The sequence below is a fragment of the Burkholderia sp. AU4i genome, assembly GCF_000466765.1.
GTDB lineage: Bacteria > Pseudomonadota > Gammaproteobacteria > Burkholderiales > Burkholderiaceae > Burkholderia > Burkholderia cepacia.
The window spans coordinates 1-49,551 of record NZ_ASSI01000157.1 but is presented as its reverse complement, the minus strand read 5'-3'; the positions used below and the strand labels follow the sequence as shown (position 1 = coordinate 49,551).

At 62.6% G+C, this 49,551-nt stretch carries 41 protein-coding genes; 22 read left to right on the top strand and 19 right to left on the bottom strand.

Annotation, left to right across the window (positions count from 1 at the left end):
- On the top strand, window positions 1-2,732 hold a 2,732-nt coding region (glnE, locus tag L810_RS31205), incomplete at its 5' end, for a bifunctional [glutamate--ammonia ligase]-adenylyl-L-tyrosine phosphorylase/[glutamate--ammonia-ligase] adenylyltransferase (RefSeq protein WP_042976860.1).
- A 132-nt stretch (window positions 2,733-2,864) separates the two neighbouring features.
- On the opposite strand, the gene recN is transcribed toward glnE, so the two are convergent.
- On the bottom strand, window positions 2,865-4,514 hold the full coding sequence (gene recN / locus L810_RS31200; RefSeq protein WP_021162220.1) for a DNA repair protein RecN: 1,650 nt from the start codon (window positions 4,512-4,514) through the stop codon (window positions 2,865-2,867).
- 19 nt (window positions 4,515-4,533) lie between these two features.
- Entirely contained in the window at window positions 4,534-5,436 is a 903-nt protein-coding gene (locus tag L810_RS31195) for an NAD kinase (RefSeq protein WP_027788318.1), read from the bottom strand.
- 131 nt (window positions 5,437-5,567) lie between these two features.
- Here L810_RS31195 and hrcA point away from each other — a divergent pair, with 131 nt between their 5' ends.
- The 3 genes from hrcA to L810_RS31180 all read left to right on the top strand — a co-directional run bounded on the left by hrcA (window position 5,568) and on the right by L810_RS31180 (window position 8,215).
- Window positions 5,568-6,590: a heat-inducible transcriptional repressor HrcA gene (hrcA, locus tag L810_RS31190; RefSeq protein ID WP_021162218.1), complete on the top strand. Its 1,023-nt coding sequence runs from the start codon at window positions 5,568-5,570 to the stop codon at window positions 6,588-6,590.
- A 147-nt stretch (window positions 6,591-6,737) separates the two neighbouring features.
- The gene (gene hemH, locus L810_RS31185; RefSeq protein WP_021162217.1) at window positions 6,738-7,811 is read left to right on the top strand and encodes a ferrochelatase; all 1,074 of its coding nucleotides are present in this window, start codon (window positions 6,738-6,740) and stop codon (window positions 7,809-7,811) included.
- Complete coding sequence (locus tag L810_RS31180; protein ID WP_021162216.1) at window positions 7,808-8,215, top strand: RNA-binding S4 domain-containing protein; 408 nt, start codon at window positions 7,808-7,810, stop codon at window positions 8,213-8,215. The genes hemH and L810_RS31180 overlap by 4 nt, the downstream gene beginning before the upstream one ends.
- Here L810_RS31180 and L810_RS48550 read toward each other — a convergent pair.
- On the bottom strand, window positions 8,187-8,348 hold the full coding sequence (locus tag L810_RS48550) for a hypothetical protein (RefSeq protein WP_006476841.1): 162 nt from the start codon (window positions 8,346-8,348) through the stop codon (window positions 8,187-8,189). The genes L810_RS31180 and L810_RS48550 overlap by 29 nt on opposite strands.
- 356 nt (window positions 8,349-8,704) lie before the next feature.
- Here L810_RS48550 and grpE point away from each other — a divergent pair, with 356 nt between their 5' ends.
- The 5 genes from grpE to L810_RS31155 all read left to right on the top strand — a co-directional run bounded on the left by grpE (window position 8,705) and on the right by L810_RS31155 (window position 15,135).
- A complete protein-coding gene (grpE, locus tag L810_RS31175; protein ID WP_021162215.1) occupies window positions 8,705-9,250 on the top strand; it encodes a nucleotide exchange factor GrpE in 546 nt (181 codons plus the stop codon).
- Window positions 9,251-9,260: 10 nt separating this feature from the next.
- Window positions 9,261-9,671: a thioredoxin family protein gene (locus L810_RS31170; RefSeq protein WP_021162214.1), complete on the top strand. Its 411-nt coding sequence runs from the start codon at window positions 9,261-9,263 to the stop codon at window positions 9,669-9,671.
- A gap of 147 nt (window positions 9,672-9,818) precedes the next feature.
- Window positions 9,819-11,771 (top strand): molecular chaperone DnaK, encoded by a 1,953-nt coding sequence (dnaK, locus tag L810_RS31165; RefSeq protein WP_021162213.1) that lies wholly within the window; start codon window positions 9,819-9,821, stop codon window positions 11,769-11,771.
- 267 nt (window positions 11,772-12,038) lie between these two features.
- A complete protein-coding gene (dnaJ, locus tag L810_RS31160) occupies window positions 12,039-13,175 on the top strand; it encodes a molecular chaperone DnaJ (RefSeq protein ID WP_021162212.1) in 1,137 nt (378 codons plus the stop codon).
- Window positions 13,176-13,188: 13 nt separating this feature from the next.
- The gene (locus L810_RS31155; RefSeq protein WP_021162211.1) at window positions 13,189-15,135 is read left to right on the top strand and encodes a chorismate-binding protein; all 1,947 of its coding nucleotides are present in this window, start codon (window positions 13,189-13,191) and stop codon (window positions 15,133-15,135) included.
- Between the two features lie 114 nt (window positions 15,136-15,249).
- Here the strand turns inward: L810_RS31155 and panB are convergent, their stop codons facing one another.
- From panB to hda, 6 genes are read right to left on the bottom strand one after another with little or no spacing between them, the layout of a single operon-like run.
- Window positions 15,250-16,065, bottom strand: coding sequence for a 3-methyl-2-oxobutanoate hydroxymethyltransferase (gene panB, locus L810_RS31150; RefSeq protein WP_021162210.1), 816 nt, complete (start codon window positions 16,063-16,065; stop codon window positions 15,250-15,252).
- Window positions 16,066-16,109: 44 nt separating this feature from the next.
- Window positions 16,110-16,796 carry a deoxynucleoside kinase gene (locus L810_RS31145; protein ID WP_042976856.1) on the bottom strand — a complete coding sequence of 229 codons (687 nt, stop codon included), beginning with the start codon at window positions 16,794-16,796 and terminating at the stop codon, window positions 16,110-16,112.
- Complete coding sequence (folK, locus tag L810_RS31140; protein ID WP_021162208.1) at window positions 16,793-17,335, bottom strand: 2-amino-4-hydroxy-6-hydroxymethyldihydropteridine diphosphokinase; 543 nt, start codon at window positions 17,333-17,335, stop codon at window positions 16,793-16,795. Before folK ends, L810_RS31145 begins: the two co-directional genes overlap by 4 nt.
- Before the next feature lie 35 nt (window positions 17,336-17,370).
- On the bottom strand, window positions 17,371-18,906 hold the full coding sequence (pcnB, locus tag L810_RS31135) for a polynucleotide adenylyltransferase PcnB (protein WP_021162207.1): 1,536 nt from the start codon (window positions 18,904-18,906) through the stop codon (window positions 17,371-17,373).
- Window positions 18,907-18,911: 5 nt separating this feature from the next.
- The gene (locus L810_RS31130; protein WP_021162206.1) at window positions 18,912-19,589 is read right to left on the bottom strand and encodes an HAD family hydrolase; all 678 of its coding nucleotides are present in this window, start codon (window positions 19,587-19,589) and stop codon (window positions 18,912-18,914) included.
- An 11-nt stretch (window positions 19,590-19,600) separates the two neighbouring features.
- Window positions 19,601-20,335, bottom strand: a complete 735-nt coding sequence (gene hda / locus L810_RS31125) for a DnaA regulatory inactivator Hda (RefSeq protein WP_006484992.1) — start codon at window positions 20,333-20,335, stop codon at window positions 19,601-19,603.
- Window positions 20,336-20,585: 250 nt separating this feature from the next.
- Here hda and purM point away from each other — a divergent pair, with 250 nt between their 5' ends.
- Complete coding sequence (gene purM / locus L810_RS31120) at window positions 20,586-21,641, top strand: phosphoribosylformylglycinamidine cyclo-ligase (protein ID WP_006484927.1); 1,056 nt, start codon at window positions 20,586-20,588, stop codon at window positions 21,639-21,641.
- A 111-nt stretch (window positions 21,642-21,752) separates the two neighbouring features.
- Complete coding sequence (locus tag L810_RS31115; RefSeq protein ID WP_021162205.1) at window positions 21,753-22,148, top strand: YybH family protein; 396 nt, start codon at window positions 21,753-21,755, stop codon at window positions 22,146-22,148.
- Window positions 22,149-22,181: 33 nt separating this feature from the next.
- Here L810_RS31115 and tet read toward each other — a convergent pair whose 3' ends face one another.
- Window positions 22,182-23,375 carry a Tet(A)/Tet(B)/Tet(C) family tetracycline efflux MFS transporter gene (gene tet, locus L810_RS31110; protein ID WP_021162204.1) on the bottom strand — a complete coding sequence of 398 codons (1,194 nt, stop codon included), beginning with the start codon at window positions 23,373-23,375 and terminating at the stop codon, window positions 22,182-22,184.
- Window positions 23,376-23,438: 63 nt separating this feature from the next.
- On the opposite strand from tet, the gene tetR reads away from it, so the two are divergent.
- Window positions 23,439-24,071, top strand: a complete 633-nt coding sequence (gene tetR, locus L810_RS31105; RefSeq protein ID WP_042976854.1) for a tetracycline resistance transcriptional repressor TetR — start codon at window positions 23,439-23,441, stop codon at window positions 24,069-24,071.
- A gap of 3 nt (window positions 24,072-24,074) precedes the next feature.
- Here the strand turns inward: tetR and miaA are convergent, their stop codons facing one another.
- Window positions 24,075-25,049 carry a tRNA (adenosine(37)-N6)-dimethylallyltransferase MiaA gene (gene miaA / locus L810_RS31100; RefSeq protein WP_021162202.1) on the bottom strand — a complete coding sequence of 325 codons (975 nt, stop codon included), beginning with the start codon at window positions 25,047-25,049 and terminating at the stop codon, window positions 24,075-24,077.
- Complete coding sequence (gene mutL / locus L810_RS31095) at window positions 25,046-27,046, bottom strand: DNA mismatch repair endonuclease MutL (protein WP_021162201.1); 2,001 nt, start codon at window positions 27,044-27,046, stop codon at window positions 25,046-25,048. The genes miaA and mutL overlap by 4 nt, the downstream gene beginning before the upstream one ends.
- Before the next feature lie 183 nt (window positions 27,047-27,229).
- On the opposite strand from mutL, the gene L810_RS31090 reads away from it, so the two are divergent.
- Window positions 27,230-27,913, top strand: coding sequence for a DedA family protein (locus tag L810_RS31090; RefSeq protein ID WP_021162200.1), 684 nt, complete (start codon window positions 27,230-27,232; stop codon window positions 27,911-27,913).
- Between the two features lie 70 nt (window positions 27,914-27,983).
- On the opposite strand, the gene L810_RS31085 is transcribed toward L810_RS31090, so the two are convergent.
- The 5 genes from L810_RS31085 to L810_RS31060 all read right to left on the bottom strand — a co-directional run bounded on the left by L810_RS31085 (window position 27,984) and on the right by L810_RS31060 (window position 35,454).
- Complete coding sequence (locus tag L810_RS31085) at window positions 27,984-28,796, bottom strand: mechanosensitive ion channel family protein (RefSeq protein WP_021162199.1); 813 nt, start codon at window positions 28,794-28,796, stop codon at window positions 27,984-27,986.
- Window positions 28,797-30,019: 1,223 nt separating this feature from the next.
- Window positions 30,020-30,670: a sulfotransferase domain-containing protein gene (locus tag L810_RS47645; RefSeq protein ID WP_162175303.1), complete on the bottom strand. Its 651-nt coding sequence runs from the start codon at window positions 30,668-30,670 to the stop codon at window positions 30,020-30,022.
- Window positions 30,671-30,887: 217 nt separating this feature from the next.
- Window positions 30,888-32,321, bottom strand: a complete 1,434-nt coding sequence (locus L810_RS31070) for a mannose-1-phosphate guanylyltransferase/mannose-6-phosphate isomerase (protein ID WP_021162197.1) — start codon at window positions 32,319-32,321, stop codon at window positions 30,888-30,890.
- 131 nt (window positions 32,322-32,452) lie between these two features.
- On the bottom strand, window positions 32,453-34,303 hold the full coding sequence (locus tag L810_RS31065) for a capsular polysaccharide export protein, LipB/KpsS family (RefSeq protein WP_021162196.1): 1,851 nt from the start codon (window positions 34,301-34,303) through the stop codon (window positions 32,453-32,455).
- Window positions 34,300-35,454, bottom strand: coding sequence for a glycosyltransferase family 4 protein (locus tag L810_RS31060; protein ID WP_042976847.1), 1,155 nt, complete (start codon window positions 35,452-35,454; stop codon window positions 34,300-34,302). The genes L810_RS31065 and L810_RS31060 overlap by 4 nt, the downstream gene beginning before the upstream one ends.
- Window positions 35,455-35,597: 143 nt before the next feature.
- Between L810_RS31060 and L810_RS31055 the strand changes: the two genes are divergently transcribed.
- The 9 genes from L810_RS31055 to L810_RS47635 all read left to right on the top strand — a co-directional run bounded on the left by L810_RS31055 (window position 35,598) and on the right by L810_RS47635 (window position 46,453).
- A complete protein-coding gene (locus L810_RS31055; RefSeq protein WP_042976864.1) occupies window positions 35,598-36,767 on the top strand; it encodes a polysaccharide biosynthesis/export family protein in 1,170 nt (389 codons plus the stop codon).
- 148 nt (window positions 36,768-36,915) lie between these two features.
- Window positions 36,916-37,950, top strand: a complete 1,035-nt coding sequence (gene gmd, locus L810_RS31050; protein WP_021162193.1) for a GDP-mannose 4,6-dehydratase — start codon at window positions 36,916-36,918, stop codon at window positions 37,948-37,950.
- A gap of 5 nt (window positions 37,951-37,955) precedes the next feature.
- Window positions 37,956-38,855, top strand: a complete 900-nt coding sequence (locus tag L810_RS31045) for a GDP-mannose 4,6-dehydratase (protein WP_021162192.1) — start codon at window positions 37,956-37,958, stop codon at window positions 38,853-38,855.
- Between the two features lie 153 nt (window positions 38,856-39,008).
- Window positions 39,009-39,800, top strand: a complete 792-nt coding sequence (locus L810_RS31040; protein ID WP_042976842.1) for an ABC transporter permease — start codon at window positions 39,009-39,011, stop codon at window positions 39,798-39,800.
- Complete coding sequence (locus L810_RS31035; protein WP_021162190.1) at window positions 39,797-40,450, top strand: ABC transporter ATP-binding protein; 654 nt, start codon at window positions 39,797-39,799, stop codon at window positions 40,448-40,450. The genes L810_RS31040 and L810_RS31035 overlap by 4 nt, the downstream gene beginning before the upstream one ends.
- A gap of 98 nt (window positions 40,451-40,548) precedes the next feature.
- A complete protein-coding gene (locus tag L810_RS31030) occupies window positions 40,549-41,760 on the top strand; it encodes a glycosyltransferase family 4 protein (protein WP_162175302.1) in 1,212 nt (403 codons plus the stop codon).
- A 676-nt stretch (window positions 41,761-42,436) separates the two neighbouring features.
- Window positions 42,437-43,552 carry a GSCFA domain-containing protein gene (locus L810_RS44370; protein WP_042976840.1) on the top strand — a complete coding sequence of 372 codons (1,116 nt, stop codon included), beginning with the start codon at window positions 42,437-42,439 and terminating at the stop codon, window positions 43,550-43,552.
- 22 nt (window positions 43,553-43,574) lie between these two features.
- On the top strand, window positions 43,575-44,471 hold the full coding sequence (locus tag L810_RS47640; protein ID WP_155836414.1) for a WcbI family polysaccharide biosynthesis putative acetyltransferase: 897 nt from the start codon (window positions 43,575-43,577) through the stop codon (window positions 44,469-44,471).
- Window positions 44,472-44,713: 242 nt separating this feature from the next.
- The gene (locus L810_RS47635) at window positions 44,714-46,453 is read left to right on the top strand and encodes a hypothetical protein (RefSeq protein WP_021162186.1); all 1,740 of its coding nucleotides are present in this window, start codon (window positions 44,714-44,716) and stop codon (window positions 46,451-46,453) included.
- A gap of 64 nt (window positions 46,454-46,517) precedes the next feature.
- Here the strand turns inward: L810_RS47635 and L810_RS31015 are convergent, their stop codons facing one another.
- Entirely contained in the window at window positions 46,518-47,636 is a 1,119-nt protein-coding gene (locus tag L810_RS31015; RefSeq protein ID WP_042976836.1) for a glycosyltransferase family 4 protein, read from the bottom strand.
- Window positions 47,637-47,829: 193 nt separating this feature from the next.
- Window positions 47,830-49,452, bottom strand: coding sequence for a glycosyltransferase family 4 protein (locus L810_RS31010; RefSeq protein WP_021162184.1), 1,623 nt, complete (start codon window positions 49,450-49,452; stop codon window positions 47,830-47,832).
- Between the last annotated feature and the right edge of the window lie 99 nt (window positions 49,453-49,551).

Sequence of the window (49,551 nt, the reverse complement as noted above, 5' to 3'; positions counted from 1 at the left end):
CGCTGGCCGAACAGGTCGCCGCGTGGGCCGCCGCGCCGCTCGGCCGCGCGCAGCTCGACGCGCGCCTCACCGAGCTGCTGGCGACGCCGGCCGGCACGGCCGCGCCGACCGAGGAGCAACTGAAGCGCGCGCTGAGGCAGTTGCGTGCCGAGGCGTTCGGCGCGGTCGCGGAACGCGACCTGCGCGGGCTGGCGGACGTCGCCGAGGTCACGGGCGCGATGACCGATCTCGCCGAAGTGGCCGTGCAGCGCTCGCTCGCGCTGCTGTCGGTTGAACTCGAGGCGCTGTACGGCGAGCCGCGCGGCGCCGACGGCCAGCGCGTCGTGCTCGGCGTGGTCGGGATGGGCAAGCTCGGTGGCCGCGAGCTGAACGTGTCGTCGGACATCGACCTGATCTTCGTGTACGAGGACGACGGCGAGACGACCGGCGGCGCGCGTTCGCCGCTGTCCACGCAGGAATACTTCACGCGGCTCGGCCGGCGCCTGATCGGCGTGCTGTCCGAGGTCACGGCCGACGGCTATGTGTTTCGCGTCGACATGCGGCTGCGTCCGAACGGCGATTCGGGGCCGCTCGTCTGCAGCCTCGGCATGCTCGAGGAATATTTCTACGTGCAGGGGCGCGAGTGGGAGCGCTATGCATGGATCAAGGGACGGCTCGTGTCGGAAGGCGACAGCGACGCGGCGCGACGGCTGGAGTCGCAGCTCGAGTCGATCGTCAAGCCGTTCGTGTATCGCCGCTATCTCGATTTCGGCGTGATCGGCGCGATCCGCTCGCTGCACCAGCAGATCCGGCAGGAAGCCGCGCGCCGCGCGTCGATGCGGCCCGACAAGTCCGACGACATCAAGCTCGGGCGCGGCGGGATCCGCGAGATCGAGTTCAGCGCGCAGGTATTCCAGCTGATCCGGGGCGGCCAGGATGCGGAATTCCGCGTGCGGCCGACGCTCGCGGTGTTGCGCCATGCGCAGGCGCGCGGGCTGATCGGCGAGGACGTGCGCGCGCGCCTCGCCGATGCCTACAACTTCCTGCGCACGCTCGAACACCGGCTGCAGTACCGCAACGACGCGCAGACGCACGCGATGCCGGTCGAGCCGGATGAACGCGCGGCGCTGGCCGCGTCGCTCGGCTTTGCCGACTATGCGGCGCTGATGACGGTGCTGGATGAGCACCGGAACTTCGTCGAGGCGCAGTTCGACCAGATCTTCGCGGACAAGGTGAAGGGCGGCGGCCCTTGCGCGGCGGGTGACGACACGGCCGCCGCATGGATCTGGAGCGGCGCGCTGGGCGACGACGGCGAGGACGATGCGCTGGTCGCGCGCCTCGACGGCCTCGGTTTCGCCGATCCGGCCGCCGTGCTCGCGCGGCTGCGTGCGATCTGGCAATCGACGCGCTATGCGGGCCTGCCGGAAAAGAGCCGGCAGCGCTTCGACCGCGTCGCGCAGCGGGCGCTCGACGCCGCGCCGAACATCGACGCCGCACGCCGCGACGACACGATCGTGCGCCTGTTCGACCTGCTCGAGACGGTCAGCCGGCGCGGCGTCTATCTCGCGCTGCTGACCGAGTATCCGGCCGCGCTCGACCGCGTGCTGTCGGTGCTCGGCGCGACGCGCTGGGGCGGCGGTTATCTGATCCGCCACCCGCAACTGCTCGACGAACTGCTCGACGACGAGGCGATCGCGAGCCCGTTCGACTGGCCTGCGTTCAAGGACGCGCTGCGCGCGCGTCTCGCGGCGGCCGACGGCCCCGAGCAGCAGATGGACCTGCTGCGGCACGCGCAGCACGCGGAGGTGTTCCGGATCCTGCTGATCGACCTGGCCGGGCAGCTGTCGGTCGAGCATGTGAGCGACCGGCTGTCCGAGCTGGCCGACGCGGTGCTCGACGTGACGATCGAAGTCGTCTGGTCCCAGCTCGCGAAGCGTCATCGCGACGTGCCGAAGTTCGCGGTGATCGCGTACGGCAAGCTGGGCGGCAAGGAGCTCGGCTACGCATCCGATCTCGACCTGATCTTCCTGTACGACGACGCGGACGAGCGCTCGGCGGACGTCTACACGACCTTCACGCGGCGGCTCATCACGTGGCTCACCACGGCGACCGGGGCCGGCGCGCTGTTCGACATCGACCTGCGGCTGCGGCCGAACGGCGAGGCCGGGCTGCTCGTCACCGATCTCGATGCGTTCCGCCGCTACCAGCTGCGCGAGGGCGATGCCGCGAACACCGCGTGGGTGTGGGAGCACCAGGCGCTGACGCGTGCCCGCTACAGCGCGGGCGACGCGCAGATCGGCGCGGACTTCGAGGCGATCCGCCAGCAGGTGCTGACGACGCCGCGCGACGGCGGCGTGCTCGCGAAGGAGATCGTCGACATGCGCGGCAAGGTGTTTGCCGGCCATCCGAACCAGACCGAGCTGTTCGACCTGAAGCACGATCGCGGCGGGATGGTCGACATCGAATTCATCGTCCAGTACTGGGTGCTGCTGCACGCGTCGAGCGACGCCGAGCTGATCCGCAACACGGGCAACATCGCGCTGCTGCGCGAGGTCGCGCGCTTCGGGCTGATGGGCGAGGACGAGGCCGAGCGCGTCGGCGCGGCCTACCGGAAGTACCGGAAGCTGCAGCACAAGCTGCGGCTCGACGGGATGGAGAAGGCGCGGGTCGATCCGGCCGTGGTCGCCGACGAGCGCGCAGCCGTGACGGCGCTGTGGGCGCGCGTGTTCGGGACGGCTGAAACGGGCGTTTGAGTCGGGTGTTTGAGTCGGGCGTTCGAATTCCCGGAGCAGGGCGGGCGCGATCGGGCGAGCGGCCGTGCGGGCAAAAAAAAAAGACCGGCGCATGCGCCGGTCTTTTTGAATTCGGCCCACGCAGTACCCGCGTCAGGCCGCCAGCATTTCCTTCGCGTGCTTGCGCGTCGTGGCCGTGATCTCGAGCCCGCCGAGCATCCGCGCGACTTCCTCGATCCGGTTGGCGCGGTCGAGCGCGACGACCGTCGACACCGTGCCGCCGCGCTCGTCGGCGCCCTTCGCGACCTGGAAGTGGTGGTCGCCGCGCGCGGCGACCTGCGGCAGGTGTGTCACGCACAGCACCTGGCGATCGCGCCCGAGCTGGTGCAGCAGGCGGCCGACCACTTCGGCGACGCCGCCGCCGATCCCCGTATCGACTTCGTCGAAGATCAGCGTCGGCGTCGGGCTCGCCGCGCTTGCGATCACTGCGAGCGCGAGGCTGATCCGCGCGAGTTCGCCGCCCGACGCGACCTTCGCGAGCGGCCGCAGCGGCACGCCGGGGTGGCCGGCGACCCGGAATTCGACCTGCTCGAGCCCGTGCGGGCCGCCGTCGGCGAGCGGGACGAGCGCGACTTCGAAGCTTCCGCCCGCCATCGACAGTTCCTGCATGCCGGCCGTGACGGCCGTGCCGAGCGCCTTGGCGGCCTGCGCGCGCGCCTTCGACAGATGCCTGGCATCGGCGAGATAGGCCTCCCGCGCCTTGGCCTGCGTCGCCTCGAGCGCACCGAGATCGGCGGCCGCGTCGAGCGCGGCGAGCTGCGCGCGGCGTGCCGCGTGTTCTTCGTGCAGCGTGTCGGGCGGCAACCGGAACTTGCGGGCGGTCGAATGCAGCGCATCGAGGCGCGTTTCGACCTGCGCGAGCCGCTCGGGATCGAGATCGACGCGCTGCGCATAGTGGGACAGCGAGTAGACGGCTTCCTGCAGCTGGATCTCGGCCGGTTCGAGCGACGCGAGCGCGTCGCCGAGCGCGGTGTCGTAGTCGGCCAGGCTGCGCAGCTTCGAGACGATCGCGCCGAGCTGCGCGAGCATCGCGTCGTCGGCCTCGGACAACGCGTTGAGTGCGCCGCGCACGCCGTCGATCAGGTTTGCCGAGTGCGACAGGCGCTTGTGCTCGTTGCTGACCTCGTCCCATTCACCGGGCTGCGGCGCGAGCTTGTCGAGCTCGGCGAGCTGCCACGCGAGCTTTTCGCGTTCGAGCTGCAGCTCCCGCTCGTGCGCCTTCGCGGCCTCGATCGCCTGCGTCGCGTCGCGCCACACGCGCCACGCGCGCGCGACGTTCGCCGCATCGGCGACGAGCCCCGCGTGCGTGTCGAACAGCTCGCGCTGCGCGTCGGGCCGCATCAGCAGCTGGTGCGCATGCTGGCCGTGGATGTCGACGAGCATTTCGCCGAGTTCACGCAGCTGCGCGAGCGTCGCGCTGGTGCCGTTGATGAACGCGCGCGACCGTCCGTTCGCATCGATCACGCGGCGCAGCATCACGGTGTCCTCGGTGTCGAACGCGTGTTCGTCGAGCCAGCGCGCGACGCGGTCGTGCGGCGTGAATTCGGCGGTGATGTCGGCGCGGCCGCAGCCGGTGCGCACGACGCTCGCGTCGGCGCGTTCGCCGAGCGCGAGGGCGAGGGCGTCGATCAGGATCGATTTCCCGGCGCCGGTTTCACCGGAAAAGACGGAAAAGCCGCTGTCGAATTCGAGATCGAGCGCGGCGACGATGACGAAGTCGCGGATCGAGAGGTGGCGGAGCATGGTGTCGGGCGGAGCGGCGTCAGGACGCCTTGTCGTCTTCGTTCGAGGCGTGTTCGTTCCAGTGCAGCTTCTTGCGCAGCGTCGCGTAGTAGCTGTAGCCGATCGGGTGCAGGAACGGCACCGTGTGCTTCGAGCGGCGCACCTCGATCGTGTCGTTCAGTTCGAGCGACGTGAACGACTGCATGTCGAAGTTCACGTTGACGTCGCGCCCGCCGACGATCTGGATCGCGATCTTCGAATCGTCGGGCAGTACGATCGGCCGGTTCGACAGCGCGTGCGGCGCGATCGGCACGAGCACGATGCCCTGCAACTGCGGATGGAGGATCGGGCCGGCCGACGACAGCGCGTAAGCGGTCGAGCCGGTCGGCGTGGCGACGATCAGGCCGTCCGAACGCTGGTTGTACATGTACCGGCCGTCGACCGACGCGCGCAGCTCGACCATCCCGGAGAAGCCGCTGCGGTTCACGACGACGTCGTTGAACGCGAGCGCGTGGTAGATCGGTTCGCCGTCGCGCATGATCCGGGCCTCGAGCAGCGAGCGCTCCTCGCGCTCGAACTTGCCCGACAGGATCACCGGGACGAGTGCCTGCATGTCGGCGGCCGCGATATCGGTGATGAAGCCGAGCCGCCCGTGGTTGATCCCGATCAGCGGTGTCTTGTACGGCGCGAGCTGACGGCCGATGCCGAGCATCGTCCCGTCGCCGCCCAGTACGACCGCCACGTCGGCGCGCGCCCCGATTTCGGCCGGGGTCAGCGCCGGGTAGCCGGTGATGCCGATCTCGCGCGCGGTCTCGGCTTCGAAGACGACCTCGAAGCCCCGCTTGGCGATGCAGGCGGCCAGCGTGGCGAGCGGCTCGGCGATGTTCGGCGTGTTGCTCCGGCCGACGAGCGCGACAGTGTTGAACTGATTACCGGTTTTCATGCCGGCATTACACCATAGCTCGTTGACGAAAAGAACCGGCTGTTCGCCGACGGGGCCGGATCGGGTCGGCCCGCGCATCGGCGGCCGACGCCACTCGCCGCGGTCGCGCGGTTGCGCTAAAATTTTCCACCATGCTAGATCCTCGCGCACGAACCCTCCTGAAAACCCTGATCGAACGGTATATCGCCGACGGTCAGCCAGTCGGATCGCGCACGTTGTCCCGTTACTCCGGGCTCGAGCTGAGCCCGGCGACGATCCGCAACGTGATGTCCGACCTGGAGGAGCTCGGCCTCGTGTCGAGCCCGCACACGTCGGCCGGCCGCGTGCCGACGCCGCGCGGCTACCGGCTGTTCGTCGACACGATGCTGACGGTCGAGGTGCCGATCGACGCCGAGGCCGTCGCGCGGCAGGTGCAGAACACGCTGCAGGCCGGCGAGCCGCAGCAGCGCGTCGTGGCGGCCGCCGCGAGCGTGCTGTCGAACCTGTCGCAGTTCGCGGGCGTCGTGCTGACGCCGCGCCGCAGCCACGTGTTCAAGCAGATCGAGTTCATGCGCCTGTCGGACAAGCGCATCCTGCTGATCATCGTGACGCCCGAGGGCGACGTGCAGAACCGGATGCTCGCGACGCCGCGCGACTACTCGCCGTCGCAACTGACCGAGGCGTCCAACTACATCAACGCGCATTTCGCCGGGCTGTCGTTCGACGAGGTGCGCCGTCGCCTGCGCGACGAGATCGACCAGTTGCGCGGCGACATGACCACGCTGATGCATGCGGCCGTGACGGCCAGCACCGAGGTGCCCGACACCGAGGACACCGTGCTGATTTCCGGCGAGCGCAACCTGCTCGAGGTGGCGGATCTGTCGTCCGACATGGCCCGGCTGCGCAAGCTGTTCGACGTATTCGACCAAAAGACGGGCCTCCTGCAACTGCTCGACGTGTCGAGCCACGCCCAGGGCGTGCAGATCTTCATCGGCGGCGAATCGACACTCGTGCCGATCGAGGAAATGAGCGTCGTTACCGCCCCTTACGAGGTAAACGGGCAGATCGTCGGCACGCTCGGCGTGATCGGCCCGACCCGCATGGCGTACAACCGCGTGATCCCGATCGTCGACATCACCGCGCGGCTGCTGTCGCTCACGCTGAGCCAGCAATAGCCTGCGAGCGCCAGCCCGATCCCGCCCCGTCATCGTGCCGCGGCGCCGCGTGCGCCGACAGTCGGCCGAACGGCCAGCCGACCGGCGCGAGGCGGCCCGCTATAATTGAGAGCCGTCCGGTCCCGTGCCCCGAGCACGTTCTTGCCCATGCGTTTCGATCTTGAGCCGCCTTCGAGTATCGCGGCCGCCCATCGCATCGGTGTGCTGCTGATCAATCTCGGCACGCCCGATGCGCCCACGCCGCGTGCCGTGCGGCGCTATCTGGCCGAATTCCTGTCGGATCCGCGAGTCGTCGAGATTCCGCAGGCCGTCTGGCAGGTGCTGCTGCGCACGCTGATCCTGCCGCTGCGCGGCCGCGCGTCCGCGAAGAAATACGCGGCCGTCTGGATGCCCGAGGGCTCGCCGCTGCGCGTGCATACCGTGCGCCAGACCGACGGCGTGCGGCACCTGCTCGCGTCGAACGGTTATCAAGTGCAGGTCGACTACGCGATGCGCTACGGCAGTCCGAACATCTCGCACGCGCTCGCGCAGTTCAAGCGCGCCGGCGTCGAGCGCGTGCTGCTGATGCCGATGTATCCGCAATACTCGGCGTCGACCACGGCCACCGCATTCGACGCCGCATTCGATGCCCTCTCGCGCATGCGCAACCAGCCGGAGGTGCGCACGATACGGCACTACGCCGACCATCCGGCCTACATCCACGCGCTGGCCGAGCAGGTGCGCCAGTATTGGGCGCAGCACGGCCGGCCGGATTTCGCGGCCGGCGACAAGCTCGTGCTGAGCTTTCACGGCGTGCCGAAGCGCACGCTCGACCTCGGCGATCCCTATCACGACCAGTGCCAGCAGACGGGCGCGCTGCTGATGGCCGCGCTCGGGCTGTCGACGACCGAGTGCCGCGTCACGTTCCAGTCGCGTTTCGGCAAGGCCGAATGGCTGCAGCCTTATACCGCGCCGACGTTGCGCGAGTTCGGCGAGGCCGGCGTACAACGGGCCGACGTGTTCTGCCCCGGTTTCACGGCCGATTGCCTGGAGACGATCGAGGAGATCGGCATGGAAGTGCGCGACGAGTTCCTCGCCGGCGGCGGCAAGGCGTTCCACCGGATTCCGTGCCTGAACGGCGCGCCCGCGTGGATCGGCGCGCTCGGCGAGATCGTCGCCGAGAATTTGCAGGGCTGGCCGGTCAAGGCCGCGCAGCCCGAAACGGCGGGTGAGGTGCGATGAACTACAAGATTTCGACCGAACCGGGCGCGAAGCTGCGCATCGACAAATGGCTGTGGGCGGCCCGGTTCTTCAAGACGCGCTCGCTTGCGACCGATGCGGTCGACAAGGGGCACGTGAAGATCGGCGGGGCTGCGGTCAAGCCTGCGAAGGAAGTGCGCGTGGGCGACGAGGTCGAAATTGCGATCGACGGCATCGTCTGGCACATTGCCGTCCTCGGCGTGTGCGACGTGCGCGGGCCGGCGAGCGTCGCGCAGACGCTTTACGAGGAAACGGAAGCGGGGCGGGCCGCACGGCTCGCCGAACTGGAGCGGCGCCGCACGTATCGCGAGCCGGCGGCCGAATTGCACGGCCGGCCGACGAAGCGCGACCGGCGGATCATCGACAGATTTTCTGGTGGGAGCTGAACATCTGGTCGAACGTCGCCCGCGCGCTCCCGTATTCGGTCGTGCGGTCGGTCACGGCTCCCGACAGGCAGATGGTGGTGGTGCCGGCAATGAGTACCAGCGCGACCACCGATATCGCAAAGGTCAGTTTCACGGTACTCCCCTCGAGAAGGGGTGAAAACGGCGCCAGGGGGTGGTTGTAAGGCGTCGGTCAGCTAAGGGTAAACACGCTTTTCCGACGCTTGAGTGGAGTGTAGTGCAGCGGGACTGTGCCAAGCTAGTACTTGCCAGGTAAGCGTTGTTACAGCCCGTTTCGCCTGCCGTGGCGGACTATGCGGGCGATGCACCGGTGCGACGCGCGGTTGTTTCGCTGCATTGGAGAATGCCGGCGGATAACCCTCTTGAAATCGCAGTTTTCACCCTTATTTGCACCAGCAATGTGCGGTGCCGCCGGGTATACGGTCCGGCGGTTGCCGATTTGGCTTCAACCTCTAATCGACTTTCAGCGACATGGAAAACACGCAAGAGAACCCGTCTACCCAATCGGCCGAAGATACCGGCAGCGAGAAGCAGGCGGCGCAAGGCGCTGCTCCCGCCGCCGAAGCAGCCGACGCGGCGCTCGCGGAGGCTCAAGCCAAGGTCGCCGAGCTGCAGGAGAGCTACCTGCGGGCGAAGGCCGAGACCGAGAACGTCCGCCGCCGCGCGCAGGACGACGTCTCGAAGGCGCACAAGTTCGCGATCGAGAGCTTCGCGGAGCACCTGCTGCCCGTGCTGGACAGCCTGGAAGCGGCCGTCAACGATACGTCCGGCGATATCGCGAAGGTGCGCGAAGGCGTCGAGCTGACGCTGCGCCAGCTGACGAGCGCACTCGAGAAGGGCCGCGTCGTCGCGATCAACCCGGTCGGCGAGAAGTTCGATCCGCACCAGCACCAGGCAATTTCGATGGTGCCGGCCGAGCAGGAGCCGAACACCGTCGTCACGGTGCTGCAGAAGGGCTACACGATCGCCGACCGCGTGCTGCGTCCGGCGCTCGTCACCGTCGCACAGCCGAAGTAAGGGCGTCGCGATGGTGCCCGCCGGCGTCGATCCGGCCGCATTTGACGCGTTCGACATGCAGGCGCTGGACGCCGGTACGTTCGACGCGGCGATCGACGGCGCGGGGGACGCGCTTGCGGTGGTGTTCTTCTGGGGCGTCGACTGCTTCAACTGCGAGATCGCGAAAAAGGCGATGCTCGCCCAGCCCGACGCCATCCGCGCGCTGGGCTTGAAGTGGTTCCATTGCAACGTGTACGAACACCACCAGCTTGGGCGCCGCTTCGGGCTGCACGGCGTGCCGACGTGGTTCTTCTTCCACCGCGGCAAGCGGCTCGGCCGCGCCACGGGCTGGCATGGCCTCGCTCAGTTCGAGGCGGCCGTGTCGGCGGCACGCGCGAAAATCGCGGCGGCGGGTAGCGATCCCCTAGCCGGCAGCGATTGAAAAAATTTAATATCCGCATCGCTCGGCGGGTCTTGAAAACGGACCGGCCGGACGCATTTCGGGAACAGAGTTGAATTCTGGCGCGCGAAACCGCCCCAAAACGCGGGGTTTTGCGCAGCAAACAAGCATTTCTGGAGATTAGGAAAAATGGGAAAGATCATCGGTATTGACCTCGGCACCACGAACTCGTGCGTCGCCATCATGGAAGGCAACCAGGTCAAGGTCATCGAGAACTCGGAAGGCACGCGCACCACGCCGTCGATCATCGCCTACATGGACGACAACGAAGTGCTCGTCGGCGCGCCGGCCAAGCGTCAATCGGTGACCAACCCGAAGAACACGCTGTTCGCAGTGAAGCGCCTGATCGGCCGCCGCTTCGAAGAGAAGGAAGTCCAGAAGGACATCGGCCTGATGCCTTACAGCATCATCAAGGCCGACAACGGCGATGCATGGGTCGAAGCGCACGGCGAAAAGCTCGCGCCGCCGCAGGTTTCGGCGGAAGTGCTGCGCAAGATGAAGAAGACGGCCGAAGACTACCTCGGCGAGCCGGTCACGGAAGCCGTGATCACGGTGCCGGCGTACTTCAACGACAGCCAGCGCCAGGCAACCAAGGATGCCGGCCGCATCGCGGGCCTCGAAGTCAAGCGGATCATCAACGAGCCGACCGCAGCCGCGCTCGCGTTCGGCCTCGACAAGGCCGAGAAGGGCGACCGCAAGATCGCCGTGTATGACCTCGGCGGCGGTACGTTCGACGTGTCGATCATCGAGATCGCGGACGTCGACGGCGAAATGCAGTTCGAAGTGCTGTCGACCAACGGCGACACGTTCCTCGGCGGCGAAGACTTCGACCAGCGCATCATCGATTACATCATCGGCGAGTTCAAGAAGGAGCAGGGCGTCGACCTGTCGAAGGACGTGCTCGCGCTGCAGCGCCTGAAGGAAGCCGCTGAAAAGGCGAAGATCGAGCTGTCGTCGAGCCAGCAGACCGAAATCAACCTGCCGTACATCACGGCGGACGCGTCGGGCCCGAAGCACTTGAACCTGAAGATCACCCGCGCGAAGCTGGAAGCGCTGGTGGAAGACCTCGTCGAGCGCACGATCGAACCGTGCCGCATCGCGATCAAGGACGCAGGCGTCAAGGTGTCGGACATCGACGACGTGATCCTGGTCGGCGGCCAGACGCGCATGCCGAAGGTCATGGAGAAGGTGAAGGAGTTCTTCGGCAAGGATCCGCGCCGTGACGTGAACCCGGACGAAGCCGTCGCGGTTGGCGCGGCGATCCAGGGCCAGGTCCTGTCGGGCGACCGCAAGGACGTGCTGCTGCTCGACGTGACCCCGCTGTCGCTCGGTATCGAGACGCTCGGCGGCGTGATGACGAAGATGATCAGCAAGAACACGACGATCCCGACGAAGCACGCGCAAGTGTATTCGACGGCGGACGACAACCAGGGCGCCGTGACGATCAAGGTGTTCCAGGGCGAACGCGAAATGGCAGCCGGCAACAAGCTGCTCGGCGAGTTCAACCTCGAAGGCATCCCGCCCGCACCGCGTGGCGTGCCGCAGATCGAAGTGACCTTCGACATCGACGCGAACGGTATCCTGCACGTCGGCGCGAAGGACAAGGCGACCGGCAAGGAAAACAAGATCACGATCAAGGCGAACTCGGGTCTGTCCGAGGCTGAAATCGACCAGATGATCAAGGACGCGGAAGCGAACGCAGCGGAAGATCACAAGCTGCGCGAGCTGGCCGATTCGCGCAACCAGGGCGACGCGCTGGTCCACAGCACGAAGAAGGCGCTGACCGAGTACGGCGACAAGCTGGACGCGGGCGAGAAGGAAGCGATCGAAGCGTCGTTGAAGTCGCTCGAGGAAGTGCTGAAGGACACGTCGGCCGACAAGGCTGCGATCGACGCGAAGGTCGAGGAACTCGGCAAGGTTTCGCAGAAGCTCGGCGAAAAGATGTACGCCGACATGCAGGCCCAGCAAGCGGGTGCGGCCGGCGCAGCGGGTGCAGCGGAAGGTGCGGCCCACGCGGGCGGCGCGCAACAGGCTGCCGACGATGTCGTCGACGCCGAGTTCAAGGAAGTGAAGAAGGACTAAGCCGGGTTGCCCGGTGCCGCACGCCGCGCGCGCAACACGCGCGCGGCGCGGCTGACGGGCTGGCTGACAAGCGGTCTGTCTTTCCTTCCGGATGGCCGGATCGACTCCACGCCTGGCGGGCTTTGCGGCCCTCCGGGCACATTTGTTTTTTGGCGGGTGCTGCACGAGCCGTCCGCGGACGGGCGCAGCGCCAGACGAGTCGAGAGACTTTACTGCGGGCGAAAGGAGCCGCCGCGTGCGCGATGCGTGGCGGCACAGTGAATCGATATGGCGAAACGGGATTACTACGAGGTTCTGGGCGTCGCGAAGAATGCGAGCGACGACGAAATCAAGAAGGCATATCGCAAGCTTGCGATGAAGTATCACCCTGACCGCAATCCGGACAACAAGGATGCGGAAGAGCATTTCAAGGAGGTGAAGGAAGCCTACGAAATGCTCTCGGACAGCCAGAAGCGGGCCGCGTACGACCAGTACGGCCATGCGGGCGTCGATCCGAACATGGGCGGTGCGGGCGCACAGGGTTTCGGCGGCTTCGCGGATGCGTTCGGCGACATCTTCGGCGACATCTTCGGCCAGGCCGCGGGCGGCGCCGCGCGCGGCGGCCGTGGCGGCCCGCAGGTGTATCGCGGTGCCGACCTGCGCTACAGCATGGAAATCACGCTCGAGCAGGCCGCACACGGCTACGACACGCAGATCCGCGTGCCGAGCTGGGTGTCGTGCGAGGTCTGCCACGGGTCGGGTGCGAAGCCCGGCACGAAGCCGGAAACCTGCCCGACCTGTCATGGCCAGGGCACGGTGCGCATGTCGCAGGGTTTCTTCAGCATCCAGCAGACCTGCCCGAAGTGCCACGGCACGGGCACCTACATCCCCGAGCCGTGCGTGCACTGCCACGGGTCGGGCAAGGTGAAGGAAACCAAGACGCTCGAAGTGAAGATCCCGGCCGGGATCGACGACGGGATGCGCATCCGCTCGGCCGGCAACGGCGAGCCGGGCATCAACGGCGGGCCGCCGGGCGACCTGTACGTCGAGATCCACATCAAGCCGCACTCGGTGTTCGAGCGCGACGGCGACGATCTCCACTGCCAGATGCCGATCCCGTTCACGACCGCCGCGCTCGGCGGCGAGATCGAGGTGCCGACGCTGGCCGGCCGTGCATCGTTCCCGGTGCCGGAAGGCACGCAGTCGGGCAAGACGTTCCGGCTGCGCGGCAAGGGCATCAAGGGGCTGCGTTCGAGCATCGCGGGCGATCTGTACGTGCACGTGCAGGTCGAGACGCCCGTGAAGCTGACCGACAACCAGCGCGACCTGCTCAAGCAGTTCGAGAAGTCGCTGGCCGAGGGCGGCGCGCGTCACAGCCCGCAGAGCAAGAGCTGGTTCGACCGTGTGAAGAGCTTCTTCGAGTAACTCGAGTAACAGCATGACTGAAGGCAACGAGAGCGCGTCGTTCGCGCTCTTGGACGATTGCGACTCGACCGCGTCCGCGCGGTCGAGTCGTTTGTATTCGGGATTCGTGCGCGAACGCGTGTGCACGGATCCGGCGCGGCTCGACGCAGTCGATGCGGCGGTGGCGCAGGACCTGCGCGACGGGCTGCATGCGGTCGTCGTCGGCGATTACGAATTCGGACGCAACCTGCAACGGGCGCAGCCGGGCCATGCCCCGCTGCGCTTTTTGCTGTATGCGCGCTGCGAACGCCTGTCGCGCGACGAAGTCGACGCGTGGCTCGCGCAGCAGGACGGCGGCAGCGACGCGCCGTCGATCGCGGGTGTCGCGCACGTCGCGAAGAGCGTGTCGCGCGATGCGTTCGATGCGGCGATCGCCGCGGTGCACGACGCACTGCGCGCGGGCGATTCGTATCAGGTCAACTACACGTACCGGCTGAACTTCGACGTGTTCGGCACGCCGCTCGCGCTGTACCGGCGGCTGCGTGCGCGCCAGCCGGTGCGCTACGGCGCGCTGGTCGCGTTGCCCGACGGTGCGTGGGTCGTGTCGTGTTCGCCCGAGCTGTTCGTCGAGAAGCACGGCGACGTGCTGCGCGCGCGGCCGATGAAGGGCACCGCGCCGCGTTCGGCCGACCCTCGCGACGATGCGGCGGCGGCCGCGTTCCTCGCGAACGATCCGAAGAACCGCGCGGAAAACGTGATGATCGTCGACCTGCTGCGCAACGACATATCGCGGATCGCACGCACCGGGACGGTTCGCGTGCCGGCGCTGTTCTCCGTCGAGCCGTATGCGTCGGTGTGGCAGATGACGTCGACGGTCGAGGCCGGCTGGCGCGACGGGACGACGTTCGCGCAGATGCTGCGTGCGTTGTTCCCGTGCGGATCGATCACGGGCGCGCCGAAGTACAAGACGATGCAGTTGATCGATGCGATCGAGTCGACACCGCGCGGCCTCTATACGGGCGCGATCGGCTGGCTCGACGCCGCGAAGCAAGGTGCCGATTCCGACGTGCCGGGTGAGCGCCCGGCCGGTTGTGGCGATTTTTGCCTGTCGGTCGCGATCCGGACGCTGACGCTCGATGCTACCGGTGAAGGTACGGCGGGCGAAGGCGCTGACCGCGAAGGTGCGACCGGTGCCGAAGCACGCAGTCCGGCGACGCCAATCGCCGGCCGGCGCCGTGGCACGATGGGGGTCGGCGCGGGCATCGTGCTCGACAGTGTCGCGGCCGACGAATATGCGGAGTGCGAATTGAAAGCACGATTCCTGACGGATGCCGATCCCGGCTTCCAGCTGTTCGAAACGACCGCTGCCACGCGTGCGGACGGCATCCGGCACCTCGATCGTCATCTCGCACGGCTGCAGCGTAGCGCGGATGCGTTCGGCTTCCGCTTCGACGCCGAGGCGTTGCGCGACGCGATCGATACGCGCTGCGCGGCGCTCGACGGCGACGACGCCTACCGGATGAAGCTTTCGCTCGCGAAGGATGGCGCCATCGAGATCATCGCGGCGCCGCTCAAGCCGCTGCCGGCGGGGCCGGTCGGCGTGATGCTTGCGTCTGCGCACGGCTTCGCGCCGACCCGCGCGAGCGATGCGCTGCTGCTGCACAAGACGACGCGCCGCGCCGAATACGATCGCGCGTGGCAGGCGGCGGAGGCGCTCGGGTGCTTCGACATGCTGTTCGTCAACGAACGCGGCGAGGTGACGGAAGGCGGGCGCTCGAACCTGTTCGTGAAGCTTGACGGCCAGTGGGTAACGCCGCCGCTCGAATCCGGCCTGTTGCCGGGGGTGATGCGTGGCGTGTTGCTCGACGATCGTGTGTTCGGCGCGACGGAGCGGGTCGTGACCCGCGACGATCTTGCGCGTGCGGAGGCGCTGCTGCTGACCAACGCGCTGCGCGGCGCGCTCGACGCGGTACTGAAGTAACCGGCAGCCGGCAATCGGCAGCGTGTGAAAGAAAAAGCGCGGCGCCCCGCAAAGGGCGCCGCGCTTTTTTACATCGGGGCGCCGGCGCACGCGTCGCAGGCCTCGCCACGGACGTCAGAACGAATGTTCCGCCCCAGGGAACGAACCATCCTTCACCGCGTGCACATACGCTTCGACGGCCGCCTGGATGTTCGGCTGGCCCTGCATGAAATCCTTCACGAAGCGCGGCCGCTTGCCGGGGAACACGCCGAGCATGTCGTGCAGCACGAGCACCTGGCCCGAGCAGTCGACGCCCGCGCCGATGCCGATCGTCGGAACCTTGAGCATGTGCGTGACTTCGGAGGCGACGAGCGTCGGCACGGCTTCGAGCACGACGAGCTGCGCGCCCGCATCCTCGATCGCGCGCGCGTCGCGCAGCAACTGGGCGGCCCCGGCTTCGGTCTTGCCTTGCACCTTGAAGCCGCCGAACGCGTGCACCGATTGCGGCGTGAGGCCCACGTGCGCGCATACGGGCACCGCGCGCTCGACGAGGAAGCGGATCGTCTCGGCGAGCCATTCGCCGCCTTCGAGCTTGACCATCTGCGCACCGGCACGCATCAGCTTGACGGCACTCGCGAACGCCTCGGCCGGCGTGCCGTACGTGCCGAACGGCAGATCGGCGACGACCAGCGCGCGCGGCTGCGCGCGGGCGACACAGGCGGTGTGATACGCGATGTCGTCGAGCGACACGGGCAGCGTGGTCGTGTGGCCCTGCAGCACGTTGCCGAGCGAATCGCCGATCAGCAGCACGTCGACGCCCGAACGGTCGAGCAGGGCGGCAAAGCTCGCGTCGTAGCAGGTGAGCATCGCGATCTTCTCGCCGGCGGCGCGCATTGCCTGCAGCTTGGGTACCGTGACGGCAGGCCGGCTCGATTCCTGGAGATAGGTCATGGGAAATCCGGTTCGGATGGTAAGGAACGACAGGCGAGGACGCGTCAGCGCGTCGTTTCGCCCTTGACGAAGAATTCCTTGCGGCCGCGCATCGTCTCGATGCGCTCGACCAGCAGGGCGAGATCTTCGGGGGAATCCTGCGGGTTCAGGTGTTCCGCGGCGACCGTCAGCACCGGCGTGCGGTCGTAGTGGTAGAAGAATTCGTTGTACGCGTCGACGAGCGAGCGCAGGTACGCGTCGCTGATCTGCAGCTCCATCGGCAGCCCGCGCTTCTGGATGCGCGAGAACAGCACTTCGGGGCTCGCCTGCAGGTAGACGACGAGGTCGGGCGACGGCGCCTGCGGCACGTCGACGTGCGTCGCGACCGAACGGTAGAGCTGCCACTCGTCTTCCGGCAGGTTCAGCCGCGCGAAGATGTCGTTTTTCTGCGGCATGAAATCGGCGATGACCGGGCGGCCCGTTTCGAGCGCACCGACCAGCTCGCGTGCCTGCTGCGCACGCTGCAGCGCGAACGACAGCTGCACGGGCAGCGCGTAGCGCGCGGTATCGCGATAGAAGCGTTCGAGGAACGGGTTGTCCTGCGGGCGCTCGAGCAGCGTCTGCATCGACCAGCGTTCGGCGAGCAGGCGCGCGAGCGTCGTCTTGCCGACGCCGATCGGGCCTTCGATCACGAGATAGCGGTGCGGGGCGCGCAGGTCGGGCGCAGTGACGGTGAGGGGTGTCGGGGTCATCGGCAGCGGTTCTTGTCGGCGTCTTCGCTGGCGGCGAGCGCCTTCTGCATCAGGCACTGGCAGGTCTGCACCTTCTCGACACGCTGATCCGCGACGGCGGCGAGGAAGGTTTCGGCACGGCCGCGCGCGGGAATGTCGAGTGCGGGCTCGATCTCCACGAGCGGCACGAGCGCGAACGCGCGATCGGTGAGGCGCGGGTGCGGGACGATCAGGTCGGGTTCGTCGATCGAGTCGGCGCCGAACAGCAGGATGTCGAGGTCGAGCGTGCGCGGCGCGTTGCGATACGGGCGCTCGCGGCCGAAGTGATGTTCGATCTTCTGGCAGAGCGCGAGCAGCTCGCGCGCCGACAGCGTCGTGTCGAGCTTGACGACGCAGTTGTAGTAGTCGTCGCCGCCCGCTTCGAAGGGCGCCGTGCGATACAGGCTCGATTTGCCGAGGATCGAGATGGTGCGCTGCTGCGCGAGGCACACCACCGCGTCCTTCAGGGTCTGGCGCGCATCGCCGAGATTCGCCCCCAGTCCGATATATGCAACCGTCATGGCATCACTTCCTACGTCGTTCGCCGTCGTGCGCGTCAGTCGTCGGAACCGCCCGAGGTGTCCGGTGCCTGCTCGGCGGCACCTTCACCCGGCTTGCGGTTTCGCGCACCGCCGCGGCGGCGCCGCTTGCGGGGCGATTTTTCCTTCGAGCCGCCCTGCGTGAGCAATGCCTCGCGAGCGGCCGCGTCGCCTTCGATGAAATCCGTCCACCACTGTCCGACTTCCGCATCGAGCTCGCCGGATTCGCAGCGTAACAGGAGGAAATCATACCCCGCTCTAAACCTTTGGTGTTCCAGCAGCCTCATCGCGCTGCGGCCCGAGCGTTTCTCGAGGCGCAGCTGCAGGCCCCAGATCTCGCGCATGTCGGCCGAGTAGCGCTTGTGGATCGCGAGTTTCTCGGTCTGCATGTCGAGCACGTCGTCCATCGCGCGATGGAGCGCCGGCACCGGGATTTCGCCTTCGGCCGTGTATTGCTCGAAGCGCTGGCGCATGTCGTGCCACAGCAGCGTCGCGAACAGGAAGCCCGGGGAAACCGGCTTGCCGGCGCGCACGCGTGCATCGGTGTTGTTCAGCGCGAGCGTGATGAACTTCTCGCCCTGCGGCTGTTCGAGCACGACGTCGAGCAGCGGCAGCAGCCCGTGGTGCAGGCCTTCCTTGCGCAGCCGCTGCAGGCACGCGAGCGCGTGGCCCGACAGCAGCAGCTTCAGCATTTCGTCGAACAGGCGCGCGGCCGGCACATTGTTGATCAGGTCGGCGAGCGCGTTGATCGGCTCGCGCGTGTGCGGCTCGATCTCGAAACCGAGCTTCGCCGCGAAGCGCACGACGCGCAGCATCCGCACCGGATCCTCGCGGAAGCGCGTGGCCGGATCGCCGATCATCCGCAACAGGCGGGCGCGCACGTCGGCCATCCCGTCGTGGTAGTCGAGCACCGTCTGCGTCGACGGGTCGTAGTACATCGCGTTGATCGTGAAGTCGCGGCGTGCGGCGTCTTCGTGCTGCTCGCCCCACACGTTGTCGCGCAGCACGCGGCCGCTCGCGTCGACCGCATGGGTGCGGCGATCGAGTTCGTCACGCTTCAGGCGCCTCGGCGGCTCGGCAGCGGCCGCCTCGGGCGGCGCATCGACCAGCGCGCGGAACGTCGACACCTCGATCAGCTCCTGGCCGAACTGCACGTGGACGATCTGGAAGCGGCGGCCGATCAGGCGCGCGCGGCGGAACAGGCGCTGCACCTCGGTGGGCGTTGCATCGGTCGCGACGTCGAAGTCCTTCGGCGCGATGCCGAGCAGCAGGTCGCGTACCGCACCGCCGACGATGAAGGCGCGGAAGCCCGCCTGCTGCAGCGTGTCGGTCACGCGCACGGCATTCTTCGAGATCAGTGCCGGGTTGATGCCGTGCACGCTGGCCGGCACGACGGTCGGCTCATGGTTGCTGCGCGGCTTTTTCGTGCCGCCGCGGGCGCCTTTCGGGGCACGCGGGGTAGCAGGGGCCGCTTCGTCGGCCGGGGCCGCTGCGGGAGAGGTTTGCTCGGTTTCGTCCTGGCCGAGCAGTTTGCGAATGAATTTTTTGATCACGACGTTCAGAAGAGATCGAGGATGCGCCAGCCGCGGTTGCTTGCATGCGCGCGCAGCGTGTCGTCAGGGTTGGTCGCGATCGGGTCGGTGACTTTCTCGAGCAACGGGATGTCGTTGTGCGAGTCGCTGTAGAAGTAGGTGTGCGTGAAGTCGCTCCATTGCTTGCCGAGCGACGCGAGCCACGCTTCGGTCCGCACGATCTTGCCTTCGCGATAGCTCGGCGTGCCGGTCGGCCGGCCCGTGTACGGCGAGTCGGGATGCCCGTCGGTCGTCTCGACCTCGCAGGCGATCAGCGTGTCGACGCCGAACGCGGTGGCGATCGGGCGCGTGATGAATTCGTTGGTCGCCGTCACGACGCAGCACAGGTCGCCCGCATCGAGATGCTTGCGCACGAGTTCGAGCGCGGCGGGCGTCATTGCGGGCCGGATCACCTCGTGCATGTACTGCTCGTGCCATTGCGCGAGCTGCGCACGCGAATACTTCGCGAGCGGCGTGAGCATCGCCGTGAGGTACGCGTGGATGTCGAGCTTGCCGGCCTTGTAGTCGGCGAAGAACTGGTCGTTCTGACGCGAGAAGCTTTCCGCGTCGACGATGCCGAGCTTCACCATGAAGCGGCCCCATTCGTGGTCGCTATCGGTCGGGATCAGCGTGTGATCGAGGTCAAAGAGTGCCAGATTAGTCATGGAAGCGCATTTTACTCGAAGCGGTTCGGGCCCGTGCCCGGTGGGGTGATGTCGTCGCCGGGACGCGCCAGCATGCGGCGCAGCAACGGCAGCGTGACGGCGCGTTTCTGCTCGAGCGAGAAGCGGTCGAGCGCGTCGAGCAGCGCCATCAGGCTCGGCATGTCGCGGCGGAAATGGGTCAGCAGGTACGCGGCGATGTCGTCGGTGAGCGCGATCCCGCGCTCCTTCGCCGCGAGCTTGAGCACGGCGATCTTGCCGGCATCGGACGGCGGCGACAGGTGGAACACGAGCCCCCAGCCGAGGCGCGTGCGGAGATCCTCGCGCACGTCGAGCGCGAGCGGCGCCGCGGGGCCCGCCGCGACGAACGCGCTCGACGGGTGAGCGCGCACTTCGTTGAACAGGTTGAACAGCGCGACCTGCTGCGTGTCGCTCATCCGGTCGCAGTCGTCGATCGCATAGATGCCGATGCGCGGGTCGAACGTGAACGCGCCGAGCGGGCTTTGCGGTGTGAGATAACGCGCATAACCGTACGAGGCGTCGCTCACGAGCGCCTGCAGCAGATGGGTGCGGCCGCATCCGGGCTCGCCCCAGATATAGAACGACCGGTCCGGCACGGGGCCCGCCGCGAGCGCGAGGTCGAGCTTCTGCAGGCGCGAGATGAGCTCGTCGTTCTCCTCGTTCATGATGAAGTTGTCGAACGTGGCGGGCGGCGGCGTGCCGAGATCGAGCGTCAGTTGACGGGACACAACAGTCACAATGCGGGTCGGTTGAAAATACGCGTGCCGTACGCCGGGCACGCGCCGGGAACTGCGTCTTCGCGGGCTTCACGCGCGCCCGCACGCACGGCGCCACGCCGGTTTCGGCGTGGTTCGCTCGGCGATGAAAACGGGGACGTGTTGACCAAGATGCAATCCCTGACGATTCGGTGCTGGGAATTCCGGCCAACGGGCCGGCTTCGGGTAAAATCGCATTTTACCGACCTTCTCGCATTCCCCCATGAATCCTCCGAAATCCGCTCCCGACGCCCAAGGTCTGTCCTATCGCGACGCAGGCGTCGACATCGACGCGGGCGACGCGCTCATCGACAAGATCAAGCCTTTTGCGAAGAAAACCCTGCGCGACGGCGTGCTCGGCGGCATCGGCGGGTTCGGCGCGCTGTTCGAAGTACCGAAGAAGTACAAGGAGCCCGTGCTCGTGTCGGGCACCGACGGCGTGGGCACCAAGCTCAAGCTGGCCTTTCATCTGAACAAACACGACACCGTCGGCCAGGATCTCGTCGCGATGAGCGTGAACGACATCCTCGTGCAGGGCGCTGAGCCGCTGTTCTTCCTCGACTACTTCGCGTGCGGCAAGCTCGACGTCGATACCGCCGCAACGGTCGTCAAGGGCATCGCGCAGGGTTGCGAACTGTCCGGCTGCGCGCTGATCGGCGGTGAAACGGCCGAAATGCCGGGCATGTACCCGGACGGCGAATACGACCTGGCCGGCTTCGCGGTCGGCGCGGTCGAGAAGAGCAAGATCATCGACGGCAGCACGATCGCCGAGGGCGACGTGGTGCTGGGCCTCGCTTCGAGCGGCATCCACTCGAACGGCTTCTCGCTCGTGCGCAAGATCATCGAGCGCGCGAACCCCGACCTGTCCGCCGATTTCCACGGCCGCTCGCTCGCCGATGCGCTGATGGCACCCACGCGCATCTACGTGAAGCCGCTGCTCGCGCTGATGCAGAAGCTGTCGGTCAAGGGCATGGCGCACATCACCGGCGGCGGTCTCGTCGAGAACATCCCGCGCGTGCTGCGCGAAGGCCTCACCGCCGAGCTCGACCAGAACGCGTGGCCGCTGCCGCCGCTGTTCAAGTGGCTGCAGGAGCACGGCGGCGTCGCCGACGCGGAAATGCACCGCGTGTTCAACTGCGGGATCGGCATGGCCGTGATCGTCTCGGCGGCCGATGCCGACGCCGCGATCGCCGACCTGACCGCCGCCGGCGAACAGGTGTGGAAGATCGGCACCGTGCGTGCGACCCGCGAAGGCGAGGCGCAGACCGTCGTGGTCTGACGCACGGCCGCAGCAGATGCAGCAAGGAAAGCCGCCCGGAGTCGATCCGGGCGGCTTTTTTTTCGGGCGCCGCGTGGCGTACGGGCGCGCGCCGATGAAGGAGGAGCGACGATGACCGAAGACGAACACGCGATCCGTGAGCTCGTGGACAACTGGTTCGTATCGAGCCGCCGCGGCGACGTGGCGACCGTGCTCGACCTGATCGCCGACGACGCGATCTTCATGGTGGCCGGCAGGCCGCCGTTCGACAAGGCGGCGTTTGCGGCCGCGTCGCGTGACGCGAACGCCGGGGGCGGGCCCGCGCCGACGATCGACGGCCGTTACCGGATCGACGAACTGCGCGTGCTGGGCGACTGGGCGTACATGCGCAATTTCATCGAGATCGAGGCGACTCCGCCGGGCGGCGAGACGATCCGCCGTTCCGGCCATACGCTGACGATCTTCCGCAAGGCCGACGGCCGCTGGCAGCTCGTCCGCGATGCCAATCTCGTGACGCTCGCGCATTGAGCGCGGCGGCGGGCGTGAATGTGCGGCCGGCGCTCAGGCGGACGGCTGTGCCGCGCCCGCCGGCCGGGCACCGGCCAGCAACGGCGGGACGAGCAGATAAAGCAGCGCGGCCGCGGCCCAGACGAGCCCCGGCCACGTCGCGCGTGTCGCCGCATAGGTTGCGGTGACGACCAGCGGCCCCGCGACACCGATCAGGCTCGCCACGCTCGCGAGCGCGCCTTGCAGTTCACCCTGGCGCGCATCGTCGACTTGCCGCGCGAGCATCGCCTGCAGCGCCGGCAGCGTCATGCCGCCCGCCGCGAACAGCGGCAGCAGCGCGAACGGCACCCACGCGGCGGTCGCGAACGCAATCGCCACGAGCCCGAGCGCGTCGCCCGCGAGGCCCAGTGCGAGCGCGCGGCGCTCGCCGAGCCGCGCGATCAGCGGCCCGATCGCGAAAGTCTGCGCGAGCGCGTGACACGCACCGTAGCCCGCCAGCGACAGCCCCGCGATCGGTGTCGACCACCCGAAATGTTCCTGGCCGTACAGGATCCACAGCGTGGCGGGCGCCTGCGACACCAGCGCCACGATCACGTAGATGCCGATCAGCGGTACGAGCGCCGGTGAGCCGGTCAGCCGGCGCAGGCTGGCGAACGGGTTGAGCGCGCCGGCCGTTTGGCCTTCGCGGGCCGAACGCGGCCGCGATTCCGGCAGCGCGCGCCAGACGAGCACGAGATTGAGCGCGTTGAGTACGGCGGCCGCGACGAACGGCGCGCGCACATGCAGCGCGCCGAGCAGGCCGCCGATCAACGGGCCCGCGATGAAGCCGATGCCCATCATCGCGCCGAGCTGGCCGAAGCGTCGCGCGCGGTCGGGTTCGGCCGTGACGTCGGTGACGTACGCAGTCGCGACCGCGACGTTCGCGCCGGTGATGCCCGCGATCAGCCGCCCGACGTAGAGCCAGGCGAGCGTCGGCGCGAGCGCCATCAACAGGTAGTCGAGCGCGGCGCCCGCGAGCGACACGAGCAGGACGGGCCGGCGGCCGAAGCGGTCGCTCAGCGCGCCGAGCAGCGGTGCGCACAGGAACTGCGCGAACGCGTACAGCGCGAGCAGGATCCCGTAGTGGGTGTCGGTGCTGCCCGCATCGGCGAGCGAGCGCAGGAGCCCGGGGAGGATCGGCATCACGATCCCGACGCCGATCGCGTCGAGCAGGACCGTGGCCAGAATGGCAATCAGGGACGGATTCAAGAGGGTGACTCTATCGGTGATAGAGTGGCGATTATTCCACAACTTTCCCTATCGGTGATAGAGATGAAGGACACGGGAGCGCGGCTGACGCGCGACACGGTACTGCGCGCGGCGCTCGAGCTGCTCGATGAGGTCGGCATCGATGGGCTGTCGACGCGGCGGCTCGCCGAGCGGCTCGGCGTGCAGTCGCCGACGCTTTACTGGCATTTCCGGAACAAGGCCGAACTGCTCGACGCGATGGCCGAGGCGATCATGCTCGAGCGGCACGATGCGTCGCTGCCGCGGCCGGGCGAGGCGTGGGATGCGTGGCTTCTCGACAACGCGCGCAGTTTCCGCCGCGCGCTGCTGGCCTATCGCGACGGCGCGCGCCTGCATGCCGGTACGCGGCCGCGGGCGCTGCATTTCAGCTCGATCGAACGCAAGGTCGCGCTGCTCGGCGAAGCGGGTTTCGCGCCGGACGAGGCGGTCGACGTGATGTATGCGCTGGGCCGCTTCGTGGTTGGATGGGTGCTGGAGGAACAGGCGGAACCCGAAGGCGAGGCCGATGCGCCGCTGCCGGACGCGGCCGAGTATCCGTTGCTCGCCAAGGGCTGGGCCGCGCTGCGCGCGCGCGGCGGCGACGAAGCGTTCGAGCGCGGCGTCGCGCTGATCGTCGACGGCGCCCGCGCGCGCCTGGCAGCACGCGGGCGCCGCTGACGGTCAGACCGGCGTGCCGCCGTCGAGCACGCGTTCGAGCGCGTCGAGCGCGCGGGCCGTGGCGTCCGGTGCGATGCAGTCGACGACGATCCGCTCCGGCATCGCGCGCAGCCAGGTGATCTGGCGCTTGCAGAGCTGGCGCGTCGCGAAGATGCCCTTGTCGCGCATCGTCCGGTAATCGGTGTCGCCGTCGAGGAATTCCCATGCCTGCCGGTAGCCGACGCAGCGCATCGACGGCAGGTCGGGATGGAGATCCTCGCGACGGCGCAGCCGCTCGACTTCGTCGATGAAGCCCGCGTCGAGCATCGCATCGAAGCGCTGTGCGATCCGTGCGTGCAGTACCGCGCGATCGGACGGTTCGAGCGCGACCGGCACGAAGCGGTAAGCGGCGGCCGCGTCGTCGCTGCGTCGCGGGGCGGCGAGCAGTACCGACATCGGCTGCCCGCTCAGCATGAACACTTCGAGCGCCCGCTGGATCCGTTGCGAATCGTTCGGCGCGAGCCGCGCGGCCGTGTCGGGATCGACCTGCGCGAGTCGCGCGTGCAGGGCGGGCCAGCCATCGCGCGCGGCTTCGGCATCGAGGGTCGTACGCACGTCCGGATCGGCGCCGGGCAGGTCGTTGAGCCCCTGCGTCAGTGCCTTGTAGTACAGCATCGTGCCGCCCGCGAGCAGCGGCGTGCGGCCGCGCGCGATGATCTCGCCGATCAGGCGCAGCGTGTCGGCGCGGAAACTCGCGGCCGAATACGCGTCGGCCGGATCGATGATGTCGATCAGGTGGTGCGGCACGCTCGCGCGCTCTTCGCGCGAAGGCTTCGCGGTGCCGATATCCATGTCGCGATAGACGAGCGCCGAATCGACGCTGACGATCTCGATCGGGCGGCGCGCGGCGAGCGCCAGCGCCGCGGCCGTCTTGCCCGATGCGGTGGGGCCGAGCAGGCAGGCGATCGTCGTCGGAGAGGACTGCGGTGAAGCGCTCATTGTCCGCGCATGAACAGGCGGTCGAGATCGTTCAGCGTGAGCTGATACCACGTCGGCCGGCCGTGATTGCACTGGTCCGCGCGTTCGGTCGCCTCCATCTGCCGCAGCAGCGCGTTCATCTCGTCGAGCGTCAGGCGCCGGTTCGCGCGCACCGCGTGATGGCAGGCGAGCGTGCCGAGCAGCTCGTGCTGGCGCTCGGTGAGCACGCGCGAGCCGCCGAACGCGTGCAGGTCGGCGAGCACCGCGCGCGCGAGCGACTGCAGGTCGGCATCTTTCAGCAGCGCCGGCACCGCGCGGATCGCGAGCGTCGTCGGTGACAGCACCGCCAGGTCGAAACCGAGCGATTCGAGCGTGTCGCGCTCTTCCTCGACCGTGCCGATCTCGACCGGCGTGGCCGTCATCGAGATCGGCAGCAGCAGCGCCTGCACGGCGACCGAGCGGTCGGCGAGCGCGTTCTTGAACTGTTCGTACAGGATCCGCTCGTGTGCCGCGTGCATGTCGACGATCACGAGCCCGTGCGCGTTCTGCGCGAGCACGTAAATGCCGTGGATCTGGCCGAGCGCGAAGCCGAGCGGCTGCTCGTCGTGCGCGGTGGCGGCGATCGGCGATACGGTGAAGCCGGGCAGCGGGGCGAGCGGCGTGTCGGCCGAATCGCGCGCGATGGTGGTCGTGCCGCCCGGTGTGCCGGCGCCGCTATCCTTGCGGCCGAACATCGCGTCGTAGAGCGCGAGCGGCTGCGCGACGGGCAGCGTGCCCTGCGTCATCCGTGCCTGGCGCATCCAGGTGTTGCCTGCCGACGAGGACGACGGCGACGAGAAGCCGCTGCTGCCGGTGCCACCGATGCCGCCGCTCGCGTGGCCCTGGCTCTGCCCGAGCGGCGTGTCCAGGAACGACGACGGCCCGCGCGGTGCCGGTTCGATATGCGCGGCATGGCCGCCCGCCGTGGTTTCCGGCGACGCGCCCGCATGGCGCGCGAGCGCGCGCTGGACCGCATGGAACACGTACTGGTGGATCGAGCGCGAATCGCGGAAGCGTACTTCGATCTTCGACGGGTGCACGTTCACGTCGACGGCCTCCGGCGGCAGGTCGAGGAACAGCACGTACGACGGGTAGCGGTCACCGTGCAGCACGTCCTCGTAGGCCGCGCGCACCGCGTGCGTCAGCAGCTTGTCGCGCACGAAGCGGCCGTTCACGAAGAAATACTGCTGGTCGGCGCGCCCGCGGCTGGCGGTCGGCAGCCCGGCGCAGCCGTAGACGGCGAGCGGGCCGGCCTGTTCGTCGAGCGGCAGGTGCGCGGTCGCGAAGCCGTCGCCGAGGATCTTCGCGACGCGCTGCGCGGGCTCGGTCGCATTCCAGTGCTCGACGGCCTTGCCGTTGTGCAGCACCGAGATCGCGACGTCCGGCCGCGCGAGCGCCGCGCGGCGGATCATTTCCAGGCAGTGGCCGAACTCGGTCTGCTCGCTCTTCAGGAACTTGCGCCGCGCGGGCGTGTTGAAGTACAGCTCGCGCACCTCGATCGTCGTGCCGGTCGCACCGGCGGCGGGCGACAGCACGCCCGTCTGCGCGTCGATCTTCATCGCATGCGCGGCATCGGCCGTCCGGCTCGTGATCGACATCTCGGCCACCGATGCGATCGACGCGAGCGCTTCGCCGCGGAAACCCAGCGTGGCGACCGCCTCGAGCTCCTCGAGCGAGCGGATCTTGCTGGTCGCGTGGCGCATCAGCGCGAGCGCCAGCTCGTCGGGCGGAATCCCGCAGCCGTCGTCGGTGATCGAGATGCGCTTGACGCCGCCTTCCTCCAGCACGATGCGCAGCGTCGTGGCGCCGGCGTCCATCGCGTTCTCGAGCAGTTCCTTGACGACCGACGCCGGACGTTCGACGACCTCGCCGGCGGCGATCTGGCTGATCAGCTGGTCGGGCAGGGGCTGGATCGCGCGCAGCGGGCGCGGAGCAGGGGCGGGCGTGTCGCCCGCGGCCGTTTCGGTGATTTCGGACATGGCCGAATTATAGCGAGGCGGCGGATGCGTGCCGGGGCGGCGGAGCGTTACGTTTTTTCACGGAGCCTTAAGGTAGTTTCGGTATCATGGCTCCGTTTCGCGCGCCGCCTTGGCCGGCGGGCGCTTCCGCCAAGCCTGGCCTGTTTCGGCCGTTCCGGCCCTATCGCCTTCGAGGAATCGCATTTGGATACGCTGCTTCATTTCGTCAACCTTGTCCTGCATATCGACGCCTTCCTCGGCGATTTCATCCGGCAGTACGGCGCGTGGGTCTATCTCGTGCTGTTCCTGATCGTGTTCTGCGAGACGGGGCTCGTCGTGTTCCCGTTCCTGCCGGGCGATTCGCTGCTGTTCATCGGCGGCGCGTTCGCGGCGACGGGCGAAATGAACGTCGGCGCGCTGATCGTGCTGCTGCTCGTCGCGGCGATCGCCGGCAACACCGTGAACTACCTGATCGGCCGCTGGGTCGGCCCGAAGGTGTTCAATACGCATATCCCGGTGCTCGAGCGCTTCCTTGACCGCGCCGCGCTGCAGAAGACCCACTCGTTCTACGACAAGCACGGCGGCAAGACGATCGTGCTCGCGCGCTTCATCCCGGTCGTGCGTACGTTCGCGCCGTTCGTCGCGGGCGCTTCGTCGATGAGCGTCGCGCGCTTCCAGCTCTTCAACGTGATCGGCGCGCTGGTGTGGGTGCTGCTGCTCGTGCTGCTCGGTTATTTCTTCGGCAACATCCCGTTCATCCGCCAGTACCTGAACGTGATCGTGCTGGTCGGTATCGGTGCGGCGATCGTGCCGGTCGCGCTCGGCGCGGTGTGGAAGCTGGTGCGCGGGAAGCAGTCGGATAACGCGCAGAAGACGGGCGGGCGTTGAGCGGGAGCTTTGCTTCAGTCGATAAAAAAGCGTGGCGGGTGCCACGCTTTTTTTTCGTCCGGTGCCGCCGTCATGCGCTGCGATGCAAGAGCGGTGTTTCGGGCGTCGGGTATTGCGCGTCGCGGAACGTCTCGAGGATCACGCGGTTAGTGTCGCAGTACACCTGCCAGTAGTTTTCCGGTTGCGTGGACGGGCGCACGAACAGCAGCGGGCCTTCCGGCGTGAACTGCAGCACGCCGACGTCCGGCGCCGGGGTGGTCAGCACGTTCGGGATCTGCTGGATCGACGCTTTCAGGCGGTTGATCGCGTCGACGGCATCGACGCCGTTCGCGATCTTCGCGGTCAGGTCGACGCGACGATACGACGTTGCGCTGTAGTTGGCGATGTTGTCCGAGAAGATCTTGTTGTTGCCGACGATCGTCACGATGTTGTCCGGCGTGACGATCGTCGTGCCGAACAGGCCGAGCTCCTTGACCGTGCCCGTGACGCCGCCCGCGCTGATCACGTCGCCGATCTTGAACGGACGCAGCACCTGCATGAACACGCCTGCGGCGAAATGCGCGAGCAGGCCGCCCCAGGCGGTACCGATCGCGAGGCCGAGGCCGGCGAGCAGCGCGGCGAACGAGGTGGTCTGCACGCCGAAGATCTGCAGGATCGCGAGGATCAGCAGGATCGTCAGCAGCACGCCGACGACGGAGGTCAGGTAGTCGGTGAGTGTCGGGTCGACCTTGCCGCTGCGGCGCACGACCTTGCCGAGCAGGCGGGTACCGATGCGGATCGCCCAGCGGCCGACGAACCACAAGACGATCGCGGCGAGGAGGTTGAGGCCGAAGTCGAGGCCGCGGGTCATCAGGAATTGCTGGGCGGTGGCGAGATCGATCATGCGTTCTCCGAAGTCAGGGGTGGGAAGGGCGGCGCATGCACCGCTTTTGGTGGGGCTGTTATAACCGACCTGCGAGGCTCGGGCAACCTACGGTATTTTGCGTTGTGCAATGAGAAAGCCGCGACGATTGCGACTGTGATAATCATATTGCTCGGCACTGCTGCCGGCGCGTCGAAGGATCCATTGATTGCTGCGACGGCGGGTGGCTTGGTCGCGCACTTCGTACACGAGTCTTCGCAAGTGCTCGGCTTCTGGTTCGATATGCCGAAGGAGTCGTCCCCGCAGCCGCAGGCGATCACGCAGTACGCGGTGTTCCCGGGATAGGTGACGCCTGTCGTACCGAGCGCCCAATTCAGCCGACGATCGGCAGTGGCAACTTATCGCTGCTGGATCGCGATGTCGCAGAATCGCTGCTAGGTCTTGGGGGGGCGGCGCACGCGGACGCGCCGGCGGTGCCGCAGCAACCAGATGCTTGGGAACTGCCCCCCGTGCATCCACGGCGGGCGCGATTATGCCAGATCAATAATTAACCGCGCATGAAGTTGGCAATTTTCTGGAAACAAGACTCGGAGAAGTTTCTAAAATAAAGCACGGAAAATCGTGGGTTTCTCCCGCGGAGACTCGTCAACCCAGCAACTTTTAATGGATTTCAGCACGATTAGTCGGTTGTGTTAAAAATTTGGGAGGATGATGTTTCAAATTTTGTAAGGTTTTCCGAGAAAACCGACTCGCTAAATAGATGCGATACTTCTAAGCGTCTCGACCAAACTCAAGACGAGTTGCTGGCCGCGTACGGTTGCGGCCGAAATCGAAGCCGGGGGCCATCAGGAATTGCTGGGCGGTAGCGACATCTAGCATGCGTTCTCGGGGGGTATGCGCTGCGATTCTTATACCTCGAACCTCGACATGTGCGGGGACAACCGGGAGACAGCGGTGACTTCGAGGCGGAGACTCGTGCTAACGACGTTCAGAGCCGGAATCTCTCACCAAATTTCGTGGCGATCTATCGCATCGCGATGCTTGACGGAGAGGGTGCCGTACATTGCGCCGAGCGACATGCCCAAGCCGTTCGGCTGTTCAGATCTAAAGCTTGAGAAGCGGAATGAGGCAGCCAAGCCTGAGGCAGATGAGCGAGGCGGCCGCGGTGTGCTCGAGGCGTCAGCCATCGTAGACAGCGAGCGCACGGCGGCGCTTCGATTCGGGAGGGGCGGGGCGCACGGCGATTAGCTTAACGATTCCCAGTTAAGCACTGCTTCCTGACGAGACATCCAGGTCCAAGGCGCTTCATAGGCAAGGATGTCAAAGAAACGACGATGCCGCTTATAGATAGCGTGCGCCTCTCTTGCAGGAATGAGATCGCGCCATAATCCTGGTCGCCCTTGCCATCCATGTCGATTCGGCAACGAACGGAAATACTTCAAGTTGAAGCGTTCCAGCGCTTCGTCGACCTTGGACCCAACCGCTTCACCGGAAAGTGTGTAAATTAGGTTGTCGAAATTTTTATTCGGCGATTCGACCAGATCTTCGTATTTGACCCGGATAGAATTTTCATCGTGCCACCATTGATAAGTTACAGACAACAGATTCTCCGCACCCCAACTCAACGCGTAATCCATAAACGCGTCCGAAGTCGGCGACTGACCGGCCAACTCGTGCGGAATCTCTGCATTTCCCATTAGCCACTGACTGGGTGTGGGATCGTGGCGAATGAATTGCAGGACCGACAGCAAGATGTCCAACGGGTGCCGAGCAATCACCAGCGTCTTGAATTGGTTCTCGATGAGATATCGCTGAAAGTTGGGTTCCCGATACCAGTGAAGCTGAAATGCGCATCGTGGCGGCAGGTCTTGCGGTGCGTCGAGATAGTTGTGCACTGCAATCTCTAGCAGATCGAGGCTGCTGGCGAGAACAGACCTTACCCAACTATTTCCACTTCTGGGTGAACTAATAACAGCTATGCGCATTTGCTCCTCAACTCATTCTCTCAGTGATAACGTTGTCCTTGACAACACCGCCACGCAGCCGCCGAGGGAAGGGCCGTCGACATATGCCGTCGGCCCTTTCGCTTCAGGGTAGGGATTGTGGTACCGCTTACTTTACCGATGCGGCTCGACCGTACGTGTCCTCGAACCGCACGATATCATCCTCGCCGAGATACGCACCCGATTGCACCTCGATCAACTCGAGCGGAATCTTGCCGGGGTTCTTCAGCCGGTGCATTTCGCCGAGCGGGATATAGGTGGACTGGTTTTCCGTCAGGACGATTTCCTTATCGCCGTTCGTGACCAGTGCTGTACCCTTCACGACGATCCAGTGTTCGGCGCGATGGTGGTGCATCTGTAGGCTCAGCTGTGCGCCGGGGTTCACGACGATTCGTTTGACCTGGAAGCGTTCGCCTTGGTCGATGCCTTCGTAAGAGCCCCACGGACGCACGACTCGGCGGTGTGTGATGGATTCGTGACGGCCAGAGGCGTTGAGCCACTCGACGATTTTCTTGACGTCTTGGGTTTTGTCACGATGAGCGATAAGTACGGCGTCGGCAGTTTCGACAACCACCAAATTGTCGACACCGATCGTGGCGACCATGCGGTGTTCGGCGCGAACGTAAGCATTGCGGGTATCGTAGGTAAATACGTCTCCGAACTGCGCATTACCGTTATCGTCCTTGTCTGCGATCTCGGCGAGTGACGCCCACGAACCGATATCACTCCAGCCGAGGTTGGATGCGGCGATCACGACGGCACGATCGGTCCGCTCCATTACAGCGTAGTCGATTGAAATATTCGGTACAGCAGAGAATTGGGTTTCATCGAGACGTATAAAGTCAGCGTCGCAAGTGGCAGCGTGGAGTGCAGCTTCGGCCTGTCGGGCGACTTCCGGTTCGAAGCGTTGCAATTCCTCCATGTATGTCGATGCCTTCAGCATGAACATGCCGCTGTTCCAGTAATAGCCGCCGTCGTCGAGGAAAGCTTCGGCCGTCGTATGGTCCGGTTTCTCGACGAAAGCCCGTACCGTGTAGGCGGCGCATTCCTCGGAGATGGTCGAGCCGCGGCGGATATATCCGTATCCGGTATGCGGTGAATCAGGCTTGATGCCGAACGTGACGAGATGATTATCCGCGGCGATTTTCGCGGCTGTGCGGGCCGCTTTGATGAACGCCTGCTCGTTGAGAATGATATGGTCCGACGGCAGCACCATCAGTAGTGCATCCGGTTCGCTTCGTAGCGCAACCAGTGCCGCGATGGCGATCGCGGGAGCTGTATTGCGGCCGACCGGTTCAAGTATGACCGAGGATGGCGTGATGCCAACGGCCCGTAGTTGTTCGGAAATGATGAACCGTTGCTCGGTATTCGAAACGACAATTGGCGCTGCCGCATCCGGGATGTCGGCAAGACGCAGAGCAGTCTGCTGCGCTAGCGAGTGCTTTCCTGCCAGTTTTAGATATTGCTTCGGGTAGCCGCCACGCGACATTGGCCAAAGCCGTGTACCACTGCCACCACAGAGAATCACCGGATAAATGTTCATGAATCACTCGACCTTGCTGAGATACTGATGAAAGAATTGCCTGTCTTGAAATCAGTGTGCCATTTTCTCGAAACTTTGCAGACACGTGTTGTTTTTGGACGACCGAGTGCCCCGCTTATTTGACAGCACGATCAATCGCGCGAAAGAAGGTGCAGTAGGCCATTCCGACTCCAGCGCCAGGCTTTCAACCACGGCCGCATTCGGTTGCCTTCGATTCTTGCGAGCGGTCGCGATGCGGATGTGCTCATTTTGCCGACAACTGATTCCGGCGTGGTAAATATCCCCCAGGTCCAGTCCCAGTAAACCGGGTAGCGAATCAGCACACCGGCGGTGAGCATGTCCAGAGTCAGTCTGCGTTTGCGCCATGGCTGTGGGAGCCTGTCGTGCGTGAGGCCCCAACCGGCGTAGAATGGCAGCCCGTAGGTGTGGACTTGTTTGCCGCGGATGAGGGCTTCGAAGCCGGACAACGAGGATAGAGTGTGAACTTCGTCGGAAACTTCGATCAGAGACGCGAGATCGGATTCCGTGTCGACAATATCCGCATTGTCGTTAGCCTTGACAAGGCCCTGCCGGTTTCCGGACAACACATCTGGATGCGGTTTGTACACGATAAATGCGTCAGGACGATGCAGGCGGACTTGGTTCACGAGATCTTCAATCGTCGAGATGTTTCTCGTGCCGAGGCGAATGGATGCATCGTCGGCGACTTGACCGGGGACGAGGATGACCGTTTTCCCGAGCGGGGCGTGCCAAGTCGGGCGGTGGCGACCCAGATTGTATTTCGTCAACCCGGCCTTTGAGATTGTTTCGCGTAATGTTCCGGCGCGAGAAAGTTCCGCGTCGGTAAACTCGGCCTCGTTCAAGATCACTGAGAGATCGCTTGGCTGGCTCGGATCGAAATAAATACCTAGTCGGTCGATAACCTGACTGCAAGGTGCGACGTGATCTGAACCCAGGCCAGCTGAGTGCAGGAAACCATCCTCGATGCGGATCACGGGCGTCTCGGGTGGAAGGCCTGTCGACGAGCGGGCGCCCCAGAACGCGGCATATTCACCGGCGCGAAGTTCATCGAGCCGATCGATCCAGCGCAGTCGTGTTCCCGCTGCGGTGAGATAGGGTTTGACGAACGGCCGTTTCCACCACTGGAAGCGGACTCCCGCAACCCTACCCACATCGGCGAAACGCCGCGCCGTCTCACGGTGTGTCGCGATTGCGGCAAGCAACGTGTTTAGTTCGCCGATTGTTCCTGTCTCCGGATCAATGTGCCGGGATAGGCGTACGAACGTCGCTTCGAATAGGGCGCCGATTGTTGCACTGGCCTGACGCGCCGGCTGAACGGCATCATCGTGGGTGAGGCCCCATCCCGCGTAGTAGGGGCGGCCAAATACGTATACCGGTACGCCGCACAACAGGGCTTGCATGCCTTCGGGAGCAGATACGGTGTAAACGTGTTGGAAATGGGGGAGCGACGCACACAGCGAGCCGAGAGGATCAAGTGATCGCGAAGTTGCGCATATCTCGGGATGACGGGCGGACAACCATTCCGTGCGCTCGTTTGCACCGCTGCGCGCTAGCCAGAATTCTGCGTCGGGATGCGTGTTGAGCGCAGTTGAAACCATCTTTTTGAATGCCTGGCGGCGCACCGGACGCGGTGTGCGGAAGGCGTCCGAGACCGGTTCGTCGATCAGCAGAACGCGCTGCCTGGTCGACGCGGCCAGATCGGGGTGGGGGCGCGATGGCGACGTAGCAGGATCGAAGACACACGCAGAGCGAAATCGCTCCATCAACTGTTGTAAGCCGATTGTTTCGCTGTCGGTCGCGTGTCTCGCCAGTTCGTCATCGATGCAGCGGATCCACGTTTCCGCAGTGCGAATTGCAAGTGGCGCACAAAACCACGATAGCAACGGGCCGCGTTTGCGTGGCAGGATATCATTTGCCCATATGCTTGGGACACTGGTGGGCTGGTAGATGTTCGTCTTCACGAAGACACTGCGTTAATAAATGCGTCGACCTGGCGGAAATGCATTTGCCAGGTGGGGGTCTCGAAGTCTGCAATGCGATCGAGCTGTGCGTTGCGCTCGGCGCTGCCGCTTTGTGTATATGCGAGAATGCGCCGGAACCAGCCTGGGCCATCGAATGGGTCGAGATAGTCCGGAATATCTCTGGCAATTTCATGAAACACCCTGAGATTGCTTGCTAGCACGGGGACTCCGAGCGTCAGCGCCTCGACGAGCGGCATGCCGTAGCCTTCCGCGAAGGACGGGAATAATAGTGCCCGCGCATGCTGCAGCCAGGCGCGCAATTGTGCGTCGCTGCAGTCCGAATGTTCTATCACGGCATCCTGGATACTTTCGCAGCGTTCGAGCATGTCAATGACGTTTTCGCATTCCCATCCGCGGCGACCGATAATGACGAGCTTGGGCGCCCGCTTGCCGAGCCGGGCGACAAGTTCCCGCCAGATATGCAGCATGAACCAGTGGTTCTTTCGAGGCTCGATTGTGCCGAGCATGACGAAGTAGGGCTGATCGATTGGGCTGGGAACACTGTCGTGTGCTGCGATTCCCGGTGCCAGGCGGGCCACGACCGTAGGTGGCAGCGACAGGCTGGCGCGATGCGCTTCCGCGGTCAGTGCATCGAGTGTGTCTTGCGAATTCATGATGAGGCCGTCGGCATGGCGCAGTGCGGTGTGGATGCGCGCGCGATGAACCGCGCCGACTCCCGGGCGACAGTATTCAGCATGCGTGATCGGTATCAGGTCGTGGATCATGAAGACTGACCGAATGCCGCGACGTTTCATGGCTTGGTAGTAGCGTGGCTGTTCCATGCCGTTGTGGCTGGTATGCAGGAGTACGGCCCTGTCGAATGTGCCACTTACGGGTGTCAGCAGACTGAAAGTAGATTGAATGCGTATTCGCGCCTTGGAAGGGGGCGGCGATTGCAGTAGCAGGTCGAATATCCTGCGCGAATCCCGTTCGGACAGAATTTTGGAAAACCCGAGATCGCTGAGTACCGCACGCGCGTTGTCGTGGTAGCGCTCCACGTAGGCGAGCCCGACGCGATCCACGCCTGTCGGTAATTGCCCTTTGGCCAAGCGTGACAGGAGCCGAGATACGTCCAGAAATACGTTTAACACGGATGAAATATTTTGTCTTGACGGATGGGCGTGTGCGAGTAGCAACGGATGGATCGAGGAATTCTGCCAATCGCGCGCAAATATATTCTACATCGTGAGACAATCCAAGCCGATTCTAGATGATGACCGGAACGCATCAAAACATGGCAAGTTTCTATCGTCGTACATATCTGGCCTGGGCCGCATGTGGTGTGGTCGGCCTGAGCGCCTGCTCGGCCATTCCGACTTCCGGGCCCAGCCGGTCCCAGGTCAATAGCGCGGCTTCCGAGAGCAATCCGGCGGGAATTCAAATCGTCGATCTCACTGACGAAGTGGCGCGCAAACTTTTTGCCGAGCGCAAACTCAGCGATTTCGTCGATGTTCTGGGAGACGGGGCGCAATTCAGTCAACGGCTTGGGGTTGGCGACAGTCTTTCCGTGTTGATCTGGGAGGCACCTCCAGCAACGCTGTTTTCGGCAGGTGAAATGGACGCCAAGTCCGGTGCGACAAGCGGATCGCGCATGACGACGCTGCCGACCCAAACCGTCGATGGTGAGGGGAATATTCGTATCCCATTCATCGGTGCAGTAAAAGCGGCCGGGCGGACGCCGGCCCAGCTTGAGCAATACATCACGACTCGGCTTAAGGGCATCGCGCATGATCCCCAGGTGCTGGTAAAGCTCGATCGCAACGAGACGTCATATGTCACGATTGTGGGGGATGTGGCCAGTAGCAACAGGATGCAGCTCAGTGCACGCGGCGAGCGCGTGCTCGATGCCTTGGCTTCCGCAGGGGGCGTCCGGCAGCCGATCGACAAGATCACGATCCAGGTGACGCGTGGCAATGTCGTGGCGTCACTTCCGCTCGCGACCGTGATTCGCGATCCGCGTCAAAATGTGCCGCTACGCGCGGGAGACGTGGTTACCGCGTTGTTCCAGCCTTACAGTTTTACGTCCTTGGGGGCGACGGGCAAGAATCAGGAAATCAACTTCGAAGCGCAGGGTATTACCTTGGCGCAGGCGCTAGCGCGAGCCGGCGGCTTGGAGGATTCGCGTGCAGATGCACAGGGCGTGTTTGTCTTCCGTTTCGAGGATGCTGGTGCGCTCGATTGGCAGTCCAAGCCGGTGCGTACCACGGCGGATAATAAGGTCCCTGTGATTTATCGGGTTAACTTGCGTGATCCCAGTTCGTTTTTTGTTGCCCAAAACTTCATGGTGGACAACAAGGATCTGATTTACGTGTCAAATGCGCCCGTTACGGAGCTCCAGAAAATGTTGAATCTGGTGTTTACCGTTGCGTATCCGGTCGTGACCGGGGTGCAGTCGTTCAAGTAATTTGAGGGTTGAGCCATTTGATCGTTGTGTGTCGCGTCGGTGGTGCGGCCTAATTCAATATGCGGAATTACTTGATTGCGTATTCGAATGATCGTATATGTCGACTCATTGGCAATATGATGTACTTTTTTGAATTGCAGAGATAAACATGAAAACGGCAATCATTACTGGTATCACTGGGCAGGACGGGGCGTATCTGGCGCAATTGCTGCTGGAGAAGAATTATTTGGTTTACGGCACCTATCGTCGGACGAGTTCGGTAAATTTTTGGCGAATCGAGGAGCTCGGTATCGACTCGCATCCCAATCTGCGACTCGTCGAATACGATCTGACGGATCTGGGTGCGAGCATCAACTTGCTCAAGACGACCGGCGCCACTGAGGTTTACAACCTTGCTGCGCAAAGCTTCGTTGGCGTGTCCTTCGATCAACCATCCACGACGGCCGCGATAACCGGGCTTGGACCACTGAACCTGCTCGAAGCGATCCGTATCGTCAACACGGATATTCGCTTCTACCAAGCCAGCACCTCCGAGATGTTCGGCAAGGTGCAGGCGATTCCGCAAGTCGAATCGACGCCGTTCTATCCGCGTAGCCCGTACGGTGTCGCAAAGCTATATGCCCACTGGATTACCGTAAATTATCGGGAAAGCTATGACATCTTCGGCTGTAGCGGGATTCTCTTCAATCATGAGTCTCCGCTGCGCGGGCGTGAATTCGTCACGCGCAAGATCACCGATAGCGTAGCGAAGATCCATCTCGGCAAGCTTGATGTGCTGGAGCTTGGCAATCTCGACGCGAAGCGCGACTGGGGGTTTGCCAAGGAGTATGTCGAGGGTATGTGGCGGATGCTTCAGGCGGACAAGCCAGATACCTACGTCTTGGCGACGAATCGGACGGAAACCGTGCGCGATTTCGTGACGATGGCGGCCAAAGCGACCGACATCGATCTCGCGTGGAGTGGCAGCGGTGCAGACGAAATCGGAACGTGTAAGAAGTCGGGCAAGGTGATCGTGAAGATCAATCCGAAGTTCTATCGTCCCGCCGAGGTCGAACTGTTGATCGGCAATCCGGAGAAGGCTCACGCCGAACTTGGGTGGAAGCCGCAAACTTCTCTCGAGGCGCTTTGCCAGATGATGGTCGAAGCCGATATCCGCCGCAATAAAGCCGGCTTTTCGTTCTGACACTCATGGCGAAAGTCCTGATCACCGGGGTACGCGGCTTCACCGGCCGCTTCCTGTCGGATTTTCTCGTAGCGGCAGGCCATGAGGTATGCGGCTTTGGTCATCGGCAGGATGCGGATTCGCCCACGACTCGTATCGTTGACCTACTGGATCGCTCCCAGGTCGAGCAGGCCCTTGGGGAAATCAGGCCCGATGTCGTCGTGCATCTGGCAGCCATTGCGTTTGTAGCTCATGGAGATGCGCGCGCAATTTACGACACCAACGTAGTCGGAACCCGGAATCTGCTTGAGGCCATATGTTCATCCGGATGCAACCCCCGATCCGTGCTGCTGGCGAGCAGTGCGAACGTTTATGGTAACTCGGATCGGGAAGTCTTGGACGAAGAGACGCCAGTGAGTCCCGCGAACGACTATGCTGTTAGCAAGGTCGCGATGGAGTTCATGGCAAGACTGTGGATGGACAAACTGCCCATTACCATCGTCCGGCCATTCAACTATACCGGTGTCGGGCAATCGACCAGTTTTCTGTTGCCCAAAATCGTTGAACACTTCCGTGATCGGCGACCGGTAATCGAACTTGGCAATGTTGACGTGATTCGGGATTTCTCTGATGTCAGGTCGGTGGTCGCCGCCTATGTACGGTTGATTGACGGCAGTTTTGCGGGGCAAACATTCAATGTCTGTTCTGGTCATGGCTACGCGCTGCGCAAAGTGTTGGCAATGGCGGAACAAATTACAGGGCACCATCTTGAGATTCGTGTCAATCCGCAATTTGTTCGTGCCAACGAGGTGCACAAGCTGATCGGGTCAAACGAGAAATTGTGTTTGGCCACCGGTTGGGAGCCGGATTCCGACCTGGATAAAACGCTTGAGTGGATGCTCGCGGGAACGACTGTCAGGCAATGAGCCAATGGCTTTCCATCGCGTCTCGCAAGTCGCCGAAGCATCTGGTGGCTTGCGAGTGGAGGGTAGCGGCCGGAGGGATTTTTATCTCTGTATTCGATGCGTGCCGTCGTGGTTTTTCGGCGAGCGCGGCCAGGTAGAGATGGGTTATACGGAATGAAGCACGATACTCCACTTAGACGATCTATCGAAATTCAGATCAGAGTGATTGGTGCGCTCTTGATGCGGGAAATCATTACGCGCTATGGAAGACACAACGTCGGGTTCGTTTGGTTGTTCGGTGAGCCGATGATGTTTACGTTGGGCGTCATCGGATTGTGGACAGCTACTAAAACTGTTCATGGCTCGGGTCTGCCGATTGCTGCCTTCGCCCTGTCCGGTTATTCGTCGGTCTTGTTGTGGCGGAATTGCGTTAATCGATGCTGTCTCGCCATCCTTCCGAATCACAGTCTCCTATTTCACAGGAATGTGCGCGTGATCGACTTGTTCATTTCCCGTGCAATACTGGAGATTGCGGGCGCGACAATCTCGATATTCACGCTGACGATATTATTTGTGACGCTTGGCATCATGTCGATGCCAAGTAATATCAGTTTGATTCTTATGGGTTGGTTTTTGCTTGCATTTTTCGCAATCGGACTTGGATTTGCGATCGGAGCGTTAAGTGAGCGCAGCGAGATGTCGGAGCGGATCTGGCACACGGTTTCTTATCTGCTGTTTGCGCTTTCTGGTGCGCTGTTCATGGTCGACTGGTTGCCGAAGAAAATGCAGCAGTACGTATTGTTTTTGCCTATGGTACATGGTGTTGAAATGATGCGGGCCGGGTATTTCGGTGATCTCGTCAAACCGCATTACAGCGTATCCTATGTCGTAGTATTCGATGCCATTTTAATGCTTGTCGGCCTGTTTCTGGTGGCCGAAACAGGCAAGCGAGTCGAACCTGAATGATTGCACTGGAAAATGTCACCAAGGTCTATCGGACCCGCCAGGGTTCGCGCGCAGTTCTCGATCGTATCAACCTGAAGGTTGAGCGCGGAGAGAAAATCGGTATTCTCGGACGCAACGGCGCCGGCAAGTCGACCATGATCCGGCTAGTTAGTGGTGCGGAACCGCCGACCAGCGGGATGGTTCGACGCGGCATGAGCGTATCATGGCCACTGGCATTCGCAGGCGCATTCCAAGGCAGTCTGACCGGGCTGGATAATCTGCGCTTCATCTGTCGGGTATATGGCGCCGATTCGAAGGCGGCAGAGCCGTTTGTCCAGGAGTTTTCCGAGTTGGGTTATTACCTGAGAGAGCCCGTCAAGACGTACTCAGCAGGTATGCGTGCTCGTTTGGCGTTTGCGTTATCGATGGCTATCGAATTCGACTGCTTCCTGATTGACGAAATTATTGCTGTTGGTGACAGCAGGTTTCATGCGAAATGTCACGCTGAGCTCTTTGAAAAAAGGAGTGATCGGGCGCTTATTATTGTTAGTCACGATGCCGGATATATTCGAGAGCATTGTGATCGTGCGGCGGTACTCGTTCAGGGAAAGTTGCATCAGTTCGATCATGTCGATGAAGCCTACGAGTTTTACCAAGCGAGTTCGAAGTAATTGAATCTTAAACCTTCTAATTTGATCTTTTTGTAATGTGGAATGCAGTGCGGTTGCATCTTCTCCAGTTGCTTGCCGTTCACTACCACGAGGCCTGGGTGAAATACGCCCGCCAAGGCATTGCGTCGTTGCGTGTTCTACCGGAACCGCAGCGCAGGGGCAGGTGGTTGCTTGTCGATGTCTCTATCTTCGCCATGCACGATGCGGGAACAGGAATTCAGCGCGTTGTCCGCTCCGTCGCGGCCGAGTTATTGCGGGCCCCCCCGGACGGTTTTGAAGTCAAGCTGGTTAGAGCCACACGCAAGCTAGGCTATCGCCATGTCGAGCTTCAGTGCCCGGTTGGAGACGACGATCGACTACACTTGCGGACGCTCGATCTTCCGGTAAATGTTCAATGCGGCGACATTTTTCTCGGCCTGGACTTCAGCAGCCGAATCATCCCGGCGAGATTGCGTGAATTGCTGTATTGGCGACGGATCGGAGTGAAATGTGCATTTGTTGTTTATGACTTGATTCCGGCCCTGTATCCGCAGTGGTTTACGAGAAAAGGAAGAGGGTATTATCAAAAGTGGTTGAGATCAATCTCGATTCACGCCGATATGCTTTGCTGTATTTCGAATGCGGTAGCCGACGATGCTCGTCATTGGATTTCATCGAAATTCGGAATTGGAGGCGACGAAATTAATTTTCGCTGGTTCCATCTCGGCGCGTCATTCGGCGAGGCGACAGTCGAGCCGATTCAGTCAGTGATCGTGCGAACCGATGGAGGTGAAGTCGCGCCCTCGAGGTCCTTGTTGATGGTCGGTACTGTTGAGCCGAGAAAGGGGCATGACCAAGTGCTGGGCGCCGCGGAGGAGTTGTGGCGACGAGGATTCGATGTGGTATTGGTCGTGGCGGGGCGGCAGGGCTGGAATGTCGAATCGTTTGCCGCACGTTTACGTGCGCATCCCGAGAACGGCAAGCGGATCGTCTGGTTGGAAGATGTCAGTGATGGCCAGTTGGGGTGGCTCTACAGGAATCTGGGTGGATTGGTAATGGCGTCGATGGCGGAGGGATTTGGCCTGCCCCTAGTCGAGGCGATGCATTACGGGATGCCAATTTTGGCGCGGGATCTGCCGGTGTTCAGAGAAATCGCCGGAGAGTCGGCATCGTATTTTGGCGACGATAATCCGATTCAGCTCGCGGATCGAATACTCGAATGGATGAATGATTCAGAATCAGAAAGAGTGTCCGCGACCGACGGAATGAGGTTGGTCAACTGGCGGGAGAGCACAAATTGGCTGATCAGGCATCTGAACGAACTGGCCTGACCGGCTAGACCCTGCTTTGGCCCGTGGCATAGTTGGCCGGGGTGACCTGCCTCCGGAAATTTATTGCATGTTGCTGTTTTGCAGGCGCTCGGCGTGACGTGTCGCCGTGGCCCTCGCTCTCGCTTGACCAAGCCGGCCGACAGCCTTCGCCGGAGTGCCGTCGATTGGGTGACGAAGGGGGGGGAGCCGCGCGAGCTTGCTTCGCAAGCGCAGGTACCCGACCTCGACGTGACGTATCGCCTGATGGCAATCGATGCAACTTCAACAATCTTTCGCAGAAATTTAACAATTTTGGCGTCGTCGTCGCGTCGACACAATTATTGCGAAATTTTGCTGATATTCTTCGTCTATTGAGACGTAAAATCTTCAAAATTGCTCGATTCGTTCGTTCGGGTTCCGGCATGTGTTCGAACCAGTGAAAATTTGTGAAGTGCGCCCGACTGCGCTCTGGTCACAGGCAAGCCTGGAACGGAGGCGAGTGTGCCGAGAGTGGGTCGTGGCGGACATTCCTGTGCGGTGCGGCTGGCTATGGGCATCCGCGACCGGGCGGGTCATCGGCCGGTCTGTACACGTAGTGCTTCAGCTCCGCGAAGCTCATACTTTGGTGACTCACGCCGAAGCTGGGCCAACCGGGAGAAAGATGAGTTGTATCAGTCAGAACATGTGAAGGGGAAACATGAAGAATCCTTATTCCGGCAAACCGGACTACGCTTTCTGGAAACGATCGGTGTCCAGCCTGAACATTGGTGAAGTGGATCCGGTAGTATCGGCGCCGTTCCCGATCAATCTAGGGGACAAGATCGCGACAGCAGGGAGCTGTTTCGCCCAGCACATATCGAGAACGTTGACCTCGGAAGGTTACGACTATCTGGTGACGGAGAGTGCCCCGCGCTCCACGGCGGCGGTTGACGACGGATATGGTGTGTTCCCGGCTCGCTTCGGCAATATCTACACCGTGCGTCAACTTCTGCAGCTATTCCTACGGGCTTACGGTTTGTTTCATCCAGTCGATACCGTATGGTGGCGGGCAGATGGCCGCGCGGTCGATCCGTTTCGCCCGCGGGTACAGGAATCTGGATTTGCCAATCGTGAAGAGGTTGAATCCGATCGCGTTGAACATTTCAAGGCTGTGCGCGAAATGTTCGAGCGCGCAAACGTTTTTGTGTTTACGCTGGGGCTGACGGAGGGATGGGTTTCGGATGTCGATGGTGCTGTTTTCCCGATCGCTCCCGGCGTGGTTGCCAATCCGGATGCCAGGGATTCAATTTCATTCCGGAATTTTACGGTTCGGGAGATGGAAGAGGATTTGACCAAGTTCATCTCGCTGCTGCGGGGTGTCAATCCAAGCATCAAGATCATCCTGACCGTTTCACCGGTCGCCTTGGTCGCAACCTATGAAGCGCGCCATGTGCTGGTTTCGACCTGCTATAGCAAGTCGGCGTTGCGTGTTGTTGCAGAGGACGCGTCGCGCAGCCATTCAAATGTGGCCTACTTTCCGTCGTATGAAATCATTACCGGGGCATATGCTCGCTCGTCATATTTCGAGGACGATCTCCGGGAAGTACGGCCCGAGGGAGTGGCGCACGTGATGCGCCTGTTCAAGCGTCACTACCTTGGCGGTACGGACACAACGGTTAACGATGCTACAGCATTTTCCGCTCGGCCCGCAGATTTTCGCCCGAATCATACGGCATTCACGGCGGCGGGTGGGACATCGACCGCGGAGCACATGAAACAGCTTCAGAAAATTATTTGTGATGAAGAAGTCCTTGATCAGGACTTTGGCAGTTAATCTCCGAAACGACAGGCGAATCATGAAAATCTCTCTTGTAGGTATCTGTCAAGTCGTGGGAATGGCTGCTTATTTGCGAAAGCAATTTCCCGAAGTAGAAGTGTCTAGTTATCATGTGCAGCCGACGTCAAATAGACGGGAAATAATCAGTCACCTGGAAAACTCGGATTTAATAATTTCGCAAATCTTGCCGGATCACGGTATGGATGAGTTTTCGAAAGATGCGTTGCAGGAAATCACGAGGAATGTCGTGATTATCCCTCCGTTGGTATTCAGTGGTTTTCATCCAGATATGATCATCATTCCGCACCGCGGCGTACCACTGAATTCTCCGATCGAGGTTTATCACTCAAGAATCATTGCGGCTGCCTTTACTCTTGGTTTGCCTCATATGCAAGCAGCCAATATTGCCAATGCATTGATATTTGATCGCCTTGGTTATTTTCATCACTTCAATGCGGCTAAGGAAGTATTCTTTGATCTGTTGCGTCCTTATCAACTAGAAGAGTTCGCGCGCTCACGCTGGGACGCTTGGATTGCGCGTGGCGCATTCATGCATACACCGAATCATCCGTGCGTCGCTATTCTTGGCGAGTTTGCACTGCATGCCGCCAAAACAGCAGGTCTTGAGCCTGGTTCGCCGGTCGAAGGCGGGATCGACGATATCTTCGACGATCAGCATGGTTGCCCGGTATATCCCGAAATTGGGCGTTATCTCGGAGTGCAGGGCGCAGATCGTTTTCGCACTTACAAGCGAGCGACCAATAGCGAGGCGGAGAGATACATGGATATCCATCATTTCGCGAAAAATGCGTACGAGATCTATCGTTCGCTGGAGCGTGATGAACTTCTCGTCGATTCCTCGATTCGCTTCGCCCGGAAAGTCATACAGGACCTGATTTCCGACTCTCGCTCTTGAGTGGTGGTGGTGGGGCAGGCGTCGAGTTACGGGCGGCGTCGCATGCCAATCGCGTGATCCGCGGGTTCGAGCGGATCACGCACTAGATGAGACGCTGGCGCAAACCAGCACGCAGCTATGCCGATTGGCCGTGATCGCTTCCGCGAGCGACGCGACCGGCGAACGATACATCGCTTCGGTAGTCTACGGTTGTGTTCGTCGAGCGTACTCGGAGGGGCCATGCAAGGCATGTGCCGATAACGATGCCGATATTCGCTGTATTCTCGGACCTGCGCGCTGAACTGCCTATGAGACTTGTTGGATCGGTTGTAGCCGTGATGGTTGGCCTGTCTGCTTTCGCAACAAAGAACGCGGCCGCCCAGGTAGCTGATGTGCCCGGTCGAGAGATGGTCGCGGGAACCGCTCGAAAGCATGGTGGCAGCGGAGATGCCATCTGTGATCCGACAGGAAGAGAAGACTCGTCTGCCTGCCTCGAGGAAACGATGCGTGGCCTGATCGGTGGAGGCCGCGTTAAGGTAACCGGCAAATACCTGATTGAGCGACAGTTGGTTGTCCCATCCGGTGTTTCACTTGAAGGTGAGTGCACAACGCCGGGGACCAACGGCAGCAATTCGATCACCGAATATTCCAACTCTCGTTGCGGTGTGTTGAATGTGAGTCCCGCGGCGACGATTGTCTTGTCTTCCGGTGCGAGTATTCGGGCAATGCAGATCTTTCGCGCGGGGATGACGTTCCCTGCGCCCGATAGCAAGTCGTACGCAGGAACGGCAATTACGATCGGCGGTGACGATGCGGCGGTTGACCGCGTCACGATTCTCGGATTTGAACGAGCTGTGTACGATGCGGGTTATCAGCGGCCATTTATCAATTCTTTGTACGGTGATAATAATAATGGCATCGAGCTCACGCGCGTTTACGATGTTGCGAGAATTGCTAATTGTCATATGTGGCCCTTCGCAACGATTGCTTCGTCAGGAGATCCCGCGCGTAATCGGCGATCCGGCATTGCATATAATTTTCACGACGCCGTTGATGGGCCAGTTATTGTCAATAACTTTGCATATGGGTATAAAACGTCGTTTCGCTTCGAAAATGTCAGTACAGTAAGTGCCGTCAACAATTTTGCTGATAACGTCGGGCAGTCTTCTGATTCGGTGGGGTGGTGGTTTGGTGGAAATTTGAATGGATTTTCAGGGGTGGGGAATGTTGCCTGGAGTCAAGCTGTTGGGGTGAGGGTTAATCTGAATCCCAGTCAAATCGTTGATCTTTCTGGTATGCGGTTGAATCATAATTCGACGCATATTTATGTTGAGAGTGGTAGTGTGAGGGTGTATGGGGCGGAATTATTCAATGCCAAAAAGGTATTGGTGACTCGACGCCCAGAATCGATTGTTATGTTCGATGGGAATACGTTGGCGAATAATGTGGTCGGTATTTCTGCGCTTGTTTCGACATCCAATATAAATATCGGGCCGGATAATCTCAATTTGACGGATGGTCAGGGTGGAGTGCTTTCCTCTGGAGACCTCAAAATACCCGAACTGATATCGCGCGAATTTCTGAATCTTCCGTCAAATGGTGAAGTATTTGCGGTGAAGGGAGCCACCGGATTGCGGTATCTCGGCGGTGGTTGGGCAGGACGGACGATCACATTGATATTCCGCGAAGCGTTGACGGTCTATTCGGGCGACGGCCGTGATTCCCTGTTTGTGGACAACGGCGGCAGATTTCAGGCGAATCGCAACGCGGTGCTCGTGCTTGTCCATGATGGGGTGCGCTGGATTCAGATGGCCGGAGCTGGCGCACGAGAGGCGATGCCACGGGCAACGGTCGCAACTCTACCCGCATGCGGCAAGTCATCGATCGGATCAACTTACTTGGTGACTGATGCGGCGAAGCCGCAATATGCGAAGCCGTTAACAGGCAGCGGGACAACGACTGTGCTGGCGGTGTGTGACGGGGCGAAGTGGGCTGCGCATTGACGTGGCGTCGTCCTGCACTCTCGCTGGTTACCACGAGCAGGTTTCATTGAGACGGCACCAGTGACTACCCCTGAGAGATTTGCCGATAGAGCTCGATCGTCCGATCTGCGCAGCGCTTCCAGGTGAAGCGGCTGGCCACTGACAAGCCCGCGGACACTGCGGTTCGCCGCCACTCGTCGTCAAGGAGGATCTTTGCGATGCCTTGCTTCAACGCCTCGGTGTCGTCGGGGTCCACAAGCCACGCCGCACCTCCGGCGACCTCGGGAAGGGACGAGCGATTCGAAGTCAAGGTCGGGATGCCGCTGGCGAGCGCCTCTAGGACAGGGAGTCCGAATCCCTCGTAAATCGACGGGTACAGGAAGGCGCGTGCACCGGAGTAAAGGAGTGGAAGCGCCGATTCGGGAACAAATCCGAGATAGCGGAGCCATCCGGCGCGTTGGTAGGTCTCGATGCGAGAATGCAGAGCGTCACTCAACCAGCCTTTGCTGCCTGCCAACACCAGTGGGTAGTGCCGCCGTACATCGTCGGGGAGGCTGGAGTAGGCGTCGAGCAGGTAATCGATTCGCTTGCGCGGTTCCAGCGTTGATACGCACAGCGAATATGATGCGAACCCAAGTCCGGTCGAACTCAGGTAGTTTTGCAAATCGCTGTTGTCACGAGGGTGGAAATCGGTCGCTACGCCGAGCGGAATCGATGTAACGCGATGGTCCGGCCAGCCGAAGTAATCGATGACTTCCTTTCGTGTGGCTTCGGAGTCGGTGACCAGGTGTTGTGCTCGGTTGATCGTTGATTCGAACCGGTTTTCGAAATCGGCGAGTCGTTCGCGGGGGTGTGCCTCAGGATACCTGAATACCGACAAATCGTGAATGGTCGAGATTCCGGAGTCGGCCAGATCCGGGAGAAAGTAATTGGGCGAGTGAAATAGGAACTGTCTGGCCTGGCGGTTCAGTCGCCAGCGCCGGAATTTTCGTGTTGCCTGAGCAAGGAGCCTCTTTCTGTGTCGAGCCGGAGCGAGATTGCTTAACAATGCGTTGGGGTCCTCGATCCAACTATTCTGGAGAAAGAATTTTAACTCTCCGAAATTTGATGAATCCGCCAGGTAATGATTGGCCAATTCATACGTGTAACGACCGATGCCGGTAAGAGGTGGGGTAATGGCATCGACGCAGAAGGCAATTTTCATGAATTCACGATAGTAGGAAGACAACCTTGTGCGAGGTATGCCATATCCAGTCAATGTTGGGCGACATCGAGATGGAGTCCATCTCGATGTCGTGATTGATGAGTCGTGTATCGGCCGGTCACGTCAGGTCTTGCGGCACATACGCGGCAAGCCAACCCGGAGGTGTTCGCCACCGGCCGAAGTACAGTGATGCTCAACTGATCGACTCGGTGTTTGACATATGGCGACTGGCGTGATCTCGTGAAAATTCGATAATACATGCCAGTGCTTCGGCGGCGTCTTCATACGCAAACCATACCGGGAGCCCGTGTTCCGCGGGCAATCCCCTGAGTTTTGCCTGGGGCAGGACTACCGGCACCCTGATGTCTAAGTTCTGGCGTATCAAGCTGCTCAGATCGCCATTGCTCTCGGTAATCCAGATCAACGAGAACTCTCGAAGTTGCGCCGGAGTGATCCATTCATGGTGTGTGAAGACGGGGCGAATTTCCTCGGCGAGACATTCATGGGTGGCTTCGACAATCGTGGCAAACGACTGGTCAAATCTGTCTCCGATGCACAGAATCCGCGCCGCTGGGCCGGGTGTTGGGGAATGACCGATCGAAAGCCTATAGATATGAACGAGGCGCGAAACCTGCATCTCGAAGGCATTGAATCGCATGGCTTCCTGCGCATTGACGCCGAGCAGAGTGCGCAATTCCGGAGAGCGCGCCATTTTTTCCATGCAATGGGCGAGGTCGCTTGCGTTGCCGGGTTCGAAGGTCAAACCGGTGACGCCATGCTTGACCAGTTCCGGCATGCCGCCGATTCGCGATGCAATGACCGGTATTCCGGAGCACATGGCTTCCGTGATCGAGACTGGCTGATTCTCCGGCCAGATTGACGGAAGAACCAGCACGTCGGTATTTTCATAAACGGAAGTCATCTGTTCATTCGGGATTTTTCCCCAGAACGTCACGAGATCCTTGCAGCCGTTGCTGGTAACCAAGCGCTCGTATTCTTCACGCTGTTCGCCTTCTCCGATCAGATTGACGTGAACGTTGACATGGTTTTTGACGATTGCGAGCGCGTTTAGCAGGGTGGTGGCCCCCTTGTGCTTGCCGAAGTAACCAACAAAGGTAAAGCGCACGGCAGGTGCTGCTCGTCTTCCGATATTGGAAAAGCGTTGGAAGTCGACGCCATTCCAGTTGACGTGCATCTTCTCGGCTGGGAAGCCAGCCTTCAAGTACGAATTTGCCAGATGGGCCGAAGGCGAGATGAAGGCGTCGACGCTGTCGAACAAGATCCGGAAATGCCCTTGGCGAAGCCGAATCGGTATGTTTCTGCCACGGCCGTCGTCTAGCGGGCCGTGGCATCGCGTGCAGGCCGTGAAGTCATCACAAAGCTGCCCATCCTCAAGCATCGCCGTATTTTTGAGGCAATATCCCCAATGATCATGGAGCGTGACGACACAGAACGCACCGGCATCCTTGGCGATCCGGAGAATGCGCGTCGACAGTCCGATCAAATTATGTCCATGCACCACATCGGGCTTGAATCGCTCGATGACCGCGCGGAAATTGTCCTCAACTTCCGGGTGGTTGAAGCTGAGTAGGTTGATCTGGAAATCTTCGCCGGTCAGCCGGTTGCGGTGGACCGTGATTCCATCCAGTTCGTCGGTGCGCAAGCTATGTCGGGGGTAGCCTTCGCGAATGTCCCCACAAAACACTTCGACTTCGTGTCCGGCGCGTTTCAACATGACCGCTTGCTGGTGTGCGATCAGTTCGGCGCCGCCGATGAATTTCGGTGGATAGACGTTTGAGCAGATAAGTATCTTCATCGCAACTCAGTGATCGGCTTGCAGGGTGTCCATGATCGAGAAAACAACGTGCTTTCTCGAGTCACCATCACCGAGTGACGAGCTAAAGTCGGAAGTGGT

Excerpts from the sequence above, each read along its gene's own strand:
- L810_RS31115 (WP_021162205.1), top strand. The coding sequence starts at position 21,753 with ATGACCGAAGACGAACACGCGATCCGTGAGCTCGTGGACAACTGGTTC.
- L810_RS44370 (WP_042976840.1), top strand. The coding sequence starts at position 42,437 with ATGAAGAATCCTTATTCCGGCAAACCGGACTACGCTTTCTGGAAACGA.
- mutL (WP_021162201.1), bottom strand. The coding sequence starts at position 27,046 with ATGTCCGAAATCACCGAAACGGCCGCGGGCGACACGCCCGCCCCTGCT.
- dnaJ (WP_021162212.1), top strand. The coding sequence starts at position 12,039 with ATGGCGAAACGGGATTACTACGAGGTTCTGGGCGTCGCGAAGAATGCG.
- L810_RS31085 (WP_021162199.1), bottom strand. The coding sequence starts at position 28,796 with ATGATCGATCTCGCCACCGCCCAGCAATTCCTGATGACCCGCGGCCTC.
- hemH (WP_021162217.1), top strand. The coding sequence starts at position 6,738 with ATGCGTTTCGATCTTGAGCCGCCTTCGAGTATCGCGGCCGCCCATCGC.
- purM (WP_006484927.1), top strand. The coding sequence starts at position 20,586 with ATGAATCCTCCGAAATCCGCTCCCGACGCCCAAGGTCTGTCCTATCGC.
- L810_RS31035 (WP_021162190.1), top strand. The coding sequence starts at position 39,797 with ATGATTGCACTGGAAAATGTCACCAAGGTCTATCGGACCCGCCAGGGT.
- L810_RS31130 (WP_021162206.1), bottom strand. The coding sequence starts at position 19,589 with ATGACTAATCTGGCACTCTTTGACCTCGATCACACGCTGATCCCGACC.
- L810_RS31055 (WP_042976864.1), top strand. The coding sequence starts at position 35,598 with ATGGCAAGTTTCTATCGTCGTACATATCTGGCCTGGGCCGCATGTGGT.
- L810_RS31015 (WP_042976836.1), bottom strand. The coding sequence starts at position 47,636 with ATGAAAATTGCCTTCTGCGTCGATGCCATTACCCCACCTCTTACCGGC.
- L810_RS31195 (WP_027788318.1), bottom strand. The coding sequence starts at position 5,436 with ATGAAAACCGGTAATCAGTTCAACACTGTCGCGCTCGTCGGCCGGAGC.
- recN (WP_021162220.1), bottom strand. The coding sequence starts at position 4,514 with ATGCTCCGCCACCTCTCGATCCGCGACTTCGTCATCGTCGCCGCGCTC.
- L810_RS47635 (WP_021162186.1), top strand. The coding sequence starts at position 44,714 with ATGCCGATATTCGCTGTATTCTCGGACCTGCGCGCTGAACTGCCTATG.
- folK (WP_021162208.1), bottom strand. The coding sequence starts at position 17,335 with ATGACGGTTGCATATATCGGACTGGGGGCGAATCTCGGCGATGCGCGC.
- gmd (WP_021162193.1), top strand. The coding sequence starts at position 36,916 with ATGAAAACGGCAATCATTACTGGTATCACTGGGCAGGACGGGGCGTAT.
- L810_RS31070 (WP_021162197.1), bottom strand. The coding sequence starts at position 32,321 with ATGAACATTTATCCGGTGATTCTCTGTGGTGGCAGTGGTACACGGCTT.
- L810_RS31145 (WP_042976856.1), bottom strand. The coding sequence starts at position 16,796 with ATGACCCCGACACCCCTCACCGTCACTGCGCCCGACCTGCGCGCCCCG.
- dnaK (WP_021162213.1), top strand. The coding sequence starts at position 9,819 with ATGGGAAAGATCATCGGTATTGACCTCGGCACCACGAACTCGTGCGTC.
- grpE (WP_021162215.1), top strand. The coding sequence starts at position 8,705 with ATGGAAAACACGCAAGAGAACCCGTCTACCCAATCGGCCGAAGATACC.
- L810_RS31180 (WP_021162216.1), top strand. The coding sequence starts at position 7,808 with ATGAACTACAAGATTTCGACCGAACCGGGCGCGAAGCTGCGCATCGAC.
- L810_RS31170 (WP_021162214.1), top strand. The coding sequence starts at position 9,261 with ATGGTGCCCGCCGGCGTCGATCCGGCCGCATTTGACGCGTTCGACATG.
- tetR (WP_042976854.1), top strand. The coding sequence starts at position 23,439 with ATGAAGGACACGGGAGCGCGGCTGACGCGCGACACGGTACTGCGCGCG.
- miaA (WP_021162202.1), bottom strand. The coding sequence starts at position 25,049 with ATGAGCGCTTCACCGCAGTCCTCTCCGACGACGATCGCCTGCCTGCTC.
- L810_RS47640 (WP_155836414.1), top strand. The coding sequence starts at position 43,575 with ATGAAAATCTCTCTTGTAGGTATCTGTCAAGTCGTGGGAATGGCTGCT.
- L810_RS31155 (WP_021162211.1), top strand. The coding sequence starts at position 13,189 with ATGACTGAAGGCAACGAGAGCGCGTCGTTCGCGCTCTTGGACGATTGC.
- L810_RS31010 (WP_021162184.1), bottom strand. The coding sequence starts at position 49,452 with ATGAAGATACTTATCTGCTCAAACGTCTATCCACCGAAATTCATCGGC.
- L810_RS31045 (WP_021162192.1), top strand. The coding sequence starts at position 37,956 with ATGGCGAAAGTCCTGATCACCGGGGTACGCGGCTTCACCGGCCGCTTC.
- L810_RS31040 (WP_042976842.1), top strand. The coding sequence starts at position 39,009 with ATGAAGCACGATACTCCACTTAGACGATCTATCGAAATTCAGATCAGA.
- hrcA (WP_021162218.1), top strand. The coding sequence starts at position 5,568 with ATGCTAGATCCTCGCGCACGAACCCTCCTGAAAACCCTGATCGAACGG.
- panB (WP_021162210.1), bottom strand. The coding sequence starts at position 16,065 with ATGACCTATCTCCAGGAATCGAGCCGGCCTGCCGTCACGGTACCCAAG.